General features: G+C 60.7%; 54 protein-coding genes and 1 tRNA gene (2 of these 55 cut by a window edge). 30 read left to right on the top strand and 25 right to left on the bottom strand.

The genetic code is table 11. The features are described 5' to 3' along the window. The 3 genes from GDV60_RS20580 to GDV60_RS20590 form a co-directional block, all read left to right on the top strand. Positions 1-1352, top strand: partial view of a bifunctional diguanylate cyclase/phosphodiesterase gene (locus tag GDV60_RS20580; RefSeq protein WP_029296372.1) — the 3' portion only. 700 nt of this gene lie to the left of the window's left edge; the window shows 1352 of its 2052 coding nt (coding positions 701-2052); the start codon falls outside the window, past its left edge; it ends in the stop codon at positions 1350-1352. A gap of 161 nt (positions 1353-1513) precedes the next feature. Continuing rightward, entirely contained in the window at positions 1514-2857 is a 1344-nt protein-coding gene (locus GDV60_RS20585; RefSeq protein WP_159908600.1) for an imelysin family protein, read from the top strand. Positions 2858-3086: 229 nt separating this feature from the next. After that, positions 3087-4541, top strand: a complete 1455-nt coding sequence (locus tag GDV60_RS20590) for a TrkH family potassium uptake protein (protein WP_029296368.1) — start codon at positions 3087-3089, stop codon at positions 4539-4541. Here GDV60_RS20590 and GDV60_RS20595 read toward each other — a convergent pair. Continuing rightward, positions 4498-5559 carry an AraC family transcriptional regulator gene (locus tag GDV60_RS20595; protein ID WP_159908602.1) on the bottom strand — a complete coding sequence of 354 codons (1062 nt, stop codon included), beginning with the start codon at positions 5557-5559 and terminating at the stop codon, positions 4498-4500. The two genes, GDV60_RS20590 and GDV60_RS20595, sit on opposite strands and share 44 nt — an antisense overlap. A gap of 172 nt (positions 5560-5731) precedes the next feature. On the opposite strand from GDV60_RS20595, the gene GDV60_RS20600 reads away from it, so the two are divergent. The 5 genes from GDV60_RS20600 to GDV60_RS20615 all read left to right on the top strand — a co-directional run bounded on the left by GDV60_RS20600 (position 5732) and on the right by GDV60_RS20615 (position 8518). After that, complete coding sequence (locus GDV60_RS20600; protein ID WP_029296363.1) at positions 5732-6043, top strand: DUF962 domain-containing protein; 312 nt, start codon at positions 5732-5734, stop codon at positions 6041-6043. A gap of 28 nt (positions 6044-6071) precedes the next feature. Next, positions 6072-6662 carry an HD domain-containing protein gene (locus GDV60_RS20605; RefSeq protein WP_029296361.1) on the top strand — a complete coding sequence of 197 codons (591 nt, stop codon included), beginning with the start codon at positions 6072-6074 and terminating at the stop codon, positions 6660-6662. Positions 6663-6813: 151 nt separating this feature from the next. Next, positions 6814-6942 (top strand): hypothetical protein, encoded by a 129-nt coding sequence (locus tag GDV60_RS26950; protein WP_256324357.1) that lies wholly within the window; start codon positions 6814-6816, stop codon positions 6940-6942. Between the two features lie 74 nt (positions 6943-7016). After that, the gene (locus tag GDV60_RS20610) at positions 7017-7199 is read left to right on the top strand and encodes a hypothetical protein (RefSeq protein WP_029296359.1); all 183 of its coding nucleotides are present in this window, start codon (positions 7017-7019) and stop codon (positions 7197-7199) included. 119 nt (positions 7200-7318) lie between these two features. After that, the gene (locus GDV60_RS20615; RefSeq protein ID WP_029296357.1) at positions 7319-8518 is read left to right on the top strand and encodes an MFS transporter; all 1200 of its coding nucleotides are present in this window, start codon (positions 7319-7321) and stop codon (positions 8516-8518) included. On the opposite strand, the gene arfB is transcribed toward GDV60_RS20615, so the two are convergent. The 8 genes from arfB to GDV60_RS20655 all read right to left on the bottom strand — a co-directional run bounded on the left by arfB (position 8515) and on the right by GDV60_RS20655 (position 15893). Then, positions 8515-8928 (bottom strand): alternative ribosome rescue aminoacyl-tRNA hydrolase ArfB, encoded by a 414-nt coding sequence (gene arfB / locus GDV60_RS20620; RefSeq protein WP_159908604.1) that lies wholly within the window; start codon positions 8926-8928, stop codon positions 8515-8517. The two genes, GDV60_RS20615 and arfB, sit on opposite strands and share 4 nt — an antisense overlap. A 57-nt stretch (positions 8929-8985) precedes the next feature. Further along, complete coding sequence (locus tag GDV60_RS20625) at positions 8986-10407, bottom strand: amino acid permease (RefSeq protein WP_159908606.1); 1422 nt, start codon at positions 10405-10407, stop codon at positions 8986-8988. 610 nt (positions 10408-11017) lie between these two features. Further along, the gene (rluB, locus tag GDV60_RS20630; RefSeq protein WP_029296351.1) at positions 11018-12256 is read right to left on the bottom strand and encodes a 23S rRNA pseudouridine(2605) synthase RluB; all 1239 of its coding nucleotides are present in this window, start codon (positions 12254-12256) and stop codon (positions 11018-11020) included. Positions 12257-12399: 143 nt separating this feature from the next. After that, positions 12400-12591 carry a DUF1289 domain-containing protein gene (locus tag GDV60_RS20635; RefSeq protein ID WP_159908608.1) on the bottom strand — a complete coding sequence of 64 codons (192 nt, stop codon included), beginning with the start codon at positions 12589-12591 and terminating at the stop codon, positions 12400-12402. Between the two features lie 37 nt (positions 12592-12628). Beyond that, a complete protein-coding gene (gene scpB / locus GDV60_RS20640; RefSeq protein ID WP_104910779.1) occupies positions 12629-13555 on the bottom strand; it encodes an SMC-Scp complex subunit ScpB in 927 nt (308 codons plus the stop codon). 12 nt (positions 13556-13567) lie between these two features. Further along, the gene (locus tag GDV60_RS20645; protein ID WP_169851199.1) at positions 13568-14266 is read right to left on the bottom strand and encodes a ScpA family protein; all 699 of its coding nucleotides are present in this window, start codon (positions 14264-14266) and stop codon (positions 13568-13570) included. Positions 14267-14386: 120 nt separating this feature from the next. Then, positions 14387-15016 (bottom strand): L-threonylcarbamoyladenylate synthase, encoded by a 630-nt coding sequence (locus GDV60_RS20650; RefSeq protein ID WP_070995321.1) that lies wholly within the window; start codon positions 15014-15016, stop codon positions 14387-14389. Between the two features lie 13 nt (positions 15017-15029). Next, positions 15030-15893: a PHP domain-containing protein gene (locus tag GDV60_RS20655; protein ID WP_029296341.1), complete on the bottom strand. Its 864-nt coding sequence runs from the start codon at positions 15891-15893 to the stop codon at positions 15030-15032. 87 nt (positions 15894-15980) lie between these two features. Between GDV60_RS20655 and GDV60_RS20660 the strand changes: the two genes are divergently transcribed. The 7 genes from GDV60_RS20660 (at position 15981) to GDV60_RS20690 (ending at position 21494) form a co-directional block, all read left to right on the top strand. Continuing rightward, on the top strand, positions 15981-16577 hold the full coding sequence (locus tag GDV60_RS20660; RefSeq protein ID WP_029296338.1) for a septation protein A: 597 nt from the start codon (positions 15981-15983) through the stop codon (positions 16575-16577). A gap of 1 nt (position 16578) precedes the next feature. After that, a complete protein-coding gene (locus GDV60_RS20665) occupies positions 16579-16878 on the top strand; it encodes a YciI family protein (RefSeq protein WP_159908610.1) in 300 nt (99 codons plus the stop codon). Between the two features lie 106 nt (positions 16879-16984). Next, positions 16985-17392 carry a translation initiation factor 2 gene (locus GDV60_RS20670; protein ID WP_159908612.1) on the top strand — a complete coding sequence of 136 codons (408 nt, stop codon included), beginning with the start codon at positions 16985-16987 and terminating at the stop codon, positions 17390-17392. Positions 17393-17399: 7 nt separating this feature from the next. Beyond that, positions 17400-18077 (top strand): response regulator transcription factor, encoded by a 678-nt coding sequence (locus tag GDV60_RS20675; RefSeq protein ID WP_029296332.1) that lies wholly within the window; start codon positions 17400-17402, stop codon positions 18075-18077. Positions 18078-18237: 160 nt separating this feature from the next. Continuing rightward, entirely contained in the window at positions 18238-18699 is a 462-nt protein-coding gene (locus GDV60_RS20680; protein ID WP_029296329.1) for an LTXXQ domain protein, read from the top strand. A 64-nt stretch (positions 18700-18763) separates the two neighbouring features. Beyond that, a complete protein-coding gene (locus GDV60_RS20685; protein WP_029296327.1) occupies positions 18764-20107 on the top strand; it encodes a HAMP domain-containing sensor histidine kinase in 1344 nt (447 codons plus the stop codon). A 40-nt stretch (positions 20108-20147) separates the two neighbouring features. Continuing rightward, positions 20148-21494: a CoA transferase gene (locus tag GDV60_RS20690; protein ID WP_159908614.1), complete on the top strand. Its 1347-nt coding sequence runs from the start codon at positions 20148-20150 to the stop codon at positions 21492-21494. A gap of 96 nt (positions 21495-21590) precedes the next feature. On the opposite strand, the gene arcD (GDV60_RS20695) is transcribed toward GDV60_RS20690, so the two are convergent. Beyond that, complete coding sequence (arcD, locus tag GDV60_RS20695; protein ID WP_159908616.1) at positions 21591-23018, bottom strand: arginine-ornithine antiporter; 1428 nt, start codon at positions 23016-23018, stop codon at positions 21591-21593. Positions 23019-23466: 448 nt separating this feature from the next. On the opposite strand from arcD (GDV60_RS20695), the gene arcD (GDV60_RS20700) reads away from it, so the two are divergent. The 6 genes from arcD (GDV60_RS20700) (at position 23467) to GDV60_RS20725 (ending at position 30703) form a co-directional block, all read left to right on the top strand. Then, entirely contained in the window at positions 23467-24894 is a 1428-nt protein-coding gene (arcD, locus tag GDV60_RS20700; RefSeq protein WP_029296320.1) for an arginine-ornithine antiporter, read from the top strand. A gap of 34 nt (positions 24895-24928) precedes the next feature. Further along, positions 24929-26185: an arginine deiminase gene (gene arcA / locus GDV60_RS20705; protein WP_159908618.1), complete on the top strand. Its 1257-nt coding sequence runs from the start codon at positions 24929-24931 to the stop codon at positions 26183-26185. Positions 26186-26254: 69 nt separating this feature from the next. Further along, positions 26255-27265, top strand: a complete 1011-nt coding sequence (locus GDV60_RS20710) for an ornithine carbamoyltransferase (protein ID WP_029296316.1) — start codon at positions 26255-26257, stop codon at positions 27263-27265. Between the two features lie 200 nt (positions 27266-27465). Next, the gene (gene arcC, locus GDV60_RS20715; RefSeq protein WP_029296314.1) at positions 27466-28395 is read left to right on the top strand and encodes a carbamate kinase; all 930 of its coding nucleotides are present in this window, start codon (positions 27466-27468) and stop codon (positions 28393-28395) included. A gap of 61 nt (positions 28396-28456) precedes the next feature. Continuing rightward, on the top strand, positions 28457-28819 hold the full coding sequence (locus GDV60_RS20720) for a DUF5064 family protein (protein WP_029296312.1): 363 nt from the start codon (positions 28457-28459) through the stop codon (positions 28817-28819). A 375-nt stretch (positions 28820-29194) separates the two neighbouring features. Further along, entirely contained in the window at positions 29195-30703 is a 1509-nt protein-coding gene (locus GDV60_RS20725; RefSeq protein ID WP_029300271.1) for a sigma-54-dependent transcriptional regulator, read from the top strand. 9 nt (positions 30704-30712) lie between these two features. Here the strand turns inward: GDV60_RS20725 and GDV60_RS20730 are convergent, their stop codons facing one another. Beyond that, positions 30713-35365, bottom strand: a complete 4653-nt coding sequence (locus GDV60_RS20730; RefSeq protein ID WP_159908620.1) for a hypothetical protein — start codon at positions 35363-35365, stop codon at positions 30713-30715. A 356-nt stretch (positions 35366-35721) separates the two neighbouring features. On the opposite strand from GDV60_RS20730, the gene gcvH reads away from it, so the two are divergent. The 6 genes from gcvH (at position 35722) to GDV60_RS20760 (ending at position 42860) form a co-directional block, all read left to right on the top strand. Beyond that, a complete protein-coding gene (gcvH, locus tag GDV60_RS20735; RefSeq protein WP_029300273.1) occupies positions 35722-36105 on the top strand; it encodes a glycine cleavage system protein GcvH in 384 nt (127 codons plus the stop codon). 10 nt (positions 36106-36115) lie between these two features. Beyond that, the gene (gene gcvP / locus GDV60_RS20740; protein WP_092238439.1) at positions 36116-38965 is read left to right on the top strand and encodes an aminomethyl-transferring glycine dehydrogenase; all 2850 of its coding nucleotides are present in this window, start codon (positions 36116-36118) and stop codon (positions 38963-38965) included. 164 nt (positions 38966-39129) lie between these two features. Then, positions 39130-40506 carry an L-serine ammonia-lyase gene (locus tag GDV60_RS20745; RefSeq protein ID WP_029300275.1) on the top strand — a complete coding sequence of 459 codons (1377 nt, stop codon included), beginning with the start codon at positions 39130-39132 and terminating at the stop codon, positions 40504-40506. A 39-nt stretch (positions 40507-40545) separates the two neighbouring features. Beyond that, the gene (gcvT, locus tag GDV60_RS20750; protein ID WP_133715374.1) at positions 40546-41670 is read left to right on the top strand and encodes a glycine cleavage system aminomethyltransferase GcvT; all 1125 of its coding nucleotides are present in this window, start codon (positions 40546-40548) and stop codon (positions 41668-41670) included. Between the two features lie 392 nt (positions 41671-42062). After that, positions 42063-42275, top strand: a complete 213-nt coding sequence (locus GDV60_RS20755; protein ID WP_029300277.1) for a cold-shock protein — start codon at positions 42063-42065, stop codon at positions 42273-42275. A gap of 96 nt (positions 42276-42371) precedes the next feature. Continuing rightward, on the top strand, positions 42372-42860 hold the full coding sequence (locus tag GDV60_RS20760; RefSeq protein ID WP_029300279.1) for an RDD family protein: 489 nt from the start codon (positions 42372-42374) through the stop codon (positions 42858-42860). A gap of 72 nt (positions 42861-42932) precedes the next feature. On the opposite strand, the gene nadA is transcribed toward GDV60_RS20760, so the two are convergent. Together nadA and GDV60_RS20770 are read right to left on the bottom strand one after the other, a co-directional pair. Then, positions 42933-43991, bottom strand: coding sequence for a quinolinate synthase NadA (nadA, locus tag GDV60_RS20765; RefSeq protein WP_029300280.1), 1059 nt, complete (start codon positions 43989-43991; stop codon positions 42933-42935). 148 nt (positions 43992-44139) lie between these two features. After that, entirely contained in the window at positions 44140-45033 is an 894-nt protein-coding gene (locus GDV60_RS20770) for a LysR family transcriptional regulator (protein ID WP_159908622.1), read from the bottom strand. A gap of 108 nt (positions 45034-45141) precedes the next feature. Between GDV60_RS20770 and lldD the strand changes: the two genes are divergently transcribed. Then, positions 45142-46284: an FMN-dependent L-lactate dehydrogenase LldD gene (gene lldD, locus GDV60_RS20775; RefSeq protein ID WP_070994429.1), complete on the top strand. Its 1143-nt coding sequence runs from the start codon at positions 45142-45144 to the stop codon at positions 46282-46284. 10 nt (positions 46285-46294) lie between these two features. Here lldD and GDV60_RS20780 read toward each other — a convergent pair whose 3' ends face one another. Together GDV60_RS20780 and GDV60_RS20785 are read right to left on the bottom strand one after the other, a co-directional pair. Next, complete coding sequence (locus GDV60_RS20780) at positions 46295-46987, bottom strand: RES family NAD+ phosphorylase (protein WP_092237807.1); 693 nt, start codon at positions 46985-46987, stop codon at positions 46295-46297. Next, positions 46981-47385 (bottom strand): antitoxin Xre-like helix-turn-helix domain-containing protein, encoded by a 405-nt coding sequence (locus GDV60_RS20785; RefSeq protein ID WP_070994431.1) that lies wholly within the window; start codon positions 47383-47385, stop codon positions 46981-46983. Before GDV60_RS20785 ends, GDV60_RS20780 begins: the two co-directional genes overlap by 7 nt. A 416-nt stretch (positions 47386-47801) precedes the next feature. On the opposite strand from GDV60_RS20785, the gene GDV60_RS20790 reads away from it, so the two are divergent. Continuing rightward, positions 47802-48389, top strand: a complete 588-nt coding sequence (locus GDV60_RS20790; RefSeq protein WP_133715372.1) for a hypothetical protein — start codon at positions 47802-47804, stop codon at positions 48387-48389. 119 nt (positions 48390-48508) lie between these two features. Here GDV60_RS20790 and GDV60_RS20795 read toward each other — a convergent pair whose 3' ends face one another. Continuing rightward, complete coding sequence (locus GDV60_RS20795) at positions 48509-49117, bottom strand: LysE family translocator (protein ID WP_159909289.1); 609 nt, start codon at positions 49115-49117, stop codon at positions 48509-48511. A gap of 112 nt (positions 49118-49229) precedes the next feature. Between GDV60_RS20795 and GDV60_RS20800 the strand changes: the two genes are divergently transcribed. Beyond that, positions 49230-50093: a LysR family transcriptional regulator gene (locus tag GDV60_RS20800; protein WP_070994432.1), complete on the top strand. Its 864-nt coding sequence runs from the start codon at positions 49230-49232 to the stop codon at positions 50091-50093. 192 nt (positions 50094-50285) lie between these two features. Here GDV60_RS20800 and GDV60_RS20805 read toward each other — a convergent pair. From GDV60_RS20805 to tolQ, 9 genes are all read right to left on the bottom strand, one after another. Further along, positions 50286-50361, bottom strand: a tRNA-Lys gene (locus GDV60_RS20805). Positions 50362-50424: 63 nt separating this feature from the next. Continuing rightward, the gene (queC, locus tag GDV60_RS20810) at positions 50425-51114 is read right to left on the bottom strand and encodes a 7-cyano-7-deazaguanine synthase QueC (RefSeq protein WP_029300294.1); all 690 of its coding nucleotides are present in this window, start codon (positions 51112-51114) and stop codon (positions 50425-50427) included. 1 nt (position 51115) lies between these two features. Beyond that, entirely contained in the window at positions 51116-51763 is a 648-nt protein-coding gene (gene queE / locus GDV60_RS20815; RefSeq protein ID WP_029300296.1) for a 7-carboxy-7-deazaguanine synthase QueE, read from the bottom strand. Between the two features lie 165 nt (positions 51764-51928). Beyond that, positions 51929-52753, bottom strand: coding sequence for a tol-pal system protein YbgF (gene ybgF / locus GDV60_RS20820; protein WP_092237813.1), 825 nt, complete (start codon positions 52751-52753; stop codon positions 51929-51931). Positions 52754-52759: 6 nt separating this feature from the next. After that, the gene (pal, locus tag GDV60_RS20825) at positions 52760-53260 is read right to left on the bottom strand and encodes a peptidoglycan-associated lipoprotein Pal (RefSeq protein WP_029300299.1); all 501 of its coding nucleotides are present in this window, start codon (positions 53258-53260) and stop codon (positions 52760-52762) included. Positions 53261-53315: 55 nt separating this feature from the next. Next, a complete protein-coding gene (gene tolB / locus GDV60_RS20830; protein ID WP_169851059.1) occupies positions 53316-54596 on the bottom strand; it encodes a Tol-Pal system beta propeller repeat protein TolB in 1281 nt (426 codons plus the stop codon). Positions 54597-54613: 17 nt separating this feature from the next. Further along, positions 54614-55687, bottom strand: a complete 1074-nt coding sequence (tolA, locus tag GDV60_RS20835) for a cell envelope integrity protein TolA (RefSeq protein WP_029300302.1) — start codon at positions 55685-55687, stop codon at positions 54614-54616. Next, a complete protein-coding gene (gene tolR, locus GDV60_RS20840; protein WP_162473200.1) occupies positions 55687-56139 on the bottom strand; it encodes a protein TolR in 453 nt (150 codons plus the stop codon). Before tolR ends, tolA begins: the two co-directional genes overlap by 1 nt. Before the next feature lie 23 nt (positions 56140-56162). After that, positions 56163-56787, bottom strand: partial view of a protein TolQ gene (gene tolQ, locus GDV60_RS20845; RefSeq protein ID WP_029300305.1) — the 3' portion only. It continues 71 nt past the right edge of the window; the window shows 625 of its 696 coding nt (coding positions 72-696); the start codon falls outside the window, past its right edge; it ends in the stop codon at positions 56163-56165.

The raw sequence follows: 56787 nt of genomic DNA on the forward strand, positions 1-56787 counted from the left end.
GCAACACTCACCTGCGTCATGAAGCCGAAAACAGCCTGCTGCGCATGGCCCAGTACGACTTCCTCACCGGGCTGCCCAACCGCCAGAAGCTGCAGGAGCAACTGGACAAGATCCTCATTGATGCCGGCCGCCGTCAACGCCGGGTCGCGGTGTTGTGCGTGGGGCTGGATGACTTCAAGAGCATCAACGAGCAGTACACCTACCAGGCCGGCGACCAACTGCTGCTGGCCCTGGCCGACCGCCTGCGCGCCCACAGTGGCCGGCTCGGCGCCCTCGCCCGCCTGGGTGGCGACCAGTTCGCCCTGGTCCAGGCCGATATCGAGCAGCCCTACGAAGCGGCCGAGCTGGCGCAAAGCATCCTCGATGACCTGGAAGCCGAGTTCGCCCTAGACCACGAACAGATCCGCCTGCGCGCCACCATCGGTATCACCTTGTTTCCCGAAGACGGCGATAGCACCGAGAAGCTGCTGCAAAAAGCCGAGCAGACCATGACCCTGGCCAAGACCCGCTCGCGCAATCGCTACCAGTTCTATATCGCCAGCGTCGACAGCGAAATGCGCCGGCGCCGCGAGCTGGAGAAAGACCTGCGCGAAGCCCTGGGCCGCGACCAGTTTCATTTGGTGTACCAACCGCAGATCAGCTATGTGGATCATCGCGTGGTCGGCGTCGAGGCGCTGATTCGCTGGCAACACCCGGAACACGGCCTGGTACCTCCCGACCTGTTTATCCCGTTGGCGGAACAGAACGGCACCATCATCCCCATTGGCGAGTGGGTACTGGACCAGGCCTGCCGGCAATTGCGCGAATGGCACGACCAGGGTTTTACCGAGCTGCGCATGGCGGTCAACCTGTCCACGGTGCAACTGCACCACGCCGAACTGCCACGGGTGGTCAACAACCTGTTGCAGATCTATCGCCTGCCGCCGCGCAGCCTGGAGCTGGAAGTGACCGAGACCGGCCTGATGGAAGACATCAGCACCGCCGCCCAGCACTTGCTGAGCCTGCGCCGCTCCGGCGCGCTGATTGCCATCGACGACTTCGGTACCGGGTACTCGTCGCTGAGCTACCTCAAAAGCCTGCCCCTGGACAAAATCAAGATCGACAAGAGCTTTGTCCAGGACCTGCTGGATGACGATGACGATGCCACCATCGTGCGGGCGATCATCCAACTGGGCAAAAGCCTGGGCATGCAGGTCATTGCAGAAGGCGTGGAGACGCCCGAGCAAGAGGCCTACATCATCAGCGAAGGCTGCCACGAGGGTCAGGGCTATCACTACAGCAAACCCCTGCCGGCCCGTGAGCTGGCGGCCTATCTCAAACAGGCCGAGCGCAACAACGCGGCGATCTTATAGCGCCATGCTGGCCACCCAGGGCAAGGCCTTGGGCGGCCAGGGCGCGAATGTGAAATTTTTACTGCGTTAACTCTTTACAGAAAATGCAAATCTTTCGCATTATGTCGCAGTTTTGCGCGCTGCATTGCGCCCCGATCAACTACCGAAGCAGGATGTTCGCCATGATTCGTATGCCCCTGGCCACCGCCAGTCTGCTGGCCATCGCTATTTCTCTCGCCGGCTGCGGCGAGGGCAAAGACAAGGCCGCCGCTCCCCAGGCGCCAACGCCAGCTGTCAGCACTACCGCTCCAGCGGCTGCCGCTACCGCCGGCCAGGTTGACGAGGCTGCCGCCAAGGCGGTCGTCGCGCATTACGCAGACATCGTGTTCGCGGTGTACAGCGACTCCGAGGCCACTGCAAAAACTCTGCAGACCGCCATCGATACCTTCCTCGCCAACCCCAACGACGAGACCCTGAAGGCCGCACGTACCGCCTGGATCGCTGCACGCGTACCGTATCTGCAGAGCGAAGTGTTCCGCTTTGGCAACACCATCATTGATGACTGGGAAGGTCAGGTGAACGCCTGGCCGCTGGACGAAGGCCTGATCGACTATGTCGACAAGTCCTACGAACACGCCCTCGGCAACCCGGGCGCCACCGCCAATATCATCGCCAACACCGAGATCCAGGTCGGCGAAGACAAGATCGACGTCAAGGAAATCACCCCGGAGAAACTCGCCAGCCTCAATGAGCTGGGCGGCTCCGAAGCCAACGTCGCCACCGGCTACCACGCCATCGAATTCCTGCTGTGGGGCCAGGATCTGAACGGTACCGGCCCTGGCGCCGGCAACCGTCCAGCGTCGGACTACCTGCAAGGCGAAGGCGCCACCGGCGGTCATAACGAGCGTCGCCGCACTTACCTGCGCGCCGTGACCCAACTGCTGGTCAGCGACCTCGAAGAGATGGTCGGCAACTGGAAACCCAACGTCGAAGACAACTACCGCGCCACCCTGGAAGCCGAACCTGGCACCGACGGCCTGCGCAAGATGCTGTTCGGCATGGGCAGCCTGTCCCTGGGTGAACTGGCGGGCGAGCGGATGAAAGTGTCCCTGGAAGCCAACTCGCCGGAAGACGAGCACGACTGCTTCAGCGACAACACACACTACTCGCACTTCTACGACGCCAAGGGCATCCGCAACGTCTACCTGGGCGAGTACACCCGCACCGACGGCACCAAACTGACCGGCGCCAGCCTGTCGTCCCTGGTGGCCAAGGTTGATCCGGCTGCCGATGAAGCCCTCAAGGCTGACCTCGCTGCCACCGAAGCGAAGATCCAGGTCATTGTCGACCACGCCAACAAGGGTGAGCACTACGACCAACTGATCGCTGCCGGCAACACCGCAGGCAACCAGATCGTGCGCGATGCTATCGCATCCCTGGTCAAGCAGACCGGCTCCATCGAGCAAGCGGCTGGCAAACTGGGCATCGGTGACCTGAACCCGGATACCGCAGATCACGAGTTCTGATCTACGCGGTTTGAATGAGGCGGCCTTCGGGTCGCCTTTTTTGTATTGCCCCCACAAAACCCATGTGGGAGCTGGCTTGCCTGCGATAGCGGCGGGTCAGTCAAGCATTCGAACCTGACTCACCGCCATCGCAGGCAAGCCAGCTCCCACATCAGATCCGTACCCCCCGGTTTACAAGCCCTGCACCCTAGGTAGAATGGCGCCTCAAACTGTCACCCGAGCGCAATTCATGGCAATGCCGACCCTGCGAATCATTGGTTTCATCATCGGCATCTTCCTGATTACCCTCGCGGTCGCCATGGTAGTGCCCATGGCCACCCTGATGTTTTTCGACCGCACCAGCGACCTGCCGTCCTTTCTCTGGGCAAGCATGATCACCTTTATCGCAGGCCTGGCCCTGGTGATTCCCGGTCGCCCGGAACAAGTCCAGCTGCGCCCCAGGGACATGTACCTGCTGACTGTGAGCAGTTGGGTGGTGGTGTGTATCTTTGCCGCGCTGCCGTTCTTGCTGACCCAGCACATCAGCTATACCGACTCGTTCTTTGAAAGCATGTCCGGCATCACCGCCACCGGCGCCACCGTGCTCAGTGGGCTGGACACCATGTCACCGGGCATCCTGATGTGGCGCTCGATGCTGCACTGGCTCGGCGGCATCGGTTTTATCGGCATGGCGGTGGCGATCCTGCCGCTGCTGCGCATCGGTGGCATGCGCCTGTTCCAGACCGAATCCTCGGACCGCTCCGAGAAGGTCATGCCTCGCTCCCATATGGTGGCGCGCCTGATCGTGGCGGCCTATGTCGGCATTACCATCCTCGGCAGCCTGGGCTTCTGGTGGGCCGGCATGGGCCTGTTCGACGCGATCAACCACGCGATGTCGGCCATTTCCACGGGCGGTTTCTCCACCTCCGACGAATCATTGGCGCACTGGAAACAGCCCGCCGTGCATTGGGTCGCGATAGTCGTGATGATCATGGGCAGCCTGCCGTTTGCCCTGTATGTCGCCACCTTGCGCGGCAACCGCAAAGCGCTGATCAAGGACCAGCAGGTACAGGGCTTGCTGGGCATGCTGTTGGTGACCTGGATCGTGCTCGGCACCTGGTACTGGTGGACCACCAACCTGCACTGGCTGGATGCGCTGCGCCATGTGGCGCTGAACGTCACGTCCGTGGTGACCACCACCGGTTTTGCCCTGGGTGACTACAGCCTGTGGGGCAATTTCTCGCTGATGCTGTTCTTTTACCTGGGTTTTGTTGGCGGTTGCTCGGGCTCCACCGCGGGCGGGATCAAGATTTTCCGCTTCCAGGTTGCCTATATCCTGCTCAAGGCCAACTTGAACCAGCTGATTCACCCCAGGGCGGTGATCAAGCAGAAATACAACGGCCATCGCCTCGACGAAGAAATCGTCCGGTCGATCCTGACGTTCTCGTTCTTCTTCGCCATCACCATCTGCATGATCGCCCTGGCCCTGTCGTTGCTGGGCGTGGACTGGATGACCGCCCTGACCGGCGCCGCCAGCACCGTTTCCGGCGTGGGCCCGGGGCTGGGCGAAACCATCGGCCCGGCCGGCAACTTCGCCACCCTGCCAGATGCCGCCAAGTGGATCCTGTCCCTGGGCATGCTGCTCGGCCGGCTGGAGATCATTACGGTGTTTGTACTGTGTATGCCGGCGTTCTGGCGACACTGACACTCGCCGAAGTCTCCAATAACCGCGCCCGGTATTCGCCAGGCGTGGCATCGAACCAGCGGCGAAACGCGCGGAAGAAGTTGCTCGGGTCGGCAAACCCCAGCAGGTAGGCGATTTCCAGCAGGGTCATGCTCGGCTGCGCCAGGTACTGCTCGGCCAATTCGCGGCGGGTGTCGTCGAGCAAGGTCTGGAAGCTGGTGCCCTCCTCCTGCAACCGCCGCTGTAGCGTACGCTGGGACAGGTGCAACGTCTGCGCGACCATCTCACGCTTGGGTTCGCCCTGGGGCAGCAACCGGCAGAGCACCTGGCGGGCCTTGTGGGTCACGCGACTCTCGGAAAACCGCGCCAGGTATTCCCCGGCAAACCGGTCGTGCAGCAGCGCCATCGCTTCATTGGCGGTGGGCAACGGTGCTTCCATATCCGCCCGCTCGAAGATCAGCGCGTCATACGGCGCGTTGAACACCAGCGGCGCATGAAAGGCCTCTCTATAGGGTTCCAGGTCGGCTGGCTGGGCGCCTTGCACCAACACTTTGCGCGGTTGCAACGTGCGCCCGGTCAGCCAGCCACACAACGCCAACGCGCAGGCCAGCGATGCCTCGGCGCTTTGCCGGGTGGGCGGCAGATGGTCGCCGTGTACCGTAAGGATCAACGCATAGCCTTCGGGCAACAGGCGGAAGCTCAAGTCAGCGCTTTCGGCGATGATCCGCTGGTAGCGCACCAGCCGGGTAAAGCCTTCGGCCAGGGTGCTGCTGGACATCAAGGCATAGCCGGCCACATGGAATGACGCCGGGCGCACTACCTTGCCCATATTCAAGCCAATGGCCGGGTTGCCCGAAACCTCCACCGCACGCTGCCAGAGCCGGGTCATGGAGTCCTGGGGAAAGCGCGCGTCGGGGTCATCCAGGGCGCTGTAATCCAGGCCCAGCTGTTTGAACAGCGCGCGGCAATCCAGGCCCTCGAGCTCCAGCGCCTTGACTATCCCCATCGCCCAGCTTGCAGAAGTCGTTCGTTCGTTCATGGCGTTATCTTGCACGCGTTCTATGACGGGACGGCTGAAATCGCAGCCAGGAACCCAAGGATACTAAAGTGGCGTCTATTGTCACTGGCCCTTGCCAGTGATGACTCTAGACTCAAATAAGCTCCCCGCCGAACATCCGTCGGGCACAACAATAACCAGAGGGCCGGCCAACGTGGAAAATGTCAGACAATTCAATAGCTTCGCCGAGTTCTATCCGTATTACCTGAGTGAACACGGCAACAGCACCTGTCGGCGCCTGCACTTTATCGGTACCAGCCTGGTGATTTTTATTCTCGCGTTCGCCATCGGCAAGGGTGCCTGGTGGCTACTGTGGGTACTGCCAGTGGCCGGCTACAGCTTTGCCTGGGTCGGGCACTTTTTCTTTGAAAAGAACCGCCCGGCGACATTCCAGCATCCGTTCTACAGCCTGCTGGGAGATTTCGTGATGTACCGCGACATGATCCTGGGCAAGGTGCCGTTCTAAACCATCCAAAACAATAAGAGACACGCCGATGAGCCAGCAGGCCCGCTTCACCCATATGCAAGACGGCACCCAGGAAGACTGGTCCATCATCGCCGCCGACTTCAGTGCCTATGCCCGCCAGTTGCCCGGGCGGATCCTCGCGCACCTGCGGTTGCTGGAGGGTGACTTCGGTGGCTTCCCGGTGGACCGCCTGACCCACTCCCTGCAGACCGCCAGCCGCGCCTGGCACGATGGCCGCGACGAAGAATATGTGGTCTGTGCGTTGCTCCATGACATCGGCGACACCCTGGGTTCCTACAACCACCCGGACATTGCCGCCGCCATCCTCAAACCGTTCGTCAGCCCGCAAAACCTGTGGATGGTGGAAAAGCACGGGATTTTCCAGGGCTACTATTTCTTTCATCACCTGGGCATGGATCGCCACCTGCGCGAGCAATTTGGTGAACACCCGCAGTATGAGCAAACCATTGAATTCTGCGCGCTGTACGACGCGGCCGCCTTCGATCCGGCCTACGCCACCCTGCCCCTGAGCTTTTTCGAACCCATGCTGGCACGGGTCTTCGCCCAGCCAAAAAACTCCATCTACAAGGCCGCCATGGAGCGCCAGGCCAGCGTGTGACCTCTTGTCACTTGCGTCTTGGGGCGAAAGGTTCGTGCATTTGGCGAGATAAAAGTCTTTTTGTCATTTGCAGTGCTGTATCCTGCCCAGGCTTTGTAAAAAGCGTGGCACATCTGCAATCCCACAACAGACCTTGCGAGGAGCGACGACGATGCACGAGATTCCCAATCTCCCCTTCCCAAGCCTGCACGAGACCGAGCAGCCAACCCCACAACAGGCCGGCAGCGATAAACAAGCGCCAGCACAAGCAGCACCGGTCGACAGCGATAGCGACGACTGACCGCAGTACCCAGACCGTGTGGAAAGCGTGACATTGCGCGCTTTCCACACCGCCTGAATCAAGAGACACGCAACATGCCTGACACTCCCAAGCATTCCCCCGATGACGCGATACTCGGCGCCGCCCTGCAAATGGTCGATGTGTGGAGCCGCCTCAGCCCGGAAAAACAAGCGCTGCTGCTCAAGCGCTTTGGCACCCAGGAAAACGCCCTGGCCGCGCTCGTGACCACGCGCATGCTCAACCCCGCGCCACTGTAGGCGCCGGCTCGCCAGCGATGGCGGGCGTTCAGCCGCCAAAGGTTTTATGCCCTGTGCAGCGCAAAGCACCGGTATCATAAGCAGCCTATCTTTTATTGCCGCGACAGTGGACCCCTCCCATGCCAGATACCCAGCGCCCCATGGCGGTCACGCTGCAAGTCGTTTCCATCGTGCTGTTCACCTTTATCGGCTATCTGAATATCGGCATTCCCCTGGCCGTATTGCCGGGCTATGTCCACAGCGACCTGGGTTTTGGCGCGGTGATCGCGGGCCTGGTGATCAGCGTGCAGTACCTGGCCACCCTGCTGAGCCGGCCCTATGCCGGGCGCATCATCGATAACCGCGGCAGCAAGCGCGCGGTGATGTACGGCCTGGCCGGTTGTGGCTTGAGTGGGGTGTTCATGCTGGTGTCCGCGGCATTGACCCATCTGCCGGCCTTGAGCCTGACCAGCCTGCTGATTGGCCGGCTGGTCCTGGGCAGTGCCGAAAGCCTGGTGGGATCGGGCTCCATTGGCTGGGGGATTGGCCGGGTCGGTGCGCTGAATACCGCCAAGGTCATCTCCTGGAACGGTATTGCCAGCTACGGCGCCCTGGCGATTGGCGCACCGCTGGGGGTGCTGCTGGTCAGCCGGTTCGGGCTGTGGAGCATGGGCGCCAGCATCATGGTGCTGGCGGTGCTGGGCCTGCTGCTGGCCTGGCCGAAAGTCGCGGCGCCCATCGTAGTCGGCGAACGCCTGCCCTTCATGCATGTGCTGGGCCGCGTACTGCCCCACGGCTGCGGGCTGGCCCTGGGCTCCATCGGCTTTGGCACCATCGCCACGTTTATCACCCTGTATTACGCGACCCAGAACTGGGATAACGCGGTGCTGTGCCTGAGCCTGTTCGGGGCCAGCTTTATCGGCGCGCGGTTGCTGTTCGGTAACCTGATCAACCGGATCGGCGGGTTTCGCGTGGCGATCGCCTGCCTGTCGGTGGAAACCCTTGGCCTGCTGCTGTTGTGGCTGGCGCCGAATGCCGAACTGGCGTTGGCGGGCGCGGCCCTGAGTGGCTTTGGCTTTTCCCTGGTGTTTCCAGCGCTGGGCGTCGAGGCGGTCAACCTGGTGCCTGCCTCCAGCCGTGGCGCGGCGGTGGGGGCCTATTCGCTGTTTATCGACTTGTCTTTGGGCATCACCGGGCCATTGGCCGGCGCTATTGCGGCGGGTTTCGGCTTTGCTTCGATCTTTCTATTTGCCGCACTGGCGGCCTTCGCCGGGCTGCTGTTGAGCCTGTACCTGTATCGCCAGGCCCCCAAATACCGCGACGAACGCAACGCCGGCTAGAAATCCACCTTGCCGCGCCCGGCCTTGATGCTGCCGCGCTTGGTCTTGGATTCCAGGCGACGCTTTTTCGAGCCCAGGGTGGGTTTGGTCGGGCGGCGTTTTTTCTCGACCTTGGTCGCGCTGAGGATCAACTCCACCAGGCGCTCCAGGGCATCGGCGCGGTTCTGATCCTGGGTCCGGTATTGCTGGGCCTTGAGGATCAATACGCCTTCGCTGGTGATGCGGCTGTCACGCAGTGCCAGCAGGCGCTCCTTGTAGAACGGCGGCAACGATGAAGCGCCGATATCGAAGCGCAAGTGCACCGCGCTGGAAACCTTATTGACGTTCTGCCCCCCTGCGCCCTGGGCGCGGATGGCCGTCAACTCGATTTCAGCATCGGGCAGGTGCACGTTACTGGAGATTACCAACATGGAAAGCGGGTCCGTTGACACCTGCAGGAGCCGGTTTGCCGGCTCCTGCAGGGTAGGCTAGTTGTTCAGCGAGGATACCGCACTCAGGTTTTCCCGAGCCTCGCGCTTGCTCTTGAAGAAATAGCAGACCCACATGAACGCCAGCCAGATCGGAATCGCATACACCGACTTCTGAATGCCCGGCGTCATCAGCATGATCGCCAGGATAAACACCACGAACGCCAGGCACACAAAGTTGCCATAGGGGTACCACAGCGCCTTGAACAGCGGCACCTGGCCGGTGCGGTTCATATGCTGGCGGAACTTGAAGTGCGAGAAGCTGATCATCGCCCAGTTGATCACCAGCGTGGCCACCACCAGGGACATCAGCAGTTCCAGGGCGTGCTGCGGGATCCAGTAGTTCATCAACACCGCCACCAGGGTGACTGCCGCCGAGGCCAGGATCGAACGCACGGGCACGCCGCGCTTGTCGATCTTCGCCAACGCCGCCGGGGCGTCGCCTTGTTCGGCCATGCCCAGCAGCATGCGGCTGTTGCAGTAGGTGCCGCTGTTGTACACCGACAGCGCCGCCGTCAACACCACAAAGTTGAGGATATGCGCGGCAGTGTTGCTGCCCAGCATCGAGAACACCTGCACGAACGGGCTGCCGCTATAGGCGTCGCCGGACGCGTTCAAGGTCACCAGCAGGCTGTCCCATGGCGTCAGCGACAACAGCACCACCAGGGCGCCGATGTAGAAAATCAGGATGCGGTAGATCACCTGATTGATCGCCTTGGGGATCACGGTCCTTGGCTGGTCCGCTTCAGCGGCGGTAAAGCCGAGCATTTCCAGGCCGCCAAACGAGAACATGATGATCGCCATGGCCATCACCAACCCACCCACGCCATGGGGGAAGAACCCGCCGTGTTCCCACAGGTTGCTCACCGACGCCTGCGGCCCGCCGGTGCGGCTGACCAGCAGATAACTGCCCAGGGCAATCATGCCGACAATCGCCACCACCTTGATAATCGCAAACCAGAACTCGGCCTCGCCAAACACTTTGACGTTGGCCAGGTTGATCACATTGATCAGCACGAAAAATGCCGCCGCCGAGACCCAGGTCGGAATCTCCGGCCACCAGTAGTGCACGTACTTGCCGACGGCCGTCAGCTCCGACATGCCCACCAGGATATAAAGGATCCAGCAGTTCCAGCCCGACAAAAAGCCCGCGAAACCGCCCCAGTACTTGTGGGCAAAATGGCTGAAGGAGCCGGCTACTGGCTCTTCGACGATCATTTCGCCCAGTTGGCGCATGATCATGAAGGCGATAAAGCCGCAGATGGCATAGCCGAGAATCATCGACGGGCCGGCTGACTTCAGCACCCCCGCCGAACCCAGGAACAGGCCGGTACCGATCGCGCCACCGAGGGCGATCAATTGGATATGACGATTTTTCAGGCCGCGCTTCAGTTCACCTGAAGGCGAGTTGTTTGCACTCATGAAAAGGGTCTCACGCAAGGTTTGATGATGTTGATTACACAATGCTGCTTTGAAACCGACTCAAGCAGCGCCGATCAAACCCCAGCGCAGGCACCAGGAGTTCAGCGTCTTTCTTACGGTCATGCGTCACCTGTTTGTTTTTATCTGTGACGAAATCGAACCCGTCCGGCTTATGGCCAGGCGGAGTTAACAAGGCAGCCAGCCTTGAAGGCCTTTTGCATGGGTATGCAAGGGGGGTCACAGTAAAACGCGGCGCATTGTACACCGCTCGATTGGTTAGGGAGCCTTGCCGGGGAGATTGTTGACCGATCGGCAAGTTTTCTTTACAGATAAAAAACCACGAGACCAAGACAGGCGTAGGCTCAGGCCCTGCGTAAAATAATTGTTACAGCGCGGAAGACATTCATGACGACCGGGCTTGCCATCATCTGTAGGAACAAGCCTACTCGCGGCAAACGCCCAAGCACCGCGTTCATCCTGGATAAGCGTGACAGCTCTGGTTTTTTCGCGAGCAAGCTCGCTCCTGCACAAAGTCCGACGCAAAAAAAACGCCAACCCTCAGGGTTGGCGTTTTCTCTTACCGCTCTCAGCTTAAAACTTGCCGCAGCCCTTAAGGCTTCTTGCGACCAAAGCCCGGACGCTGCCCGGAACCTGCCGGTGCACCACGGCGCTTGCCCGATGGCTCGTCAGCCACCAGTTTGAGCCCAGGGCGCTTTTTCGGCGCTGGCTTGGCTGGGCGCTTGGCGCCTTCGGCTGGACGATCGGTCTGCGGCGCACCGCGGCCTGCATCGCCTCGGTTGCTGCGGCCACCTGTTGGCGCTTCGCCACGACCGGCCGGACGTGGAGTACGCGGCGCACGCTCGCCATCCTGACGGGCCGGAGCCGATGGGCGACGATCACCCTCGATCTGCGGCTGACGGGAAATACGACCGCCAGTGGCCGGCGCATCCAGCGCCGGGCGCAGAGTGCGGGCAACGCGCTCGGTGCGAGCCACTGGGCGCGACGATTTACGCTGCATACGCTCCAGCTTGTCTTTGCTCTTGGCGTTCATCTGCGGCATGGCCACAGGCGTCAGGCCCACTTCCGCACTGAGGATGTCGACTTCGTACTGGCTCATTTCGCGCCAGCGACCCATCGGCAGGTCAGAGTTGAGGAACACCGGGCCAAAACGCACACGCTTCAGGCGGCTGACCACCAGGCCCTGGGATTCCCACAGGCGACGTACTTCACGGTTACGCCCTTCCATCACCACGCAGTGGTACCAGTGGTTGAAACCTTCGCCACCTGGAGCCTGCTTGATGTCGGTGAACTTGGCCGGGCCGTCTTCCAGCACGACGCCAGCCTTGAGGCGCTCGATCATCTCGTCATCGACTTCACCACGTACACGCACTGCGTATTCACGGTCCATCTCGTAGGACGGGTGCATCAGGCGGTTGGCCAGTTCACCGTCGGTGGTGAACATCAGCAAGCCGGTGGTGTTGATGTCCAGGCGACCGATGTTGATCCAACGGCCTTCTTTGGGCTTGGGCATCTTGTCGAAGACGGTGGGACGGCCTTCCGGGTCGTCACGGGTGCAGATCTCGCCGTCGGGCTTGTTGTACATGATCACGCGGCGCACCGATTCGGCGGCCTCTTCACGCTTGATGACCTTGCCATCAATGGTGATCGCGTCATGCAGGTCGACGCGCTGGCCAAGGGTGGCCTCGACGCCGTTGACCTTGATGCGCTTCTGGGTGATCCAGGCTTCCACGTCGCGGCGCGAGCCGACGCCGATACGGGCGAGGACTTTTTGCAGTTTCTCGCCTGCTGGGCCGATTTCCTGGCTGTCGTTCTGGTCTTGGTCTTTCATCTTAAGCACCTCCCGGTGTGTCGATTCAGGCGTGGCCTGAAGGTATTGAAACTGGGTTCTTGGGCGAACGCATCGCCGAAGGGTCGCGAATCATACGCTCATGGCGCGCATTGCGCATCAGAGACTAGTCGATATGGGCCGGCTCATTTACTTTTCCGCCGACCGGTGGCACCCAGGGCGAGCAGCCGTAGCTCGGCTTCGGCCAGCACCGCACGCTTGTCGACCTTGTCGAGTTTCTTCCAGGCCCGGATCTCACGCTTGCTGCGCCCGCAGCCGAGGCAGATATCGTCGGTGAATTTGCAGATGCTGATGCAGGGGTCTTTGGTGGAGCTCATCACTACCTCACTGCACAGGGCTTATCTGTGGGAGCTGTCAGTCGTCGAATTCGCGGCGTTCGTTTTCGATGGCTTCGGCCAGTGCCCGGGCTTCGGCTTCTTCTTCGCTCAACTCGGGCTGTTCAAGGGCGGCGACGGCGGCCAGCAATTTTTCGCGAGCGGCCGCCACACCCAAGATATCTTCCAGAGGTTCAGGTTCGACCGCTGGCGTCGTTTCAACGTTCACCGGCGTTTCGGGCTCGGCCGCCCCATCGCGCAGCAAGTCATCAAAATCGGTCTTGATCCCCTGCTCCATATCGTCCAGCTCCAACAGCAGCGTATGGAAACTGGTCTCGTCCTTGGGCTCTTCCGGCTCGGCGCTGGCATCAGCCAGCTCCTGCAAGCCCGCCGGCACTGGCGCATCGTCGAAATCGAGCACCGGCTCGGCCTCGATCTCCCGCAATTCGGCCAATGGCGGCAGGTCGTCGAGGTTCTTCAGGTTGAAGTGATCGAGAAACACCTTGGTGGTGGCAAACATCGCCGGTTTGCCCGGCACGTCGCGGTAACCGACGATACGGATCCACTCGCGCTCCAGCAGCGTCTTGACGATATGACTGTTGACCGCCACGCCGCGTACGTCTTCGATCTCGCCACGGGTGATGGGCTGGCGATAGGCAATCAGCGCCATGGTCTCCAGCATCGCCCGGGAGTAACGCTGCGGGCGCTCTTCCCACAGGCGCCCGACCCATGGCGAAAACTTTTCGCGAATTTGCAGGCGGTAGCCCGAGGCCACTTCCCGCAGCTCAAAGGCCCGGCCTTCACAGGATTTGCGCAGGATCTCCAAGGCCTTCTTGAATACCGGCGGCTCCGGGCGCTCAGCCTCTTCAAACAGTTCGAACAGGCGCTCCAGTGATTGCGGCTTGCCCGAGGCCAAGAGGAAGGCTTCCAACAGCGGAGCCAGTTCGCGGGGTTCAGTCAGATTCATCGATTCAGCTCGTTATTCGGCTCGCGCCCGCACGTGGATAGCCGCAAAAGGCTCATTCTGTACCAGCTCGACCAAGGACTCCTTGACCAGTTCGAGGATCGCCATAAAAGTCACCACCACCCCCAGGCGCCCTTCTTCAGCGGTGAACAGCTCGACAAACGGCACAAAACCACCGCCCTTGAGGCGCTCCAGCACATCACTCATGCGTTCGCGAGTGGACAAGGCTTCACGGCTGACCTGGTGGCTTTCAAACATATCGCCACGGCGCAGCACCTCGGCCATGGACATCAGCAATTCTTCCAGGCTCACATCTGGCAACAGTTTGCGCGCCCGGGCTTCCGGCGCATCCAGCTTGGGCACCACCACGTCACGGCCCACGCGGCTCAAGCCGTCAATGCCTTCGGCAGCAGCCTTGAAGCGCTCGTACTCCTGCAGGCGGCGGATCAGTTCGGCGCGCGGGTCGTCCTCTTCGGCCTCGATCGTCTCCGAGCGCGGCAGCAGCATGCGCGACTTGATCTCGGCCAGCATCGCAGCCATCACCAGGTATTCGGCGGCCAGTTCCAGGCGCACCGACTGCATCAACTCGACATAGCCCATGTACTGGCGGGTGATTTCTGCCACCGGGATATCGAGGATATTGATGTTCTGTTTGCGGATCAGGTACAGCAACAAGTCCAGCGGCCCCTCGAAGGCCTCAAGGAAGACTTCCAGGGCATCCGGCGGGATGTACAAGTCCAGGGGCATTTCCATGACCGCCTGGCCGTAGACCATGGCAAATGGCAGCTCCTGCTGGGCACCGGCCTGGCTGTCGACGGTTTCCACGGCCGACATTCAGGCCTCGACCATGAACGGCGTGGGGTCGCCGCAACCGACGCGCACCACCTCAGGCTCGCCGTCGGCCAGGTTGATCACTGTAGACGCCTTGTTGCCGCCGTAGCCGCCGTCGATGATCAGGTCTACGTGTTTTTCCAGGAGTTGGCGCATTTCATAAGGGTCGTACAGCGGCTCGGACTCTCCGGGCATGATCAGCGACACGCTCATCAGTGGCTCACCCAGCTCGGCCAGCAATGCCAGGGCGATGGGATGCTCCGGCACCCGCAGGCCGATGGTGCGCTTCTTCGGGTGCAGCAACAGGCGCGGCACCTCGCGGGTGGCATTGAGGATGAACGTGTAGGGCCCTGGCGTATGGGCCTTGAGCAGGCGGAAAGTGCCCGTATCAACCTTGGCGAACAGACCCAGTTGCGACAAGTCGCTACAGATCAGCGCGAAGTTGTGGTTCTTATCCAGGTCGCGCAGGCGTCTTACGCGCTCCACCGCATTCTTGTCGCCGATCTGACAACCAATGGCGTAGGAGGAGTCCGTGGGGTAGATCACCACGCCACCGGCACGGATGATCTCCACGGCCTGCTTGATCAGCCGCGCTTGCGGGTTTTCCGGATGAATCTGGAAAAATTGACTCACGTTTTCTACCTGTTCAGACAGTGGCGGTAATGGGGTCATGCTTGAATCGCCCCCACAGGAGCGGCAAGTCTTCCGGGACCGGGCGGTATTCGCCGATCTCCGACCAGCCGCCTGGGCCATGGAAATCACTGCCGGCGCTGACCAGCAGCCCAAATTCACGGGCAAGAATCGCCAGGCTGCCAACCTGTTCGGCGGGTTGATGCCCATTGACCACTTCGATGGCGTGGCCACCTGCTTGAATATAGTCGCCTATCAGCTTGCGGCGTTTACTGCGGGTGAAATCATAGTGCCAGGGATGCGCCAGGCTGACCCAGGCCCCCGAAGCGCGCAGGGTAGCCACGGTGTCTTCGAGGGTCGGCCAGTGCAACTTCACGTCCCCCAGCTTGCCGGCGCCCAGCCATTTGCGGAACGCTTCGGCGCGATCCTTGACGTAACCTGCGCGCACCATCCAGTCGGCAAAATGCGGACGGGCCGGCGCGTTGCCGCTGTCGCCCAGCTCCTGCTGGATAGCACGGGCGCCCTCCAGGGCGTTGGGCATGCCTTTGAGCGCCAGTTTGCGGCTTATTTCTTCGGACCGCAGCCAGCGGCCATCGTGCAAACTGGCAATGGCCGCCACCAATGGCGGGGCGTTGACGTCGAAACCGTAGCCCAGTACATGAATGGTCGCCCCGCCCCAGGTGCAGGACAGTTCGACGCCATTGACCAGATGCATCCCCAGTGCCGTGGCGGCGCTGCGCGCCTCGTCCAGGCCTTCGAGGGTGTCGTGATCGGTCAGCGACAGAACTCGCACGCCTTTTTCAAACGCACGCGCAACCAGTACCGCGGGCGCCAGGGCGCCGTCGGAGGCCGTGCTGTGGCAGTGCAAATCAACATTCACGGGAGTGTGTAACCTCAAGTCAGCTGGCGCTATCGCAACCAAGGATGTTTGTTATTATGCCGCCACATCCAGCTTCTGGCTCTTACTGTGAAACAATTCATCGACTTCATCCCGCTGTTGCTGTTTTTCATTGTCTTCAAAACCGACCCACGGGTCTTGGATATCGGCGGCCATGAGCTGTCGTTCGGCGGCATCTACAGCGCCACCGCGGTGCTGATCATCAGTTCCCTGGTGGTCTACGGCGCGATCTTCATCTCCCAGCGCAAGCTGGAAAAAAGCCAATGGCTGACCCTGATCGCCTGCCTGGTCTTTGGCGGCCTGACCCTGGCCTTCCACAGCGAAACCTTCCTTAAATGGAAAGCCCCGGTGGTCAACTGGCTGTTCGCCCTGGCCTTTATCGGCAGCCACTTCATTGGCGATCGCCTGTTGATCAAGCGGATCATGGGCCATGCCCTGAGCCTGCCGGAGCCGATCTGGACCCGCCTGAACATCGCCTGGATCCTGTTTTTCCTGTTCTGCGGCGCGGCCAACCTGTTCGTGGCCTTTACCTTCCAGAGCTACTGGGTCGACTTCAAGGTGTTCGGCAGCCTGGGCATGACCGTGGTATTCCTGGTTGCCCAGGGCATCTACCTGTCGCGCCACCTGCACGACACCGACTCCACCACGCCAAAAACCGAGGACTGACATGCTCTACGCAATCATTGCCACCGACGTCGCCAACTCCCTGGAAAAGCGCCTGGCTGTGCGCCCGGCCCACGTGGAACGCCTCAAGGCGCTGCAAGCCGAAGGACGCATCATGCTCGCCGGCCCGCACCCGGCAGTCGACAGCAATGACCCGGGAGAAGCCGGCTTCACCGGCAGCCTGATCGTTGCCGAGTTCGCGTCCCTGGCCGATGCCCAAGCCTGGGCCAAGGCCGACCCGTATGTAGCGGCCGGTGTGTATGCCGATGTCGTGATCAAACCCTTCAAGCAAGTCCTGCCTTGATCCGGGTGGCGCTGAACCTATTGGGTTCGGCAAACGCCTGATCGCTCATTATTCTCGGTAACCTGCCGACAACGTTCTGAATATTCGTGTGGAATCAGGAGTTCCGATGCGCTTAAGTCAGTTGTGTCTGTTGGCAGTGTTAACGATCGGGGCCACGGCCCAGGCTGAAGAAACCTCGGACACCGGCAGTTCTACGCCCCTGTCCTTGAGTGCCGGCAGCCAGATCACCGAGTTGCAGCAACGCTTGAAAGAAAGCGAACGCCTGCGCGAAGAACTGAGCAAACAATTGCAAACTGCCGATGCCGCCCGCGAGAGTGCGCAATTGAGCCGCTTGCGCCAGGAGAACCAGCGCCTGGCCCAGCAACTCAAGGACGCACAAGGCAGCACCCTGCCCCGCTGGCTCACCGACCAGCAGCAATGGTTCGTGATTGGCGCAGGAGTTGCGCTGGTTGCCCTGCTGTGCGGTATCTTCGCCAGTGGCGGGCATCGGCGCCGTCGACAATGGCTAAATTGAGTGAGTCATGAGCGAGCTGTTACTGATAGATGATGACCAGGAGCTCTGTGAGCTGCTGACCAGTTGGTTGAGCCAGGAAGGTTTCCAGGTGCGCGCTTGCCATGACGGCGTGAGCGCCCGCAAGGCCTTGGCCGACGCCGCGCCGGCGGCCGTGGTGCTGGACGTGATGCTGCCCGACGGCAGCGGCCTGGAGCTGCTCAAGCAATTGCGCGCCGACCACCCGGAACTGCCGGTGCTGATGCTCTCGGCACGGGGCGAGCCCCTGGACCGGATCCTCGGCCTGGAGCTGGGCGCCGATGACTACCTGGCCAAGCCCTGCGACCCCCGCGAACTGACCGCCCGCCTACGGGCGGTGTTGCGCCGCAGCCATCCGACGGCTGTGTCGACCCAACTGGAACTGGGCGACCTGTGCTTCAGCCCGGTGCGCGGCGTGGTGATCATCGACCATCAGGAACTGACCCTCACCCTGTCCGAAAGCCGCCTGCTGGAAGCCTTGCTGCGCCAGCCGGGCGAGCCGCTGGACAAGCAGGAACTGGCGCAGATTGCCCTGGGCCGCAAGCTGACCCTGTATGACCGCAGCCTGGACATGCACGTCAGCAACCTGCGCAAGAAAATCGGCCCGCATGCCGACGGCCGCCCGCGGATCGTCGCCCTGCGCAGCCGTGGCTACTACTACACCCCCTGAAATCCCCTGTAGGAGCCGGCTTGCCGGCTCTTACCTGTTTTGTAAGCCCCCACCCAACCCGTCTTTACCCAAGCTTTACCCTCCCCTGACCGCCGCTGACCTTGATCCTCGTAATCTACTCACATCCGGACTCACCGGAACCGAGACAAGGAGAAACACCATGCGCAAGACCCTTATCGCTCTGATGTTCGCTGCTGCCCTGCCTACCGTTGCCATGGCCATGCCAGAAGGCCCAGGTCCGATGGGCGGTCCAGAAGGCCATATGATGGGCGGCCCGGGCCACGGCGGTGAACACGGCATGCGCGGCAAAGGCGGCCCTTTCAGCCAACTGGACCTGACCCGCGAACAGCGCCAGCAGATCGGCAAGTTGATGGGCGAGCAACGTGAAGGTCGTCAGCAACTGGTCAAAAAGTACCTGGACAAACTCCCGGCCGCTGAGCAGAAAGCCATGAACGACGAGATGGCCGCCGCCAAGCAGAAAACCCAAGCCGATATCCGCGCCCTGCTCAAGCCTGATCAGCAGAAGAAGTTCGACGAAATGGCGAAGAAACGCGCCGAGCGTCAGGCCGAGTGGCAGCAGTTCCAGGCCTGGAAAGCGCAACAACCGCAAAAAGCGCAATAATGCGTTAGCAATCTCCCAGCCCAGTGGCCCCCGCCACTGGGCTTTTCCTGTTTGAGGGTTTCCTGTGCGTTCACTCTTCTGGCGCATCCTTGCCAGTTTTTGGCTGGCCATCGCCCTGGTTGCCGGGCTGTCGATCCTGCTTGGGCATATGCTCAACCAGGATGCCTGGATTCTCAGCCGCCACCCTGGCCTCAGTAACCTGGCCGAGGAATGGACCCAGCGCTACGAAACCCAAGGCGAGGATGCGGCCCAGGACTTGTTGCAACAGCGCAAGCGCCAATACCACGTCGATGTGCAAGTGCTCAACGAAAGCGGCGACCCGGTGGTACGTGGCACCTTCCCGCGCCGTGCCGCCGCCTTCGAAGCGCGACAGCATGAGAGCCACGAGGGCCGGCTGCCCTGGCGTCGCCTGACGGCCGAATACACCAGCGAGAAGACCGGCGACACCTACCTGCTGATCTACCGCATCGCCCTGCCGGAGCTGGATGCCTGGCACCGCAGCAGCCTGCTCTGGCCATTAAGCGCTCTGGCAATTGCGCTGGTGGTGCTGACCCTGTTCAGCCTGCTGGTGACCCTGTCGATCACGCGGCCTTTGAGCCGCCTGCGCGGCGCGGTGCATGATCTGGGGCAGACCACGTACCAGCAAAACAGCCTGGCGCGCCTGGCCGACCGGCGCGATGAGTTTGGCGTGCTGGCCACCGACTTCAACCGCATGGGCGCGCGCCTGCAAAGCCTGATCGGCAGCCAGCGGCAACTGCTGCGCGACGTCTCCCATGAGCTGCGCTCGCCCCTGGCCCGCCTGCGGATCGCCCTGGCCCTGGCGGAACGGGCCACCCCCGAGGCACGGGAAAAGCTCTGGCCGCGCCTGACCCTGGAATGTGACCGCCTCGAAGCCCTGATCAGCGAGATCCTGGTACTGGCGCGAGTCGACGCCGACAACGCCAGCGCCGAAGACATCGACCTCAATAGGCTGCTCGAGACCCTGCAAAAGGACGCCCAGCTCGGCGCCCCGGACCAGGAGGTCCGGCTTCACGCCGACCCGGCGTTAAACCTCAAGGGCTGGCCCCATATGATCGAACGGGCGCTGGACAACCTGTTGCGCAATGCCCAGCGCTTCAACCCGCCCACCCAGCCGATTGAAATGCGCGCCCAGCGTGAGGGCGAACGCATTGTGATCAGCGTGCGCGATCACGGCCCGGGCGTGGATGCCGAGTGCCTGCAAAAACTGGGCGAGCCGTTTTACCGTGCCCCCGGGCAAACCGCCCAAGGTCATGGCCTGGGCCTGGCCATCGCCCGGCGCGCCGCCGAGCGTCACGGCGGCAGCCTGAGCCTGGCCAACCACCCCGAGGGCGGTTTTATCGCCACCCTGGATTTGCCCTTGCAACCGGGGATTGCAGGACACCCCTGAAGATCTTCTATGATGGCCCTTCTGTTAAGGAGGGCCCCTGATGACTGATCTGCTCACATCGATCCAACTTGCACTCGATCTGCCGGCCGCACCGCTGGCGACCACAGAGGCCGGTGCCCTGCCGTCGGCCTTCGCCGTCACCGAGTTGGCCTGCGCCAGCATGGGTGCAGCGGGTCAGGCAGTGGCCCGCCTGCTTGAACAACAGACCGCGCGCTTGCCTATGGTCAGCGTCGACCGGCGCCTGGCCTCGTTCTGGTTCTCCAGCTCCCTGCGCCCGCTGGGCTGGAGCGTTCCGCCATTATGGGACCCGATTGCCGGCGACTACGCCTGCGCCGATGGCTGGATTCGCCTGCACACCAACGCCCCACACCATCGCGCCGCCGCCGAGCGAGTACTCGGACAGGCGGCGCAGCGGACGGCGATGGCCCTCAAGGTCGCCCACTGGAACGCTGGCGAGCTTGAACAAGCGATAGTCGACGAAGCCGGCTGCGCGGCGCAGATGCGCACCTGGCAGGAGTGGCAGGCCCATCCACAAGGGTTGGCGGTCAATCAGGAACCCCTGATCGCATGGGAGCGCTTCGACGCGCGCGGTAAAAGCCGCTGGCTCGGCAGCGTTGCGCGCCCGCTGGCGGGGGTCAAGGTCCTGGACCTGACCCGCGTCCTGGCCGGCCCCGTGGCCAGTCGTTTTCTCGCCGGCCTGGGTGCCGACGTACTGCGCATCGACGCCCCTGGCTGGAACGAACCCGGAGTCGTCCCGGAAATGACCCTGGGTAAGCGCTGCGCGCGCCTTGACCTTAAACACGCCAACCACCGGAAGTTATTCGAAAACCTGCTCAGGGATGCCGACATTCTGCTTCACGGTTATCGGGCAGATGCGCTGGAACACCTGGGTTACAACGCAACCGCACTGCAGCAGATTGCCCCAGGCCTGATCGACGTCAGCCTTAACGCCTACGGCTGGAGCGGCCCGTGGCGCAATCGCCGGGGCTTCGACAGCCTGGTGCAGATGAGCAGCGGCATCGCCCACGCAGGTATGCAGAGCAAACAGTTGGATCAACCCGTGCCGCTGCCAGTGCAGGCTCTGGACCATGCTACCGGCTACCTGATGGCCGCCAGTGCGATACAGGCCTTGGCCCAGCGCTTGAACAGCGGGCACGCAGGTTCGGCACGGCTGTCGCTGGCGCGTACGGCAAAATTGTTGGTCGAAGCGGCACACGGCAAGCAGCCCGCATTGCGTGAAGAACAACCCGCTGATCAGGGGTTGCTGGTGGAACAGACGGCCTGGGGGCCGGCACATCGTTTGCTAGCCCCGGTCACTGTTACCGGGACACCACTGCAGTGGGATTTGCCGGCCGGGGAATTGGGTGCGCATCGGGCACAGTGGTGACCTTGGGATTGTCATCGCGGGCAAGCCCGCTCCCACAGTTGATTGTGTACAGCTCAGTCAATGTGGGCTTGCCCGCGATGAAGCCCGCACAATCGCTCACAGGCTCAACACACCACTGTACAACCCATACGCCGCCAGGCTCGCCCCGGCGATCACACAACTGAAAATGCCTTTTTCCAACAAGGTAAACAGCGGCTGGCCCTGCTCGCGCTTGGCCTGGGCAAACAGGATGACGCCCGGCGCATACAGCAGCGCTGACAGCAGCAGGTATTTCAAGCCACCGGCATACAGCAGCCAGACCGCATACCCCAGGGCAATCACGCCCACCAGCAGGTCCTTGAGCCGCTCGCCCTGGGCGCCCTCATAGGTTTCCCCGCGCCCGCACAGCAGCACGGCATAGGCCGCCGACCATAAATACGGCACCAGAATCATCGACGAGGCCAGGTAGATCAGCGTGGTGTAGGTGCTGGCGGAAAACAGCGTGATCACCAGGAACAGCTGGATCATCACATTGGTCAGCCACAACGCATTGACCGGCACACGGTTGGCATTTTCCTTTTTCAGGAAGGCCGGCATGGTCTTGTCATGGGCGGTGGCGTAGAGAATCTCGGCGCACAGCAAGGCCCATGACAGCAACGCCCCCAGCAACGACACCGCCAGGCCGATGCTGATCAACATCGCGCCCCAGGGGCCCACAATATGTTCCAGCACGCCCGCCAGTGACGGGTTCTGCAAGTTGGCTAACTCGGGCCGGCTCATGATCCCCAGGGACAGCACGTTGACCAGCACCAGCAGGGCCAGCACCCCGACAAACCCGATCACCGTGGCGCGCCCCACGTCGGAGCGTTTTTCGGCGCGCGCCGAGTACACACTGGCGCCTTCGATGCCGATAAACACAAACACGGTGACCAGCATCATGTTGCGCACCTGGTCCATCACCCCACCGAATTGCGGGTTGCCCAGGCCCCAGATATCCCGGGTAAAAATGTCTGCCTTGAAGGCCACGGCGGCGATCACGATGAACATCAGCAACGGCACGATCTTGGCCACGGTCGTGACCTGGTTGATAAACGCCGCCTCCTTGATGCCGCGCATCACCAGAAAATGCACGGCCCACAGCAGCAGCGACGCGCAACCGATCGCCACGGGCGTGTTGCCCTGGCCGAACACCGGGAAAAAATAGCCCAGGGTGCTGAACAGCAACACGAAGTAGCCGACATTGCCCATCCAGGCGCTGATCCAGTAGCCCCAGGCCGACGAGAAGCCCATGTAGTCACCAAAACCGGCCTTGGCGTAGGCATACACACCCGAGTCCAGGTTGGGCTTGCGGTTGGCCAGGGTCTGGAACACAAAGGCCAGGGTCAACATGCCAATGGCGGTGATGCCCCAGCCGATCAGGATCGCCCCCACCTCTGCCCGCGCCGCCATGTTCTGCGGCAACGAGAAGATCCCGCCGCCAATCATCGAGCCCACCACCAACGCCACCAGGGCGCTGAGGCGCAGCTTTTGTGCCGGTTGCGACATAGAAACTCCTGCAGATAAAACCGTCATTGAGCTAACAACTGTGCACTCGGCTAATTTATCGAAAACATGCAACGTTTATTATCTATAGCGAATAACACTGCTCGCCTCATAACTTAATGACATTTCAGTTAGTCGAGTTTAGGCAAATTTAGAATTTAAATACCCCTTGTCTTTTATCCTTGAGAGGTATTTGGCAAAGCCTTTTGAAAAAGTTTGCACATCTGCGAAAACGGGCTAGCTTCAAACATCCACGCCTTACGCATATCGCATTAATCCAAACGGATAAAAGCTCTGGGACGCGCTTATCCGAGTAATTATACGCCCGCAGCATTTATTCATAAGTCTTTAATTCACAATGGAATGTGCCAATGAAGTGATCTGAGTCAGCTGTTTGAATAGCGCACAGTTTTATTCTGTGGTCTCTCTTCTCCTGCATTGGAGTCACGCAATGTCTGAATCTCCCGGAAAACTTCGATTAGGCGCCCTTGTTGCTCTAGTTGTGGGCTCAATGATTGGCGGTGGGATCTTCTCGTTGCCGCAAAACATGGCCGCCAGCGCCGATGTTGGTGCGGTATTGATTGGTTGGGTTATCACCGCCGTAGGTATGTTGACCCTGGCCTTTGTGTTCCAAACCCTGGCCAACCGCAAACCCGACCTGGACGGCGGTGTATACGCCTACGCCAAGGCCGGTTTTGGCGACTACATGGGTTTCTCGTCGGCCTGGGGCTACTGGATCAGCGCCTGGCTGGGCAACGTCGGTTACTTCGTGCTGCTGTTCAGCACCCTCGGTTACTTCTTCCCCATCTTCGGCGAAGGCAACACCCCGGCGGCAGTGATTGGCGCCTCGGTGTTGTTGTGGGCCGTGCATTTCCTGGTGCTGCGCGGCATCAAGGAAGCAGCGTTCATCAACCTGGTCACCACGGTCGCCAAGGTCGTGCCGCTGGTGCTGTTCGTATTGATCGCACTGTTCGCGTTCAAGCTGGACATCTTCACCGCGGATATCTGGGGCGTGAAAAACCCCGACCTGGGCAGTGTGATGAACCAGGTGCGCAACATGATGCTGGTTACCGTCTGGGTATTTATCGGTATCGAAGGCGCGAGCATCTTCTCGTCCCGTGCCGAAAAGCGCTCGGATGTGGGCAAGGCCACCGTCATCGGCTTTATCACCGTGCTGCTGTTCCTGATGCTGGTGAACGTGCTGTCCCTGGGGATCATGACTCAACCGGAACTGGCCAAGCTGCAGAACCCGTCGATGGCGGCCGTGCTCGAGCATGTGGTCGGCCACTGGGGCGCGGTGCTGATCAGCGTCGGCTTGATCATCTCCCTGCTCGGCGCGTTGCTGTCGTGGGTGCTGCTGTGCGCAGAGATCATGTTCGCCGCCGCCAAAGACCACACCATGCCGGAGTTCCTGCGTAAGGAAAACGCCAACCATGTGCCGGTCAACGCCCTGTGGCTGACCAACGCCATGGTGCAGATATTCCTGGTAATCACCCTGTTCTCCGCCAGTACCTACCTGTCGCTGATCTACCTCGCCACCTCGATGATCCTGGTGCCTTACCTGTGGTCGGCGGCCTACGCACTGTTGCTGGCGGTACGCGGCGAGACCTACGAGGCGGCCCTGGCCGAGCGCAAGAAAGACCTGTTCATCGGCGCCATCGCCCTGATCTACGCGGTCTGGCTGCTGTATGCCGGTGGCACCAAGTACCTGCTGTTGTCCGCCCTGCTCTACGCCCCTGGCGCGATCCTGTTCGCCAAGGCCAAGCGTGAACTGGGCAAACCGATTTTCACCAACGTCGAGAAGCTGATTTTCGCCGCAGTGGTCATTGGCGCCCTGGTGGCGGCCTATGGGCTCTACGACGGCTTCCTGACCCTGTAACACCTGAATCTTTTTGTTCACTGGAGGATCTGTAATGACCACGGAAAAAGTTAAGTACGGCGTACATTCCGAAGCCGGCAAACTGCGCAAAGTCATGGTGTGTTCCCCAGGTCTGGCCCATCAGCGGCTGACCCCCAACAATTGCGACGAACTGCTCTTCGATGACGTGCTCTGGGTGGCCCAGGCCAAGCGCGACCATTTCGACTTCGTCACCAAGATGCGCGAGCGCGATATCGATGTGCTGGAAATGCACAACCTGCTGACCGAGATTGTCGCCATCCCCGAAGCGCTGGACTGGATCCTGGAGCGCAAGATCACCGCCAACACCGTGGGCCTGGGCCTGGTCGATGAAGTCGGTTCGTGGCTACGCAGCCTGGAGCCGCGCAAGATCGCCGAGTTCCTGATCGGTGGCGTGTCCGCCGATGATCTGCCGAGCAGCTTCGGTGGCAAGACCATCGAGATGTTCCGCGACTTCCTCGGCCACGCCAGCTTCATCCTGCCGCCGCTGCCCAACACTCAGTTCACCCGTGACACCACGTGCTGGATCTACGGTGGCGTGACACTCAACCCCATGTACTGGCCGGCGCGACGTCAGGAAACCCTGCTGACCACCGCCATCTACAAGTTCCATCCCGAGTTCACCAACGCCGACTTCCAGATCTGGTACGGCGACCCTGACCAGGAGCACGGCGCTGCCACCCTGGAAGGCGGCGACGTGATGCCGATTGGCAACGGCGTGGTGTTGATCGGCATGGGCGAGCGTTCGTCCCACCAGGCTATCGGCCAACTGGCGCGCAGCCTGTTCAAGAACAAGGCCGTGGAAAAGGTCATCGTTGCCGGCCTGCCGAAATCCCGCGCGGCGATGCACCTGGACACCGTGTTCAGCTTCTGCGACCGCGACCTGGTGACGATCTTCCCGGAAGTGGTGAACCAGATCGTGCCCTTCACCCTGCGTCCAGATGAAAGCAAGCCCCACGGCATTGATATCCAACGGGAGAAAACCAACTTCCTCGATACCGTGGCCGCCGCCCTCGGCCTCAAGGCCCTGCGCGTAGTGGAGACCGGCGGCAACAGCTTCGCCGCCGAACGCGAACAGTGGGACGACGGCAACAACGTGGTGGCCGTGGAGCCTGGCGTGGTGATCGGCTACGACCGCAACACCTACACCAACACTCTGCTGCGCAAGGCCGGTGTGGAAGTCATCACCATCAGCGCCGGCGAACTGGGGCGCGGCCGTGGCGGCGGCCACTGCATGACCTGCCCGATCATCCGCGACCCTATCGACTACTAAACGACCATCTCCCCGGCGGCGTCCACCCGATGCCGCACGGGCCGATTACCGAATCCAAGGAGAATCATCATGGCGTTCAACATCCACAACCGTAACCTGCTGAGCCTGGAACACCACACCCCGCGCGAACTGCGCTACCTGCTGGACCTGTCCCGCGACCTCAAGCGCGCCAAGTACACCGGCACCGAGCAGCAGCACCTCAAAGGCAACAACATCGCGCTGATCTTCGAGAAAACCTCGACCCGCACCCGATGTGCCTTCGAAGTGGCGGCCTATGACCAGGGCGCCAACGTCACCTACATCGACCCGAACTCGTCGCAGATCGGCCACAAAGAAAGCATGAAAGACACCGCCCGCGTACTTGGGCGCATGTACGACGCCATCGAATACCGTGGCTTCAAGCAGGAAATCGTCGAAGAACTGGCGAAATTCGCCGGCGTGCCGGTATTCAACGGCCTGACCGACGAGTACCACCCAACCCAGATGATCGCCGACGTGCTGACCATGCGTGAACACGCCGACAAGCCGATCCACGACATCAGCTACGCCTACCTGGGCGACGCCCGCAACAACATGGGCAACTCGCTGCTGCTGGTCGGCGCCAAGCTGGGCATGGACGTGCGCATCTGCGCGCCAAAAGCCCTGTGGCCCCATGACGATCTGGTCGGTCGCTGCAAAAAATACGCAGAAGAAAGCGGTGCACGCATCACCCTCACCGAAGACCCGAAAGCGGCGGTCAAGGGTGTGGACTTCATCCACACCGACGTCTGGGTGTCCATGGGCGAGCCAGTAGAGGCCTGGGCCGAACGTATCGAGCAACTGCTGCCATACCAGGTCAATGCCCAACTGATGAAAGCCACCGGCAACCCACGCACCAAGTTCATGCACTGCCTGCCGGCGTTCCATAACAGCGATACCAAGATCGGCAAGCAGATTGCCGAGCAGTATCCGCACCTGGCCAACGGCATCGAAGTGACCGACGACGTGTTCGAGTCCCCGGCCTGCATCGCCTTCGAGCAAGCGGAAAACCGCATGCATACCATCAAGGCGATCCTGGTTTCGACCCTAGCGGACCTGTAACCCGGCACCGCTCCCACTGATGCAACACGGTCAATGTGGGAGCGAGCTTTATGTGGGAGCTGGCTTGCCTGCGATGGCATCACCTCAATATGTCTGGCAGACCGAGGTGACTGCATCGCGGGCAAGCCCGGCTCCTACATAAAGCCCGTTCCCACACTTGGCCCAGTGTTCACAAGGCAGAATTCTAGAAGGATTGCATTATGCGTATCGTCGTTGCACTGGGCGGTAACGCCCTGCTCCGCCGTGGTGAACCCATGACTGCGGACAACCAACGCGCCAATATCCGGGTCGCCACCGAACAGATTGCCAAGATTCATCCCGGTAATGAGCTGGTGATCGCCCACGGCAATGGGCCGCAAGTCGGCCTGCTGTCGCTGCAAGCGGCCGCCTACACCCAGGTTTCCCCCTACCCGCTGGACGTGCTGGGCGCCGAAACCGAAGGCATGATCGGCTACATCATCGAACAGGAACTGGGCAACCTGCTGGACTTTGAAGTGCCTTTCGCCACCCTGTTGACCCAGGTCGAAGTGGACGCCAAGGACCCGGCCTTCCAGAACCCGACCAAGCCGATCGGCCCTGTCTACTCCAAGGCCGAAGCCGAAAAACTGGCCGCCGAAAAAGGCTGGGCAATTGCCCCCGACGGCGATAAATACCGTCGGGTAGTGGCCAGCCCACGGCCCAAACGCATCTTTGAAATCCGCCCGATCAAGTGGCTCCTGGAAAAGAGCAGCATCGTGATCTGCGCCGGCGGCGGCGGCATCCCGACCATGTACGACGAGAACGGCAAGCTCAAGGGCATCGAAGCTGTGATCGATAAAGACCTGTGCTCCTCGCTGCTGGCCCAGCAACTGGAAGCCGACCTGCTGGTGATCGCCACCGACGTCAATGCGGCCTTTATCGACTTCGGCAAACCGACGCAAAAAGCCATCGGCCAGGCGCACCCTGACGACATGGAAAAACTCGGCTTCGCCGCCGGTTCCATGGGGCCCAAGGTCCAGGCCGCCTGCGAGTTCGCCCGCAACACTGGCAAAACCGCAGTGATCGGTTCACTCTCGGACATCGAAGCCATTGTCCAGGGCACCGCCGGCACCCGTATCAGCACGGCAAAACCTGGCATCACCTACTTATAAATACACCCCGGGCGGTTGTTGCAGCCGCCCTTCTCCAATGCCTTGTTAGGGAGAGACGCCTATGGCCATTTTTGAACCCGGTCACTTGCATGTTGAACGCCATGCATTGAATGCCCAGGATCACAGCTACGACCTGTGCATCGACTACGAAGTCAGCCAGGACCCAAAGGAAGGCAAGGGAATGCTCTTCAAGATGCACGGTTCGGTGCAGGGCAAAGACCTCAAGGAAGAATTCTTCCTGCCCAAGGACCAGGCCTTCGACTTTGCCCGCCACGCCATGAACATCGCGCAAAAGTACGGCATGCCGAAAACTGCGGTGCTCAACGGTGGCATGCATAAACAGTACGACCTGATGTTCGAGGATGTGCGCCACCAACTGGATGTAAAACCGGGCGACCCGATCAAGCCAGAGCATCTGGAATAACCTCGGTTCCACTGCCATAACCAGTCAAATGTGGGAGCTGGCTTGCCTGCGATAGGGATCTACACAACGTTGCCGCAACGCCTAAATCCAGGCAGATAGCGCAGTTGTGGCGAGCGGGCTTGCCCCGCGCTGGGCTGCGTAGCAGACCTAAAACCAGCCGCTACGGAGTATCTGATACACCGCATACGGCTTACTGGGGCTGCTTCGCAGCCCAGCGCGGGGCAAGCCCGCTCGCCACGGGGGAGTTCGTCAGTTTCTGAAAGTTGTGTAGATACCTATGGCTATCGCAGGCAAGCCAGCTCCCACATTTTTTGATCTCCACCCCCGCTCAGGCATACTGGCCACCCTCCGCATTGCAGAATCAAAGTCCGCCCCATGCGTATCCACGTCAGCTTCATCGACCGCGTCGGCATCACCCAGGAAGTTCTGGCCCTGCTCGGTGGGCGCAATCTCAACCTGGATGCGGTGGAGATGATCCCGCCCAACGTCTACATCGACGCGCCGACCCTGAGCGTGCAAGTGCTGGAAGAATTGCGCGACGCACTGTTCAGCGTCCACGGCGTGCAAGCGGTGACGGTGGTGGATATCCTTCCCGGCCAGCGTCGCCACCTGCAACTTGATGCGCTGCTGGCGGCCATGACCGACCCGGTACTGGCCCTGGACAGCGCCGGCAAGGTGCTGCTGGCCAACCCGGCGCTGATTGCCCTGTATGGACGCGAGCCGGCGGGCGAAAGCATCGCCGAGCTGTTTGACGATCCGGCGCTGCTGGACACCTTGCTTGAACATGGCTTTCGCCTGCCCCTGCGCGAGATCAGCGTCAACGGCCAGACCTTGCTGCTGGACGCCACGCCGATTACCGATGCGGGCGCGCTGCTGACCTTGTACCCGCCCAACCGGATCGGTGAGCGGCTGTCAGCCCTGCACCATGACCATGCCGAAGGCTTCGATGCGCTGCTGGGCGAATCCGTGGCCATCCGTACCCTCAAGACCCGCGCGCAACGGGTCGCGGCCCTCGATGCCCCGCTGTTGATCCAAGGCGAAACCGGCACCGGCAAAGAGCTGGTGGCCCGCGCGTGCCATGCCATCAGTGCGCGGCATAGCTCGCCGTTCCTGGCGCTCAACTGCGCAGCCCTGCCGGAGAACCTCGCCGAAAGCGAGCTGTTCGGCTACGCCCCCGGCGCCTTCACCGGTGCCCAGCGCGGCGGCAAGCCGGGGCTGATGGAGCTGGCCAACCAGGGCACGGTGTTTCTCGATGAGATTGGCGAGATGTCGCCCTACCTGCAGGCCAAGCTCCTGCGTTTTCTCAATGACGGCAGCTTTCGCCGGGTCGGTGGCGACCGTGAGGTCAAGGTCAATGTGCGCATCCTCAGTGCCACCCACCGCGACCTGGAGAAAATGGTCACTGAAGGCACGTTCCGCGAAGACCTGTTCTACCGCCTCAATGTGCTGAATGTCGAAGTCCCGCCGCTGCGCGAGCGTGGCCAGGACATCCTGCTGCTGGCCCGCTACTTCATGCAGCAGGCCTGCGCGCAGATCCAGCGTCCGGTCTGCCGCCTGGCGCCGGGCACCTACCCGGCCCTGCTGGGTAACCGCTGGCCGGGTAACGTGCGCCAGTTGCAGAACGTGATCTTCCGCGCCGCCGCCATTTGCGAAAGCAACCTGGTGGACATTGGCGACCTGGACATCGCCGGCACCTCGGTCGCCCGCCAGAGCGACGGCGAGGTCGACAGCCTGGAACAAGCGGTGGAGGACTTCGAACGCAGCCTGCTGGAAAAGCTCTACGTCAGCTATCCCTCGACACGCCAACTGGCCAACCGCCTGCAAACATCCCACACGGCGATCGCCCATCGGTTGCGCAAGTACGGTATCCCCGGCAAACCCTGAACCAGGAACTCACCAGAAGATCCGCCGCCCGCGTTGCATGACCGCCCCCGTGGCGCTGAAAAACAGGCTTTGGGCCATGGCCGCGCTGATCCGCGAATAATAGATGGCGATGACATCGCTGTCGGTCTTGTCGGCCAGGCTGCGAAAGCTCATGAAGCGCTGTTCCGGCCGTTTCAAATGCCCGGCGCTGTAGTCGGCATTCGGTGCCGCGGGCGTGCGGTAATGAAAATGGGCGTAGGCCAAGACCTTGCCGTCCATGTCCTTGACCGTATATTCCTGTAAAAAATCATTCGCCCGCTTGAGGGCAATGCGCCCCTCTATCGGTACGATCTGCACCTGATTCTGGCTTTGCAGATACGCAATGCCCGCTTCGTCGGGTGGCAGGCGCTTGACCATTTCGATGCGAATCAGCCGGCCTTGCTCGCGCAGGTTGCGCGAGCCCTGGGCCAGCTCACCGAGCAACGGCTCTTGGGTGGCCTGGGAACTGTCCTGCCCCAGGGCTTTGCGGATTTTTTCGGCCACCACGTTCATCTTCTCGCTGTGGCGCGACAACCTGGCCTCGACGCTCGCGGGCAGGCTGGCCTGGAGCGCTTCGTTGCGGGCCTGGTCGAGAACGATCGCCTGGCGCTCCAGCAGTTTGCGCGCATCCCCCAGCAGCTTTTCCAGCGGACGCACGGCTCGCACGGGCGCTGTGCTGGTCTCGGTGAGCGTCTCAAAGGCTTCACTGCCCGGTGTCTGGCGAAAGCTCGCCACCAGGCTCTGATCGACTGGGTTGATGACATCGACAACACCCGCGTCCACCGCCGCAGCAGAACTACGGGCCTGCCCCACCAGGTAGCGGTTCTTGCGATCTCGGATCAAGCGTTTGCCAGCGCCCAGCGCGGGCCCCGGCTTGCGCCCGGGGGTGCGCTCGCGCTCACGCAGCAGTGTGGCCATTGAGCCCCTGACTTCGTGTTCGAGGGCGTTGAGCAGACGGTTTACGTGCCCGATGCTGCCGTCGTACAGCAGGTCGGCCGCGGTGTCGTCGTACTCGCGCAGGCGCGCCTGGGTGTTGTCGTACTCAAGCAGCAGCGCGTCATACCCCTCGATACGCTGCAGCACACTCAGGGGGCCGGCTGCCTGCAAGGTTTTTTGTGACTGGACCGATTGAATCGCCTCATCGATCAACGACCTGATCTGCATGAAGTCGTCATATTCCTCCAGGAGCGGCGGCCTGCGCAGCAGCACGCCACTCAGGGCTTTCAGCTGGACAGACTTCCAGTCCAGCGGCGTCCCGAGCACCGAAGGCGGCACCGCGTCGGGACGTGCGTCGTAACCGGGCACCTGGGCCAGACGCGTATGGTTGTTGCGTTCCAGGATGCTCAACTCGATCAGTTTGTCGTTGTAGCCGATGATCTTCTGCGTCGCCTGGAAAAACGTCTGGTGCGCGGCCTGGGCAATGGCGACGTCTTCATCTTCCAGTTGCGCTTGCAACTGGCTGCGGCGCTCACCGGTGAACGCCTCGGATGCGCGGCTGGTTATCAGCACCGCCATTTGCATGCGCAGCGTTTCGAGGAGGTCTTCGAGTTGCAGGATCTTTTCCTGCTCGAACCGCGCCACCGGTTTGTTGGCGTTACAGGCAATCAATGCATCCAGTTTGGCGAGTTGTGCCTGGGTTTGTTTTTCCAGTTGCACGATAAAACTGGCGCGGATGTCTTGCCGTTCTGCCTCAGTGAAACTTTCCGGTTGGCGCATATGGGCCTTCTGAAAGCGCTTTTGCGCGGTAGCGACCGCCGTCTCCTGCGCCACCAGGCGCGTCGTCGCCTCCTGGTAAAGACGTTCCAGCATCTGGTTATGCCGCTGAATGCTCGCGCGACGGCTGGCGACCGAGGGTTTGGGCTGGCCGCCGAGCAACTGCAGGCCCACGTCCGGCGTCCATACCCCGCGCGCATTCTTGCGCAGCCAGGGACCCTGACGCAGCGGTGCTCTGAGGTCGACGATTCGCCAGCGTCCTTCGGCCTGTTTGACCCCGTAGACCTTGCTGTCGAGCAGCAGGTAATCGCCATGGCGAACGGTCCCCTGCGCGTCCCGGACCATGACCTGCCCGCGGACAGGCGTACTTGGCGAAGTGATGGTGGGAGGTCCCGGCCACCGCTCACCGCGCCCCGGCGACCAGTGGAAGGTTTCAAGCTGGGCCTGCTGCGCGGGGTCAAGCCGTAAGCGCGCATTGGCCCAGGAGAAATCCATCCCGGTGACATCCCCTAGCGAGCGCTGCCAGGCGAACGTCGCCGGCGTCTGCCGGGCATGCCTGACCGGCAGGCTGTCAAGCCGCGCAATCGAGCGCTGGGTGACGGGCCTGGTCTCGCTCAGGCGCAGGCGCTCATCGATTCCGACGATGGGGCTCAACAACAGGCCCGCCAGACTGCCCATCAACTCCACCAGCGTCGTGGCGCGGTCTTCTTCACTGGCCGTGGCCGGCAACGCGAGTACCGTGCGAAAGCTGCCCAATACCAGGGACAGCCACCCGGCCACCGCCACCGGCCCCCTGAGCATGGGCAAAAGCGCGTTGAACAACTGCCAGAGGTCATTTCTGAACAGCGTCCAGCGTAATGCTTCGGTAGAGATGGATTGTTTTTCAGCGGTCTGCCAGAGGTTCCTGGCGTTTTCATCAAAGACGCGCTCAAGAAACACCCCCGGCACCGCCTCGTCACTGAGCAAGGCTGGGCTGGACGCTGGCTGTGCGCTGTACTCGTCGCCCTGCAGAAAACGCTGGACATGGGGGTGCAGGAAACCGCCATTGGCAAACAGCGCCCGGCTGTTTTCGTCCAGGCGTTCCAGCACCACGGCCTGCAGGTCGCTGCCTGTGCTGGCAATCGCGTCGAGCAACGCCTGGCGGCTGGGGAACTGCTGGAGCGCAGCTTCGACCTGATCGGGCCGATACAGAATATGGGGCAGTTCACTGTTGTCCCGCGGGCCGATGACAAACAGGTTGCTGGCTTTATGGACGACGCCGCCGGCATGGGTCAGAAACGCCAGGGGCCGGCCAACGATAACGGGTTGGTCGGGGCTGCTCTGCAGCAAGGCCTGCACCACCCGCACGCCTGCCGCGGTGAACCCATGGCGTTGACGCAAGCGATTTTCCAAGGCTCGCATCGGCAGTTGCAGCGCCATCTGCTCGACAAACAAACGCCGGCGGCGTGCCGACTCTAGCGGGTCTGACAGTAACGCGGCCTTGAGTCGCGCCGGATAGTGCCGGCCCACATCGACGGTTTCGATGAGTGTTTTCAGGTAGCCAGGCGTGACCCAGCCGCCATGCGCCCCTGGGCTGATCTGTACGCTGGCGTAGGGTGTGGCAAAGGGATTTTCCAGCGACCACAACGTCAGGCTCTTGGTGGTGCGCTCGGTCCAGCCCACCGTTGCGCCTTGGGTGCGCTCAAACGTCAGTTGGCAATCATCCGGATTGACCGGCGTCTGGTGCGGGTAGTCCAGGCGCATCTGGCGTTGCAGCGCCTTGCGCGCATACACGTCGATCGGATCGAGCCCGTCGAGGAACGATGCGCCAGCACTGCGTTTTTGCAGGTGCGCCAAGCGCTCAAGCCACTGGCCATAGGTGTATCGATCAGCACTGTCAGCGGTCTGCAACCACAGGGGCAACTGCTCTTCGTGGGGCTGCTGGACATAATCGGCATCGAACCACACCTGGGGCGCGGTGAGCCGGCTGAACAGGCGCTTGTAGCTGTCGACACCGGGCAGCGCCTGCCAATTGACCTGTTGCAGGTTACGCAGTTGGCGCTCCAGCAAGGCCTGGGCCTGTGCATCGAACACATCACCCTGGGGCTCTTTGAGGACCCAGCTGACGAGCAGGCCGGGCCTGTAGTTGCTCATATAGCGCGGCAACAAGTGACCCAACTCGTCCTGCGTTGTGAGCTTGAGCACACTCATCACCGGCACATAGACCAGGGTCACCGGCTGCTGCGCCACCTGGCGCTGCAAGACCAACAGCGTCAGCCACTCCCCCGGCTGGCCTTCCTGGGCGGCATAGACTTGATAGATATGCAGCGCATCCGGCTGGCCCAGGGCCTGGCGGTCCGCCAGATAACCCCAAAGCTGCTGCGGGCCGTCGCCCAAGCCCAACAGCTGACTGCCCTCCTGCGACGTCAGCGGCGGGTTTTGCCAGGCCGTGAGCAGGCACGCGCGCAGTTGCTTGCCCACCGCGCCCCAGCGACTGAGGCCAGGATCATTCGCCACCGGCGCATTCCAGAAGGCCACCAACCGCGCACTGAAGGCCTCGAACAACCCAGGGGCCAGGGTGTCGAGCATGCGTTCGATATCGTCGACCGAAACCCCGGCGGGGGCCGGCACCAGGTCTCGACTGATGGAGCTGACCAGTAACTGATAGCGACCTGCACTGTCACTCCCCTCCTGAGCCCCCATGCGACGCCGGATCAACGCATCCCCCAGGCAAGTGAGCTGCCCGTAAGTGCCCGGCGCCTGGGTTCGCACGCCGATCCAGGTAGCCGTGGCGCGCAGGCCGGCGCCAGCAAACCCTTCGTCGAGCCAGTCCTGGATCATCGACTCGGCCACCTGCATAAGTGTCGGGCGCTGGGCAAACATACGCCCGAGGTAGTCGCGGGAGGCATATGCCTGTGAAGTGTCGTGAAGTGCCGCCGGTAAATGGCTCATGTCGCGCGTCCTGATGATTCGGAGCGGGGAAAATAGGTCGGCCATGGGCGTGCGGGGCACTACATAAATCAATGCACTGGCGCTTCATCGCGAGGGATGCATGTATTGAAAACGCTACAGCGGAACGTTTTCAATACACCGCTGATCGTCCTTCGCTATGCAAGGCTTTGATCCGCATAGGCTTTTTTTCTGCCATCGAAGCGTAGCGATTTCGCTACAGCTACTGCTAGCTCACACGCGGCATTATTTTTTAACTTATTGATTTGTAACGACAAAAATATATTGGCCGCATTTTTGCTAAGGACTTACCCATTCCAATCCCGTCCACCAGACGATTCTGGCCCTGAGGAGTTTCCATGAGCGAATTGCGTTTTACTGAAGATCACGAATGGCTGCGTGCCGAAGCCGACGGCAGCGTCACCGTAGGTATTACTGCGTTCGCGCAAAACGCACTGGGTGATGTGGTTTTCGTACAACTGCCTGAGCTGCAGGCCTACGACCAGGGTGCAGAAGCTTCCACCGTAGAGTCGGTCAAGGCCGCCAGCGGTGTGTACATGCCCTTGACCGGCGAAGTGCTGGCAGTGAACGACAAGCTCAGCGACAGCCCGGAACTGGTCAACGAAGACCCGATGGGCGAAGGTTGGTTCTTCCGCTTTAAACCGGCCGATGCCGATGCGGTAGCTAAGCTGTTGGATCAGGATGCGTACGACCGCCTGATCAAAGCCAATGCGCAAGCTTGAGGAGCGTGCCATGACCGTTCAATTGACCACCGCCAACGAATTTATCGCCCGCCATATCGGCCCGCGCCAGGACGACGAGCAGCAGATGCTTGCGACCCTGGGCTTTGATTCCCTCGAAGCCCTGAGCGCCAGCGTGATCCCGGAAAGCATCAAGGGCACTGCCGTGCTGGGCCTGAGCGACGGCCTGAGCGAAGCCGATGCCCTGGCGTCGATCAAGGCCATCGCGGCCAAGAACCAACTGTTCAAGACTTACATCGGCCAGGGCTACTACAACTGCCACACGCCGTCGCCGATCCTGCGCAACCTGCTGGAAAACCCGGCCTGGTACACCGCCTACACGCCGTACCAGCCAGAGATTTCCCAGGGCCGCCTGGAAGCGCTGCTGAACTTCCAGACCCTGATCAGCGACCTCACCGGCCTGCCGATCGCCAACGCTTCCCTGCTCGACGAAGCCACCGCCGCCGCCGAAGCCATGACCTTCTGCAAGCGCCTGAGCAAGAACAAAGGCAGCAACGCCTTCTTCGCCTCGGTGCACAGCCACCCGCAGACCCTCGACGTGCTGCGCACCCGTGCCGAGCCGCTGGGCATTGATGTGGTAGTGGGCGATGAGCGCGAGCTGACCGACGTCAGCCCGTTCTTCGGCGCCCTGCTGCAATACCCGGCCAGCAACGGTGACGTATTCGACTACCGCGAACTGACCGAACGCTTCCACGCCGCAAACGCCCTGGTGGCGGTGGCCGCCGACCTGCTGGCCCTGACCCTGCTGACTCCACCGGGCGAGTTCGGTGCCGACGTGGCCATCGGCAGTGCCCAACGCTTCGGCGTGCCGCTGGGCTTTGGTGGCCCGCACGCGGCGTACTTCTCCACCAAGGATGCGTTCAAGCGCGATATGCCGGGCCGTCTGGTCGGGGTGTCCGTGGACCGTTTCGGCAAGCCGGCCCTGCGCCTGGCCATGCAGACCCGCGAGCAACATATCCGCCGCGAGAAAGCCACCAGCAACATCTGCACCGCCCAAGTGCTGCTGGCCAACATCGCCAGCATGTACGCGGTGTACCACGGCCCCAAAGGCCTGGTGCAGATCGCCACGCGTATCCATCACCTGGCCGCGATCCTGGCCAATGGCTTGACCGCGCTGGGCCTCACGGTTGAACAAGAGACGTTCTTCGACACCCTGACCCTGGCCACCGGCGCCAACACCGCTGCCCTGCACGACAAGGCCCGCGCCCAGCGCATCAACCTGCGTGTAGTGGACGCGGCACGCCTGGGCCTGTCGGTGGACGAAACCACCACCCAAGCCGATATCGAAACCCTGTGGAGCGTGTTCGCAGGCGGTAAAGCCCTGCCAGACTTCGCCGCCCTGGCCGCCAGCGTCGACAGCACCCTGCCCGCCGCACTGCTGCGTCAGTCGCCGATCCTCAGCCACCCGGTGTTCAACCGTTATCACTCCGAAACCGAGTTGATGCGCTACCTGCGCAAGCTGGCCGACAAGGACCTGGCACTGGATCGCACCATGATCCCGCTGGGCTCGTGCACCATGAAGCTCAACGCTGCCAGTGAAATGATCCCGGTGACCTGGGCCGAGTTTGGCGCCCTGCACCCGTTCGCCCCGGCCGCACAAAGCGCCGGCTACCTGCAACTGACCAGCGAACTGGAAGCCATGCTTTGCGCGGCCACCGGTTACGACGCCATCTCCCTGCAACCGAACGCCGGTTCCCAGGGTGAGTACGCAGGCCTCTTGGCGATCCGCGCCTATCACCAGAGCCGTGGCGAAGAACGCCGCGATATCTGCCTGATCCCATCGTCGGCCCACGGCACCAACCCGGCCACCGCCAACATGGCCGGCATGCGCGTGGTCGTCACCGCGTGCGACGCCCGCGGCAACGTGGACATTGAAGACCTGCGCGCCAAGGCTATCGAGCATCGCGAACACCTCGCCGCGCTGATGATCACCTACCCGTCGACCCACGGCGTGTTCGAGGAAGGCATCCGCGAAATCTGCGGGATCATCCACGACAACGGCGGCCAGGTGTATATCGACGGCGCCAACATGAACGCCATGGTCGGCCTGTGCGCCCCTGGCAAGTTCGGCGGCGACGTGTCCCACCTGAACCTGCACAAGACCTTTTGCATCCCCCACGGCGGTGGCGGCCCGGGCGTTGGCCCGATTGGCGTCAAGTCACACCTCACGCCGTTCCTGCCCGGCCACGCGGCCATGGAACGCAAGGAAGGCGCGGTGTGCGCGGCGCCATTCGGCAGCGCAAGCATTTTGCCGATCACCTGGATGTACATCAGCATGATGGGCGGCGCGGGCCTCAAGCGCGCTTCGCAGTTGGCGATCCTCAATGCCAACTACATTTCCCGTCGCCTGGAAGAGCACTACCCGGTGCTGTACACCGGTAGCAACGGCCTGGTGGCACACGAATGCATCCTCGACCTGCGCCCGCTCAAGGACAGCAGCGGTATCAGCGTCGATGACGTGGCCAAGCGCCTGATCGACTTTGGGTTCCATGCACCGACCATGTCGTTCCCGGTCGCCGGCACCTTGATGATCGAGCCGACCGAAAGTGAATCCAAGGAAGAACTGGACCGTTTCTGCGACGCCATGATCGCCATCCGCGAAGAAATCCGCGCAGTGGAAAACGGCACGTTGGACAAGGATGACAACCCGCTGAAGAACGCACCGCACACCGCTGCCGAAATCGTCGGTGAATGGAGCCATCCGTACAGCCGCGAACAAGCGGTGTACCCGGTGGCGTCGTTGATCGAAGGCAAGTACTGGCCGCCGGTTGGCCGGGTCGATAACGTGTTTGGTGATCGCAACCTGGTGTGTGCGTGCCCGTCGATCGAGAGCTACGCCTGATCTGACTGAGTGAATACGGGCAAAAATGTGGGAGCGGGCTTGCTCGCGAATGCGGTGGTTCAGTCACCAGATGCATCAACTGACACTCCACATTCGCGAGCAAGCCCGCTCCCACAATTGGACCGATTGTACCCGCCACATAATAAGAAACCGGAGAACCACTCATGTCTTTAAGCGTGTTCGACCTGTTCAAGATTGGCATCGGCCCCTCAAGCTCTCACACCGTTGGCCCGATGCGCGCCGCAGCCCGATTCGCCGAAGGCCTCAAGCGTGACGACCTGCTGCACGCCACCACCTGCGTCAAGGTGGAGCTCTATGGATCGCTGGGCGCCACCGGCAAAGGCCACGGCAGCGACAAGGCCGTGTTGCTGGGCCTGGAGGGCGAACACCCAGACACCGTGAACACTGAAACCGTGGCCGCACGCCTAGCGCAGATGCGCAGCGACGCGCGCTTGAACCTGCTCGGTGAACACAGCATTGCGTTCAACGAGAAAGAACACCTGGCGATGATTCGCAAACCCCTCGCCTATCACCCCAACGGCATGATCTTCCGTGCGTTTGACGCTGCCGGCATCCAGATCCGCAGCCGCGAGTACTACTCGGTCGGCGGCGGTTTTGTGGTGGATGAAGACGCTGCCGGCGCCGACCGGATCGTCGAGGACGCCACGCCCCTGACCTTCCCGTTCAAGCATGCCAAGGATTTGCTTGGCCATTGCACCACCTATGGGCTGTCCATCAGCCAGGTGATGCTGACCAATGAAAGCGCCTGGCGCCCGGAAGCCGAGACCCGCAGCGGCCTGCTGAAGATCTGGCAGGTGATGCAGGACTGCGTTGACGCAGGCTGTCGCAATGAAGGAATCCTGCCGGGAGGCTTGAAGGTCAAACGTCGCGCCGCCGCGCTGCATCGTCAGTTGTGCAAGAACCCCGAATCCGCCCTGCGCGATCCGCTGTCGGTGCTGGACTGGGTCAACCTGTACGCCCTGGCGGTCAACGAAGAAAACGCCAACGGCGGGCGCGTGGTCACAGCGCCCACCAATGGTGCAGCCGGGATCGTGCCGGCGGTGTTGCATTACTACATGCGCTTTATCCCCGGCGCGAACGAAGACGGCGTGGTGCGTTTTCTGCTCACCGCCGCAGCCATCGGCATTCTGTACAAGGAAAACGCCTCGATCTCCGGCGCCGAAGTCGGTTGCCAGGGTGAAGTTGGCGTGGCCTGTTCGATGGCGGCGGGCGCGCTGTGCGAAGTGTTGGGCGGCAGCGTCTCTCAAGTGGAGAACGCCGCCGAGATCGGCATGGAGCACAACCTCGGCCTGACCTGCGACCCGATTGGCGGCCTGGTGCAGGTGCCCTGCATCGAGCGCAATGCCATGGGATCGGTGAAGGCGATCAATGCGGTGCGCATGGCCTTGCGCGGCGATGGGCAGCATTTCGTGTCCCTCGACAAGGTGATCCGCACCATGCGCCAGACCGGCGCCGATATGAAAAGCAAATACAAGGAAACCGCCCGTGGCGGTTTGGCCGTCAACATTATCGAGTGCTGATGCTTATAAACGCGCCAGCACGTTTTTCAGGAGCTGAATATGTCCACCGAAACCCTGTTGAAAACCCCGCTGCACGCCCTGCATCTTGAACTGGGCGCACGCATGGTGCCGTTCGCCGGCTATGACATGCCGGTGCAATACCCACTGGGTGTGATGAAGGAGCACTTGCACACCCGTGAACAGGCCGGGTTGTTCGATGTGTCGCACATGGGCCAGATCCGCCTGACCGGGGCCAATGCCGCCAAGGCCCTGGAAACCCTGGTGCCCGTGGATATCATCGACCTGCCAGTGGGCATGCAACGCTACGCCATGTTCACCAACGAGCAGGGCGGCATCCTCGATGACCTGATGGTTGCCAACCTGGGTAACGACGAATTGTTCCTGGTGGTCAACGCCGCCTGCAAGGATCAAGACCTGGCCCACCTGCGCCAGCATATCGGCGAGCACTGCCAGATCGAGCCGCTGTTTGAAGAGCGCGCCCTGTTGGCCTTGCAAGGCCCGGCGGCGGTGAAGGTGCTGGCGCGCCTGGCCCCGGAAGTGACCAAGATGACCTTTATGCAGTTCGCACCCCTGCGCCTGCTGGGGGTGGAGTGCTATGTCAGCCGTTCCGGTTATACCGGCGAAGACGGTTTTGAAATCTCCGTCCCCGCGGCCAATGCCGAGAGCCTGGCGCGCAGCCTGCTGGCCGAAACGGAAGTAGCTGCCATTGGCCTGGGCGCTCGAGACTCCCTGCGCCTGGAAGCCGGGCTGTGCCTCTATGGGCACGATATGAACAGCGAAACTACCCCGATTGAGGCCAGCCTGCTGTGGGCCATCTCCAAGGTCCGCCGTGCTGATGGTGCGCGTGCCGGTGGCTTCCCGGGCGCAGACCGGATCTTCACCCAGCAGCAGACCGGTATCAGCCGCAAGCGCGTTGGCTTGTTGCCACAGGAGCGCACGCCGGTGCGTGAAGGGGCAGAGATTGTCGACGACCACGGCACCGTGATCGGCACCGTGTGCAGCGGCGGCTTTGGCCCAAGCCTGGGCGGCCCGCTCGCCATGGGCTACCTCGACACGGCCTTTACCGCGTTGGATAGCGAAGTCTCTGCGTTGGTGCGTGGGAAAAAGGTGCCACTTCGTGTAAGTAAAATGCCATTCGTGCCACAGCGTTACTATCGTGGCTGATTGACTGTTCCTATAAGTAACGCGGTTGTGTTCACTTGCACTAATCTGTAACACAACCGCCATAAAACAGTGCGCCGACGATAGTCAATGTTATGTCGATCAACCTATAACAAGTGACTCAATCTATCGAATAACACCCCGCGGCAATATTGCCCTAAGTGCGAGCAGGGCTAGTAAATACGTGGCTTGCAGAGGGCTTGTTTTTCCTGTGTTAGTTGGCGTAGAGTTTGCCCACTGTGTTTGCATGGGTCGCTTGGAACCTGGACCTGGGCAGTAGCTGAAGTAGTTGTGCTACAACCCGTTCGACGTCTCTTACTTTCCTGCAACCCAGCCCAGTACTCTTTCATGTGAAAGAGGCTGTCATTAATTTTTAGCGTCAAGGAAATAAGAAAATGGCTGAACGTCAGAGCGGTACCGTCAAGTGGTTTAACGACGAGAAAGGTTTTGGTTTTATCACTCCAGAAAGCGGTCCGGATCTGTTCGTGCATTTCCGCGCTATCCAGGGCAACGGCTTCAAGAGCCTCAAAGAAGGCCAGAAAGTGACCTTCATCGCTGTGCAGGGCCAAAAAGGCATGCAAGCGGACGAAGTACAAGCAGAAGCCTGATCCTTACTGCGACAAAAAGCCTCTGATGGTGACATCAGAGGCTTTTTTATGTGCGTTTGTCCGTAAAATGGCTTTTTTCCTCCAGAGAGCCGAGCCATGTCGAAACACCTGCTAAGCCCCCAAGGCGAATTCCCCGCCGTTGGCCTGGGCCGTCGTCTGGCAGCGATGTTCTATGACTTCCTGTTGTGTACCGCCCTGCTGATCGTTACCGCCTTCCTTTACAAGCTAGTGTGGATCGCGTTTGTGGGCGAGGCAAAAATGCGCACACTCTCGGAGTCCGGCGCTCTGGACGGTGATCCGCTGCTGTCGACGATTCTGTTTTTTGTACTGTTTGGCTTCTTTGCCAAGTTCTGGACCCATTCCGGGCAGACCCTGGGTATGCAAGTGTGGGGCGTGCGCGTGCAGAACGCGGACGGCTCGCGCATCAGCCTGTGGCAGGCCCTGTTGCGGTTTGTGGTATCGATTGCGTCGTGGTTGTGCGCAGGGCTGGGGTTTATCTGGTCGCTGGTGGACAAGAAACAGCGGGCCTGGCATGACATTTATTCGGACACGCAGTTGGTGCGAATCCCGAAGAAAAAGAAATAGCGCCAAACGATGCAAATCAAACTGTAGCAGCAGGCTTGCCTGCTCCTACAGTTTGGTTGTAGCAGCCTTGGATCAGGCGTTGCCGGCCAGCTTCAGGCGGGCCGCCTGGGTAAAGTCCAGCATGCGCTTGAGTGGGCGTACGGCATGGGGGATCAACGAGGGTTCGACGAAGATCTCGTTGCTGCCTTCACGCAGGCATTGCAACGTGCGCTCCAGGGTATTCATCGCCATCCACGGGCAATGCGCACAACTGCGGCATGCCGCGCCGTTACCGGCGGTGGGCGCCTCGACAAAGACCTTGTCCGGGCACAGCTGCTGCATCTTGTAGAAAATGCCACGGTCAGTGGCGACGATAAACGTCTTGTTCGGCAAACGCTGCGCCGCCGCAATCAACTGGCTGGTAGAACCCACGGCATCCGCCAACTCGATCACCGAGGTTGGTGACTCCGGGTGCACCAGGATCGCTGCATCCGGGTACAGCGCCTTCATGTCTTCCAACTGCTTGGACTTGAACTCTTCGTGGACGATGCACGCACCGTCCCACAGCAGCATGTCGGCACCGGTCTGGCGCTGGATATAGGTACCCAGGTGCTTGTCCGGGCCCCAGATGATGGTTTCGCCGTTATCCATCAGGCTTTCGACGATTTCCAGGGCGCAACTGGAAGTCACCACCCAATCCGCGCGCGCTTTGACCGCCGCCGAAGTGTTGGCGTAGACCACCACGGTACGCTCCGGATGCTGGTCGCAGAACGCCGAAAACTCTTCCACCGGGCAACCCAGGTCCAGGGAGCACGTGGCTTCCAGGGTCGGCATCAGGATCCGTTTTTCGGGGGTAAGGATTTTCGCCGTCTCGCCCATGAAGCGCACGCCAGCAACCAGCACGGTCTTGGCCGGGTGTGCGGCGCCGAAACGGGCCATTTCCAGGGAGTCGGAAACACAGCCGCCGGTTTCTTCGGCCAGGGCCTGAATCACCGGGTCGCAGTAGAAGTGCGCCACCAGCACCGCATCTTGAGCCTTGAGCTCGGCAGCGATGGCAGAACGTAAGCTTGCCTCTTGCTCGGCACTGAGCACCTTGGGTTGCTTGGCATCGAGGTGGGCTTGGACCAGAAGGCGTTCGGAAATTTGCGTCATGTTCGCAAGACCTACAGGCGCAGTTGCGCGAAAGTCGAGTGTACCACCGGCTCTGGAGCCCTTCGGGCGCCGCCGGACGAAGTGATTGTGTTCATCAAGCACGGGTGAAGCTGCGCAAGGCTACAGAATATCGATTGGATTCAAAAGCCTAATATGGCGCAGGGACATTACCCATTTCCCTGGCCAGATCCAACCAGGCTCGTGCAGCCGGCGGCAAGTGAGCATTACGCCGCCAGGTCAGGGCTATATGCCAGTCGGTCCGGGGTTCATCCAACGCAATCAACGCAATGCCGGCATGCAGGTGTTTATAGGCCAGCATGCGCGGCAGGAAGGCAACGCCCAGGCCCGCGCCGACCAGGTCGACGATAAAGTCGATCTGGGCGCTGCGCACAGAAACCTTCGGCGAGACGCCCCGACGCTCGCAGGCGGAAAGAATGATGCGATTCAGGGCAAATCCAGCCTCGAAGAGTATGAATGGTGAGTCGGACAAGTCGGAAAAATCCACACTGTTGCGTCCCGCCAATGGATGGCTGCTGGGCAGGACCACCATCAACGGCTCGACGCGCACGTCCTGATACTCGAACTCGCCCTCCACCGGCACCAGCAGGGCAGCCACATCCACCTCCCCCGCTTGCAGGCACTCGCCCAGCTTTTTGCTGCCATGCTCGATCAGTTCGATATCGATCTGTGGGTAACGCTGGCGATACACCGCAAACATCGCGGCAAATAACTCACCACTGCCCACCGGCGGCAGGCCGATGCGCAAGACGCCACGCTTGAGACCCAGCAGGTCATTGATCTCGGCCACCAGGTCGCTGCGCTCGGCGAGCAGCACCAGGGCGCGGCGGTAGGCAATCTCGCCGGCGGCTGTCAGTTCACTCTTATGGCCGATACGGCTGAACAGCGGCGTACCCAGCTCCTCTTCCAGGGTCTTGACCGCTTTGCTGACGCTCGATTGCGTGAGCGAAACCATCTCGGCCGCTTGTGAGAAACTGCCTTGGCGCACCACTTCGACAAAGGCTCGCAACGTTCGCAGGTTCATGACTATTCCATTTGCGACTTGAATTAAGTTGTAAAAGTTGTTTTTACCATGAAAAGCCTTTGACTATCCTCCACCCACCGTTTTCCTTATTCCGGGGCCTCACTGTTCATGATCATTTCGTCTGCATCGGATTACCGCGAAGCCGCACGCCGCAAACTGCCGCGTTTCCTGTTCGACTACATTGACGGTGGCGCCTACGCCGAGCACACCCTCAAGGCCAACAGCTCGGACCTGGCAGACATCAGCCTGCGCCAGCGCGTCCTGCGCAACGTCGAGAGCCTGAGCCTGGAAACCACGCTGTTCGACCAACCGCTGGCGATGCCGGTGGTCATGAGCCCGGTAGGCCTGACCGGCATGTTTGCCCGGCGCGGGGAAGTCCAGGTGGCGAACGCGGCGGCCAATAAAGGCATCCCTTTTTGCCTGTCGACCGTTTCCGTGTGCCCGATCGAGGAAGTCGCATCGCAGACCGCGCAATCGATCTGGTTTCAACTCTATGTGCTCAAAGACCGCGGCTTCATGAAGAACGCCCTGGAGCGCGCCCAGGCCGCCGGGGTGAAAACCCTGGTGTTCACCGTCGACATGCCAACCCCCGGTGCCCGCTACCGCGATGCTCACTCCGGGATGTCCGGCCCGTACGCCGCCCAGCGGCGCATGTTGCAGGCCGTGACCAAGCCAGCCTGGGCTTTTGACGTGGGACTTATGGGCCGCCCCCACGACTTGGGCAATATTTCCAAATACCTCGGCAAACCAACCCACCTTGAAGACTACATCGGCTGGCTGGCCACCAACTTCGACCCGTCCATCAGCTGGAAAGACCTGGAATGGATCCGCGAGTTCTGGAAGGGCCCAATGATCATCAAGGGCATCCTCGACCCACAGGATGCCAAGGATGCGGTGAGCTTCGGGGCCGACGGTATCGTCGTGTCCAACCATGGCGGCCGCCAGCTCGATGGCGTGCTGTCTACCGCCAAGGCGTTGCCTGAGATTGCCCAGGCGGTTGGCAGCGATCTCACGGTGCTGGTGGACTCTGGGGTGCGCTCTGGGCTGGACGTGGTGCGCATGCTCGCCCTGGGCGCCCGGGGTGTGTTGCTGGGACGAGCGCCCGCCTACGCGTTGGCCGCAGATGGCCAGCGCGGCGTGGAGAATCTGCTGGATATTTTTGCCAAGGAAATGCGCGTGGCCATGACCCTGACCGGGGTTACGTCGATTGCGCAGATCGATGAGTCAATCCTGGTGCGCGGGCAGATCTGACTCGCCAGGGTCAGGCTTCGCGGATCTGGCTGACACTGGTGATCTGGCCATTCCAGACCATCTCATAATGGGAGGCCTGGACAATCGACGACACCGGCCGGGGTGTCAGCAAGGCCCAGCAGTGATCGCCCTCTGAGCGCACCGACAGGTAACGAAGGCCGGGACACCCGGCCTTCTTCAACTCACCACCCAAGCGCTGGGCGTGGCTGTAGTCGTCGGGGTCGTAGATCGGGTCGCTCATAGGCACCGACGTCGCATCCTTCATCGAGTCGCCGGCAAAACTGCACGCCAGTGCGCGAAACACAAAACGCTCATAATTAAGGCCACGGACCCCGGACCAATACTGGTTCTGGTGGTGACGCACCTCTGCCAGTGCCGTCTCGATAGTGGCCGCCAGGTACAGCACACCAAAATCACCCGCGCTGAAACGCGACCCTGCCGGGTTGACGTGGGTGAACGGCGCAATTGCGTAGGAACATCCCACAATCCCGAACGGGATTTCCCTACGGGCTATCAGCTCGATCCGCCCGACCTCATTGCCCAGACGCGGGTTGGTCAGGGCCTGGATCTGATAAAGCGCCTCAAACTCCTCGGCATCCGCCACATCATCAAATAAGGCAATCGGCGGGAATTTTGAATTGACCAGGCGATAGGCCTGCAACTGCCCCCCGGGCAGATCGCCCAACTGGCTGGCCCTCACCATTGCGCGCCACGCAGCACATCGATGCGCCGGAAGGTTTCGTACAGGGAAATCATATCGCCCTGGGCCATGATCTCCAGAGGCGAGCGGCCGTTGAAAAACAGGTTGTCGTTGGGCATTGCGGGGAAGCCGTACACGTTCTCGGGGTTATCGAACACCATGCGCAGCGTGGCGTGGATATTCAGCACGAAGCTGATGCGCTGCATCTGATCGGCATCCAGGCTCACGGACCAGGCAGCATCGCGCTGCCGGGCGCGGGTGTAGGTACTACGCGAGATGCGCAAGATGCGGCAAGCCTGGTCGCTGCTGGCCTGCCATTTCTCCAGGATGCTCACGGCCGCCCGTAGTCCGGCGACACATTGCTCGCGGGTAAAGGGCTGTGCTTGGAGGGCCAGGCTCATGGTGCCACCTCAAATTAATCTACAGACTCAAATATAGACGCCTGAGGTCTACAGAGCAAACCACTACAACATCCCGTGTCAGCTTTTAAAACCAAAGGCCCTAGTGGCATGCTTTTCGTTATTTCGAATCGCACTTTAACGCCCGATGGGTGAGAATGGTTCCCGTCTACATTTTCTCCAATCCATTGTGTATGAGCCCCCAAGAAATGGAATTCAACGCGCCTTCTTCATCCCGCTGGCTACTGGCCTTGTTCGGTGCAAGCCTACTGTCACTGTCCGGCTGCCAGAGTCAAACGCCAGAGCAGGTAGCAGAACAGGCACAGGGACGACAGGAATACGCAAAGTTCGTCAACTCGTTCAAAACAATACTTCGCAGTTATGCCCTGGCCGCCAATGAACAGGAGCTGACAGGTGTGATGAATATGGTCATGACCGTCGACACGCAGAACCATGTAGTGGACTGCTCAACCCAACGCGGAACGCTGTTGCCCAACGAGGGCCAGAACCAACTGCGTCAGGCCAAGCTGGCCAAACTGGTCACCGAGCTGTGCTGGACCACACTGTTTCCCGAGGTCTCACAAAAGGCCTTCGCTGATAACGAGGATTCCCAGGTGATTGTCGCCCCCATGGTGTTCACCCCTCTGATTGGGCTCTCGGAAGAACAGCAGCAACTGCAGAAAACCCGAATCGACCTCTATAGGCAGATCCGTTTCTTCCGCGAACAACTGTTTGCAGGGCATGACATCCAGAGCATTGGCGTCGCCAGCTTCCACTTCATTGCCGACGCACAGGGCAAAGTGAGTGAGTGCATGGTCAACCTGAATCAAAGCCCGTTCCGCTCACAGGGGTTCAAGGCAGATAGCGCGTTGCAGCAACGCCTCGCCACGCAGTGCAAACGGCTGGACCTGCGCCAGATGCCGGGATTTGCCAACCACCCTAAAGGCCTGCCCCTGGGTTATGTGCAGGTGGACTACAGCCCGTGGATGAATGGGCGCCGGGGCTGATAGCCAAACAAGGCGGCCGGTTTACCCGCGCAAGTCGTGAGCGGCAATGCGCAACCTGAGAGCATCAACTGTCACCACATTTGTGGTCAGAATCCCGTCTGATACGGGTAGCCGTGGCTTCAGGTATGGATGGGCAGGGCCAACCCGAAAAGTACAAAAAACCCACCACAGACGTTATTGAATCGGCGCCCGGTTCGGGCTAACCAAGGCCTGATCCGGTGCGCAGCGCTGGCCACTAGATACTCAACGGCGAACTCCACGACCGCGTAAGTCAGCGCGATGACGACCGTCTGCGCGATGATGCTTCTGTGGGGATTCAGGAACGGCGGGATAAACGCCATGAATAGCAGCAGTGCCTTAGGGTTTGAAATGGCTGATACCAGCCCTTGGCGGAACAGTGACCAACGTTGCAAGGTTGTTGTGCCGGTCGTATCAAGGCTGACGGGTGCAGCCCGCCACAGCCCGAAGCCCAACCAGATCAGATAGAGCCCGCCGACCACCTTCAAGGCTGTGAACCAGGTGGCCGACGCCTGGATCAGTGCGCCCAATCCCAACGCGCAAAGCGAAAGCACGACGGCAAAGCCGAGCACGCCACCGGTGATAGTGAACAGCGTTTTGCGACTCCCGTGAATAGCTCCATGGGTGAGCACCAACAATGCATTGGGCCCTGGTACTACCGCTATGCCGCAACAGGTAAACAGATAGAGCAACCAGGTCTCAAATGGCATGATCAGATCCAGTATGTGTTGGTTCAGGCCAGTATCTTGCGGGTGAGCAGCCATCATAAAAAGCGCATAATTCACGTCTTAGCCATTCGATTAACGAATAGAGGTAACAGCGATGCCTGCCAGTGATTTGCAGATCGATTGGCTCAAGTGCTTCGTGGCAGTGGTGGATGCAGGTTCGCTATCTGGCGCAGCCCACGAGGTAAACAGATCGCAGTCCGCCGTCAGCATGCAGATGAAGAAACTCGAGGCCGCGCTTGGACGGCGGTTGTTGAGTCGTGGCCCGAGGCACTTTCAACTGACCGCTGACGGCCAGACACTGCTGAGCTACGCCCGTCGCATGCTCGCACTGCACGCCGAGACCCAAGCGGCTTTTCATGGTGAAGAGTTGACCGGACGAATCCGCCTTGGCGTCGCGGAGGACTACGCGGCCAAGTATCTCACTCCGGTGCTGAAGCGCTTTTCGCCGCGTTACGCAGGCGTGGAAATAGAACTGACCTGTGAACAATCGACCACGCTTATCCCGCGTGTGCGAAGCGGCGATCTTGATCTGGCGCTGGTGTCCAGGGACTCGCCTCAAAGCGGAACATTTCTCTTCAAAGAACCGATGGTTTGGGTGGGCTCACCCCAGTTCGAACTGTGGAGGCGAGACCCGGTGCCTATCGCAGTCTACGAAAGTGAAAGCCTGGCCCGGCGTTATGCAGTGAACTCACTGACCCAGCAGGGACGCGAATTCAAGGTGGTGTACAACAGCTCCAGCCTTGCTGGCCAGGTGGCCGCAGTCGAGGGCGGACTCGCTATTGCCGCAATCACTCAGTGCAGCGTACAGGCCTCGCTTCACGTCTTAAGTAGCGAGCACGGCTTGGGAAACATTGAACCTATGGAAGTTTCGATTTTACGTAGCCGAGCCTCTCGCGGCTCTAAAGCGGTCAATAGCCTTCATGCTTTCATCATCAGCGCGCTAAGACTTCAGGCGTAGTCATCTGACTTTGGGGCGGTAGCAGGATGGAGGATGAGGTAGGGGGGCGCTGAAAGTGTATTTGCTCAGGAGGCCCTGCAAGCAGTACGTCACGCTCCTCAGAGAGCCCTACGCCTGCCTTTGTACAAGGCAAAAAAAAACCCGGAAATCCTCACTTGCGTGGGCCTTCCGGATTTTCTAAACCGCCAAAAATGGTGGGTCGTGTGGGATTCGAACCTACGACCAATTGGTTAAAAGCCAACTGCTCTACCAACTGAGCTAACGACCCGCTGTGTGGTGGCGCGTATAATACTGATTTCTAAGGATTATTCAACACCTTATTTTAAATAAATCAGAAATAACGCGTTGGGTCAGTAATTCCGGCCGCTTGGAAGCCTTCTGCACGTAGTCGGCAGCTGTCACATTTCCTACATGCACGACCGTCATTGTCTGCCTGGTAGCAGGAAACAGTCAGCGAGTAGTCGACACCAAGCCTTACACCCGCCTTGACGATATCCGCCTTGCTCAGGTTTTGCAGTGGCGCCTGGATACGGAAGCCGTGCCCTTCTACGCCCGCCTTGGTCGCCAGGTTGGCCATGCGTTCGAACGACTCGACGAACTCTGGACGGCAGTCCGGGTAGCCGGAGTAGTCGACGGCGTTGACGCCGATAAAGATGTCGCGGGCATTGAGCACCTCTGCCCAGCCCAGGGCCAGCGACAGGAACACGGTGTTGCGTGCCGGTACATAGGTGACCGGGATGCCCTCAGTGGGCGCCTCAGGCACGTCGATGGTGCTGTCGGTCAGGGCCGAGCCGCCAATGCCGTTGAGGTTCAGCCCAATCACCTTGTGCTCCACCACGCCGAGGTCGCGGGCGACACGGGCGGCGGCGTGCAACTCGGCATGGGAGCGCTGGCCATAGTCGAAGCTCATGGTATAGCAGCTGTAACCCTCGGCACGTGCCATCGCCACCACGGTGGCGGAGTCGAGGCCGCCAGACAGCAGGATTACGGCACGTTTTTGCTCAGTGGTTTGTTCAGTCATTTCAGCGTCCTGGCTCGTCGTTCCAAAGATATTTATGCAGCTGCAATTGCAGGCGCACCGGCAGGTTGTCCGCGACCACCCAATCAGCCAGGTCGCGAGCGTTCAAGTCATGGTGGCTTGGAGAAAACAGCACCTCGCCGGCGCGTCGGTCCAAACCGTACTGGATCAGCTTGGAATTGGCCCAGTCATAGTCGTCCCGTGAACAGATGACGAACTTGACCTGGTCGTTGGCGGTGAGCAACTCGATATTTTCATAGCGATTGCGATGCGCTTCCTTGGAGTCTGGCGTCTTCAGGTCAACCACTCGGCTGACGCGAGGATCGACTGCGGAAATATCCAGGGCACCGCTGGTTTCAAGGGACACCTCGTAACCGGCGTCACACAGCTGCTTGAGCAAAGGAATGGCATTGGGCTGGGCCAACGGCTCGCCGCCTGTAACACAGACGTAGCGCGGCTTGTAGCCTGCCACCTGCTCCAGGATATCGTCGAGGGTACGAATAGTGCCGCCGCTGAACGCGTAGGCACTGTCACAGTACTGGCAGCGCAACGGGCAACCGGTCAGGCGCACAAATACTGTGGGCAGGCCGGCAGTGCGCGTTTCACCCTGTAACGAGTAAAAAACTTCGGTGATGCGTAATGTGTCTTGCATAGTCGCCACGGGCGTAACAGCTAAACAGGCTGTCCGCCTCCGTCAGGCACTTCATGGGATCCCGGCAAAGCGTGAACCCCAAAAAGCGTATTTCATAAAAGGGCGTGGATTCTAACGAAAAAACCCGCGACAGGCGCGGGTTTCTTCCAAGCGGATCAGCAATGCTTACAAACGCTGCAAATCGCGCTGGGCCAACTGGGCGGCAGATGTGCCCGGGTATTGGGCCACCACTTGCTGCAGAATGCCTTTGACCTTGTCGGTATGACCCAGGCGGCGTTCTACATCAGCCAGTTTGTACAGCGAATCTGGCACCTTGGCGTGTTTGGGGTAAAGCTGGCTGACCTTGGCAAACGCCTGGCCTGCACCCTGCAAATCACCCTTGGCCAGGTTGACCTCACCCAACCAGTACTGGGCATTGCCCGCATACTGGCTGTTTGGATAACGACCCAGGAAAGCAGTGAACGCCTTGCTGGCCTTGTCGAAATCCTTGGCCTTGATCAGGTCGAAGGCTGCGTCGTAATACAGCTTTTCCTTCGCCGGGTCAGCCGGTTCGCTGCTGGCGGCAGGGGCCTGTGTGGCGCCTGCGGCTGCACCACCGGCGGCGCTTGCGGCGCCACCGGCAGAAGAATTATCAGGAGTAGCGGCTGGTGTAACGCCGGTTCCTATACGTCGGTCAAGATCCTGGTAACGCTCCAGGCCTTCTTGCTTGAGCTGACGCACCTCATTCTGCAGAACTTCAATGGTGCCTTGTTGCTGCGCCAATTGATCCTGCATGCGTTGCAGTTGGTTGAACAGTTCGCCCTGTGCCGAAGGAGCGGCCGTGGCCGCTCCCCCCGCATAGGCGCCGTTCGTGCCATAACCTGCAGGTGGATAGCTGCTCCCACTATTGTTATAGCCAGAGTTGCTATCTTCCACGGGAACCGCAGCCCACACCGCAAGCGGTGCGAGGCTGAGAGCCAATACGGTTACAACACGACGGCACGTTCGCATGACGAATTACTTACGCAGTTCGACGCGACGGTTTTGAGCCCAGGATTGCTCGTCGTTGCCGGTAGCAACTGGACGCTCTTCACCGTAGGAAACCAGTTCCAGCTGAGCTGGGGAAACGCCTTGCAGTACCAGGTAGCGCTGAACGGCTTTCGCACGACGCTCGCCCAGTGCCATGTTGTACTCACGAGTACCACGTTCGTCGGTGTTGCCTTCCAGCACAACGCGAGCGCCGTTACCTTTCAGGTCTTTCGCGTGAACGTCCAGAGCGCGCATGGCTTCTGGCTTCAGGTCCGAACTGTCGTATTCGAAGTAGAAAGTGGTGATCGCGCGCAGAGCAGCTTCTTCGCTCAGGGAGCCGTCAACTGCACCAGTGTTGGCGCCGTAACCAGCGTTTGGATCAACAGCTGCGCCTTCACCGGCATTGTCGCCGCCTTTAGACGAGCAACCAACGGCTACGGACAGAGCCAGAGCCAGAGCAGCAAACTTACCAAACTTCAGCATTTCCATCGTGAAACTCCTAATGAACCCCAGTGTGTTAAGTACTTCTTTTTGTAGCGCCGCGTCAGTTCAGGTAAGGGGACCAGGACGGTTCTCTGACTTCGCCTTGTGCGGTAGGAAGCGGGAGCCTTACGCGTCCATTAATGGACACGAGCATCAAGACTCCCCGGCCCTGCTGGCGGGTGGCGTAGATTACCATGGTGCCGTTGGGCGCAACAGTAGGCGACTCATCAAGAGTGCTATCTGTGAGGATTTTTACGCTTCCGCGCTGCAAATCCTGGGCCGCCACCTTGAAATTAGTGAAACCATCCTGGCGATGGATCATTACCAGGGTCTTTTCATCGGCCGAAAGCTTCGGATTGGCGTTGTAGTTGCCGATAAAGGTCACACGTTCTGCACCACCACCGCCAACACTGCTCTTATAGATCTGCGGTTTGCCGCCACGGTCTGATGTGAAGTAGATGGTCGAACCATCCTTGCCCCAGAACGGTTCAGTGTTGATGCCAGGGCCGGAAGTGACACGGGTGATCTGGCGCGAACCGAGGTTCATCACGTAGATATCCGGGTTACCGTCCTTGGACAGTACGAATGCCAGGCGATTGCCGTCCGGCGACCAGGCTGGTGCACCGTTCAAACCTTCGAAGTTGGTGATCTGCTCACGGCGGCCGGTGTCGATGTGCTGGACGAAGATGCGCGGACGCTTCTGTTCAAACGACACATAGGCGATACGCTTGCCATCCGGCGCAAAACGCGGCGACAGGATCGGCTCGCGCGATTGCAGCAGGGTCACTGCCCGGGCACCGTCGTAGTCCGAACGCTGCAGGGTGTAGCGCGTGTTGTTCACCGAGAAACGCTCAGCCGTCACGTACAACATGCGGGTAGAGAACGCACCTTTGATACCCACCAGTTTTTCGAACGACTGGTCGGCGATGTAGTGCGCCATGTCCCGCAGTTGGTCGACGCTGCCCGACACGCTACCGGTCAGCACTTGCTGCTCGGTGGCCACGTTGAACAGGGCGTATTGCACCTGCAGGCGACCGCCCGCTGGCACGATGCTGCCTACCATCAGGTACTGGGCGCCCAGGGCTTTCCAGTCACGGTAGATCACTTCGCTGCCTTGGGTCGGCTGGCTGATCATGTTCTGCTTCGGAATAGGCGCGTAGTAACCCGAGTTGCGCAGGTCATTACCAATGATTTCCGCCATATCGTCCGGCAGTACGCTACCGCCCTGCCAACCAAACGGCACTACTGCAATCGGGGTCGCCCGATCGCTACCGCTGGTTACCAGGATGTTCTTTTCATCCGCCGCCGCTATCCCTGCCATACAGCAAATAACGACAAGCATTCCTCGAAGAAGGTTTCTCACAAGGCTAGATCCTCAGGTGTGAATGTCATCTTGAATGAACGATAGGGAGCGAAGTCGCTTGGTTTCATTCCCTGCATCTCGGTCAACCGGCCAATGTTCTTGACCGCTGCAACCGCTGAACTGTCGAACGAACCGTCGCCACTGGACTTGGCCACGCTGACCGAAGTCACCGTACCGTCCGGCAACATGCCGATCTGCAGCACCACTGTCATGCCTTTGCGTGCCGAAGGTGGACGTGTCCAGCCCTCTGCTGCCCGCGCCCGAATCAGGTCGTCGAAACTGCCCGCGACTTCATCACCACGTTCATCGGCCAAGGCTTGCTGACGTTGCGGCGTGTCGGAAAGCAAATCAGCCAAGGCCTGGGCCTTTTTATCTTCGGCGGATTTACGCGCTGCTTCCTGGGCCTTTTTCTTCGAGGCATCGGCGGCAGCTTTCTTCTTCGCGTCATCGGCGATTTTCTTCTTCGCCTCGTCTGCTTCAGCTTTTTTCTTGGCGTCTTCGGCGGCTTTCTTCTTCGCGTCTTCGACTATCTTCTTCTTGGCTTCTTCAGCGGCCTTTTTCTTGGCCTCTTCTTCAGCCGCTTTCTTGGCTTCTTCTTCAGATTTCTTCTTGGCTATATCAGCCAATTGTTTCTCTTCGGCTTTTTTAGCTTCGGCAGCTTTCTCGGCTTTCTTGGCTTCATCAGCCTTTTTCGCCTCGTCGGCCTTCTTGGCTTCATCAGCCTTTTTCGATTCTTCGGCCTTTTGAGCCGCCTCGTCTTTCTTTTGTTCCGCAGCAGCCTTCACCGCTTCCTGCTCGACCTTCTTCTGTTCCATCTGTTCGACTTCAGTCTGGCGCGCAGCCGACTTCTGGGCCTCACCCGCAATCTTCTGATTGGTCTGGGTGGTGGCCTGACTCTTCGATTTCAGCTGATACAGGGTCGCCTGCACGATCGGCTTGGCTGGCGGCAGCTCCGGCGTCATGGCAAAGCTGACAAACAGCATGCCAAACACCAGAACGTGCAGGGCAATTGCCCAGACGCTAGGCCAGAAGAAGCTTTCCGAGGCGGACGGCTCTCGCTGTTGCTGCATCAGGGCGCCTCGGTAATCAAGCCAACATTACCGACCCCGGCCTTCTGCAGCCCGCCCATGGCGCCCATGACGGAGCCGTAGTCGACCGACTTGTCACCGCGGATGAACACCTGGGTGTGCTTGCCGCCTTCATTGCCGGCGCGGATGATCTTGGTCACCGCGTCGGTCATTTGCGGCAAGGTCATGGCCTTGTCCTGTTGCTTCTGGGTGTCGACTTCGCTGCCAAGGTTCCAGTAATAGGTCTTGTCAGCCTTGATCGAGATGGTCAGGACCTGGGTGTTGTTGTCCTGCGGCAAGGCTTCGCTGGAAACCTTGGGCAGATCAACCTTCACACCCTGATTGAGCATCGGCGCGGTCACCATGAAGATCACCAGCAGCACCAGCATCACGTCGATGTAAGGCACTACGTTCATCTCGGCGACCGGCTTGCGCTTTTTGCGAGCTCGAGCGATTAAAGCCATTGGGAATTACCTGCTTATTCTTCGCTGGTGTGCACTTTACGGTGCAGGATCGCCTGGAATTCATCGGCGAAGGTGTAGTAACGGCCAATCAGGGTTTCGCTGGTGGCGGCGAAACGGTTGTAGGCAATTACTGCGGGGATTGCAGCGAACAGGCCGATGGCAGTGGCGATCAGCGCTTCGGCGATACCCGGGGCCACGGTGGCCAGGGTCGCTTGCTGGGCCGTTGCCAGGCCACGGAAGGAGTTCATGATGCCCCATACGGTACCGAACAGACCGATATACGGGCTGACCGAACCGACGGTTGCGAGGAACGGCAGGCTCTGTTCGAGCTTTTCTTCCTCACGGGAGATCGCGACGCGCATCGCACGGGCCACGCCTTCCATGACCGCTTCCGGGTCAACGCCGGACTGCTGGCGCAGGCGGGAGAATTCCTTGAAACCGGCGCGGAAGATCTGTTCTACGCCCGAATCCGGGTCTGGGTTGCTGCCTGCCTGGCGATACAGCTTGGACAGATCGATACCCGACCAGAAGCGCTCTTCGAAGCTCTCCAGGGCACGTCGACCGGCACGCAGCAGGTTGCTGCGCTGAAAAATCATGACCCATGAGGTAACCGATGCGGCTACCAGGGTCAGCATCACC

This window comes from Pseudomonas sp. DTU12.1 (assembly GCF_009873475.1).
GTDB lineage: Bacteria > Pseudomonadota > Gammaproteobacteria > Pseudomonadales > Pseudomonadaceae > Aquipseudomonas > Aquipseudomonas proteolytica.

Excerpts from the sequence above, each read along its gene's own strand:
- GDV60_RS20755 (WP_029300277.1), top strand. The coding sequence starts at position 42,063 with ATGGCTGAACGTCAGAGCGGTACCGTCAAGTGGTTTAACGACGAGAAA.
- GDV60_RS20800 (WP_070994432.1), top strand. The coding sequence starts at position 49,230 with ATGCCTGCCAGTGATTTGCAGATCGATTGGCTCAAGTGCTTCGTGGCA.
- tolB (WP_169851059.1), bottom strand. The coding sequence starts at position 54,596 with ATGCTTGTCGTTATTTGCTGTATGGCAGGGATAGCGGCGGCGGATGAA.
- nadA (WP_029300280.1), bottom strand. The coding sequence starts at position 43,991 with ATGACGCAAATTTCCGAACGCCTTCTGGTCCAAGCCCACCTCGATGCC.
- GDV60_RS20585 (WP_159908600.1), top strand. The coding sequence starts at position 1,514 with ATGATTCGTATGCCCCTGGCCACCGCCAGTCTGCTGGCCATCGCTATT.
- gcvT (WP_133715374.1), top strand. The coding sequence starts at position 40,546 with ATGTCCACCGAAACCCTGTTGAAAACCCCGCTGCACGCCCTGCATCTT.
- GDV60_RS20605 (WP_029296361.1), top strand. The coding sequence starts at position 6,072 with ATGAGCCAGCAGGCCCGCTTCACCCATATGCAAGACGGCACCCAGGAA.
- GDV60_RS20680 (WP_029296329.1), top strand. The coding sequence starts at position 18,238 with ATGCGCAAGACCCTTATCGCTCTGATGTTCGCTGCTGCCCTGCCTACC.
- scpB (WP_104910779.1), bottom strand. The coding sequence starts at position 13,555 with ATGAATCTGACTGAACCCCGCGAACTGGCTCCGCTGTTGGAAGCCTTC.
- GDV60_RS20615 (WP_029296357.1), top strand. The coding sequence starts at position 7,319 with ATGCCAGATACCCAGCGCCCCATGGCGGTCACGCTGCAAGTCGTTTCC.
- queE (WP_029300296.1), bottom strand. The coding sequence starts at position 51,763 with ATGCAAGACACATTACGCATCACCGAAGTTTTTTACTCGTTACAGGGT.
- GDV60_RS20690 (WP_159908614.1), top strand. The coding sequence starts at position 20,148 with ATGACTGATCTGCTCACATCGATCCAACTTGCACTCGATCTGCCGGCC.
- gcvH (WP_029300273.1), top strand. The coding sequence starts at position 35,722 with ATGAGCGAATTGCGTTTTACTGAAGATCACGAATGGCTGCGTGCCGAA.
- pal (WP_029300299.1), bottom strand. The coding sequence starts at position 53,260 with ATGGAAATGCTGAAGTTTGGTAAGTTTGCTGCTCTGGCTCTGGCTCTG.
- GDV60_RS20635 (WP_159908608.1), bottom strand. The coding sequence starts at position 12,591 with ATGAGCTCCACCAAAGACCCCTGCATCAGCATCTGCAAATTCACCGAC.
- queC (WP_029300294.1), bottom strand. The coding sequence starts at position 51,114 with ATGACTGAACAAACCACTGAGCAAAAACGTGCCGTAATCCTGCTGTCT.
- arcA (WP_159908618.1), top strand. The coding sequence starts at position 24,929 with ATGACCACGGAAAAAGTTAAGTACGGCGTACATTCCGAAGCCGGCAAA.
- GDV60_RS20670 (WP_159908612.1), top strand. The coding sequence starts at position 16,985 with ATGCGCTTAAGTCAGTTGTGTCTGTTGGCAGTGTTAACGATCGGGGCC.
- GDV60_RS20760 (WP_029300279.1), top strand. The coding sequence starts at position 42,372 with ATGTCGAAACACCTGCTAAGCCCCCAAGGCGAATTCCCCGCCGTTGGC.
- GDV60_RS20780 (WP_092237807.1), bottom strand. The coding sequence starts at position 46,987 with ATGGTGAGGGCCAGCCAGTTGGGCGATCTGCCCGGGGGGCAGTTGCAG.
- GDV60_RS20590 (WP_029296368.1), top strand. The coding sequence starts at position 3,087 with ATGGCAATGCCGACCCTGCGAATCATTGGTTTCATCATCGGCATCTTC.
- GDV60_RS20625 (WP_159908606.1), bottom strand. The coding sequence starts at position 10,407 with ATGAGTGCAAACAACTCGCCTTCAGGTGAACTGAAGCGCGGCCTGAAA.
- lldD (WP_070994429.1), top strand. The coding sequence starts at position 45,142 with ATGATCATTTCGTCTGCATCGGATTACCGCGAAGCCGCACGCCGCAAA.
- arfB (WP_159908604.1), bottom strand. The coding sequence starts at position 8,928 with ATGTTGGTAATCTCCAGTAACGTGCACCTGCCCGATGCTGAAATCGAG.
- GDV60_RS20710 (WP_029296316.1), top strand. The coding sequence starts at position 26,255 with ATGGCGTTCAACATCCACAACCGTAACCTGCTGAGCCTGGAACACCAC.
- GDV60_RS20795 (WP_159909289.1), bottom strand. The coding sequence starts at position 49,117 with ATGCCATTTGAGACCTGGTTGCTCTATCTGTTTACCTGTTGCGGCATA.
- GDV60_RS26950 (WP_256324357.1), top strand. The coding sequence starts at position 6,814 with ATGCACGAGATTCCCAATCTCCCCTTCCCAAGCCTGCACGAGACCGAG.
- GDV60_RS20730 (WP_159908620.1), bottom strand. The coding sequence starts at position 35,365 with ATGAGCCATTTACCGGCGGCACTTCACGACACTTCACAGGCATATGCC.
- GDV60_RS20675 (WP_029296332.1), top strand. The coding sequence starts at position 17,400 with ATGAGCGAGCTGTTACTGATAGATGATGACCAGGAGCTCTGTGAGCTG.
- gcvP (WP_092238439.1), top strand. The coding sequence starts at position 36,116 with ATGACCGTTCAATTGACCACCGCCAACGAATTTATCGCCCGCCATATC.
- arcD (WP_159908616.1), bottom strand. The coding sequence starts at position 23,018 with ATGTCGCAACCGGCACAAAAGCTGCGCCTCAGCGCCCTGGTGGCGTTG.
- GDV60_RS20610 (WP_029296359.1), top strand. The coding sequence starts at position 7,017 with ATGCCTGACACTCCCAAGCATTCCCCCGATGACGCGATACTCGGCGCC.
- GDV60_RS20785 (WP_070994431.1), bottom strand. The coding sequence starts at position 47,385 with ATGAGCCTGGCCCTCCAAGCACAGCCCTTTACCCGCGAGCAATGTGTC.
- arcC (WP_029296314.1), top strand. The coding sequence starts at position 27,466 with ATGCGTATCGTCGTTGCACTGGGCGGTAACGCCCTGCTCCGCCGTGGT.
- GDV60_RS20745 (WP_029300275.1), top strand. The coding sequence starts at position 39,130 with ATGTCTTTAAGCGTGTTCGACCTGTTCAAGATTGGCATCGGCCCCTCA.
- tolA (WP_029300302.1), bottom strand. The coding sequence starts at position 55,687 with ATGCAGCAACAGCGAGAGCCGTCCGCCTCGGAAAGCTTCTTCTGGCCT.
- GDV60_RS20720 (WP_029296312.1), top strand. The coding sequence starts at position 28,457 with ATGGCCATTTTTGAACCCGGTCACTTGCATGTTGAACGCCATGCATTG.
- GDV60_RS20770 (WP_159908622.1), bottom strand. The coding sequence starts at position 45,033 with ATGAACCTGCGAACGTTGCGAGCCTTTGTCGAAGTGGTGCGCCAAGGC.
- GDV60_RS20790 (WP_133715372.1), top strand. The coding sequence starts at position 47,802 with ATGAATATGGTCATGACCGTCGACACGCAGAACCATGTAGTGGACTGC.
- rluB (WP_029296351.1), bottom strand. The coding sequence starts at position 12,256 with ATGAAAGACCAAGACCAGAACGACAGCCAGGAAATCGGCCCAGCAGGC.
- arcD (WP_029296320.1), top strand. The coding sequence starts at position 23,467 with ATGTCTGAATCTCCCGGAAAACTTCGATTAGGCGCCCTTGTTGCTCTA.
- GDV60_RS20725 (WP_029300271.1), top strand. The coding sequence starts at position 29,195 with ATGCGTATCCACGTCAGCTTCATCGACCGCGTCGGCATCACCCAGGAA.
- GDV60_RS20665 (WP_159908610.1), top strand. The coding sequence starts at position 16,579 with ATGCTCTACGCAATCATTGCCACCGACGTCGCCAACTCCCTGGAAAAG.
- ybgF (WP_092237813.1), bottom strand. The coding sequence starts at position 52,753 with ATGCGAACGTGCCGTCGTGTTGTAACCGTATTGGCTCTCAGCCTCGCA.
- GDV60_RS20595 (WP_159908602.1), bottom strand. The coding sequence starts at position 5,559 with ATGAACGAACGAACGACTTCTGCAAGCTGGGCGATGGGGATAGTCAAG.